Below are 57671 nucleotides of genomic sequence, written 5' to 3'. Positions count from 1 at the left end.
AAGATTAGAGGTCTGTTGTTTGCTTTAATAATCAGATTGACTAAAATAATTAAGCCGATCAAAATTTTCCGACCTTTTGATCTAATTAAAGTTAGTAAATGATAAGAATAAATGTTGTAACTATGTTGTACCTGAAAAAAAAAATAGGCTTTTGGATATACATCTAAAAGCCTGATAATCAATGTGTGGAGAATATCGGAGTCGAACCGATGACCTTTTGCATGCCATGCAAACGCTCTAGCCAGCTGAGCTAATCCCCCTTTTCTGCGGTTGGCAAAACTAATTAAAAATTGAAAACCTGCAAATATTTAGTGGGTGTTTATTGTAAACGGACTTAATTTAATTTGGCATTCTGATTGTTTTACATAGCATGTACTTAAATATTACCGCTATGATCATCCACCTTCAAACACCCATTACAGAAGACGCTCCAGTAAAAACTGCTTCTAAAGCTGAGAAATCAACTTCTATATCATATAAAGACAAAGTAATTCAGGACAGGCTGGTCATGCTATTTTTATTCGTTGCAACTTTTGTGGCTGCAATATTATACAGCGAATTTTTTGGTGTATAGTTTTCTATATAAGTTGAAATCAATTTGTTATTAGGTTTTTGGTTTGTTATAAAAATGAAAAGCTTCCTGATGGGCAGGAAGCTAGTCAAACTAACCAATTATAAACCTAATTAAATGAAGTGCAATTATTTAAAAAAACATTTGTGAGATTTTGCTTTTTCCTAAAGGATTGATAAAATCTTCAGAACAAATATCTGATATTTTTATGAAAAACAAAAAAATAAATAAAAATATTTGAAAATATTTTTAAAATTCGAGTGTTTTTTATCTTAACGGATAAAAATTAGCAGAATAATCAGTTTTCATATTTGACAATTATTTTAAATTGCTATTTGCTGTCATTGTTTTAACGATAAAACTTGCTGTTTTGTCTGAAGCTCCAATTTTTCCAACTTTTTCGCTTAATATTTGAAAGTTTTTAAGCATTTCACTTCGATATGACGAGTTTTTTAGAATTATAGTCAGTTCGTTTGTGATTTTTTCCTCATTTACGTCGTTTTGGATCAATTCCTTAACTACCTCTTTGTTCATAATGAGATTGACTAATGAAATAAAATTTATTTTTATTAGCATTCTTGCAATTGCAATTGACAATGGATTGCCTTTGTAAACCACCACTTCCGGTATGTGCAATAACGCAGTTTCGAGCGTAGCGGTTCCCGACGCTACGACAGCTGCTGATGAATACTTTAATAAATCGTAGGTCGAATTAAATACTATTGGAACAGGTGCCTCTGCTAGAAATTCACGGTAGTATTCTTTATTGAAATTCGGAGCTCCAGCGACCACAAATTGAAAATCAGGAAAGTGTTTGATAGTTTTTATCATCTCCGGCAACAACTTTTGGATTTCCTGTTTCCGGCTACCCGGCAATAAAGCAACAATAGGTTTTTCGGAGAGATTATTTTCAATAGCAAAATTTGGATTAAGGGTGTGGCTTTCTATGGCGTCCATTAAAGGATTGCCCACATAAAAAACTTCCATACCCCAGCTCTTGTAAAAATCAACTTCAAACGGAAGGATGCACAGCATGTAATCGACAACACGTTTAATTTTCAAAACACGCTTTTGATTCCATGCCCAAACTTTGGGTGAGATATAATAAAAAACTTTGATACCGTTAGCTTTGGCGAATTCGGCAATTTTTAAATTGAATCCCGGAAAATCGATTAAAATCAAGGCATCTGGCCTGTAAGCAAGGATGTCGTGTTTAGCTTCGTTGAGATTCCGAAATATTTTCCGAAGGTTCATGACAACCTCGACAAATCCCATAAACGCCATTGTCGAAATGTGCTTTACGAGAGTTCCACCCTCAGCTTGCATTAAATCGCCGCCAAAATATCTGAAGTCCGTTTGAGGCGCTATCTTTTTGATGGATTTCATCAGGTTGGAGCCATGCAGATCTCCAGAGGCCTCGCCGGCTATTAAATAAAATCGCATACGTTTTAAGATTGGTGCATTTTATACCAGAAAAAAATCATCGCACAAATAAAAGTCGAGCCTACAATTCCACGTGCAGTATTTTCGCAGTTTTTTTTAAAGTAATAACGCACTAAAAACAAATTAATCGCTACGCAACCGATGTACAGTAAATCTGCTTTTCCTAAAATAACAATGTTTTTCTTTAAGTAGCCTACAAAGAAAGCGGCAGTAGCAGGTAATAAAAGGCCAAGAAATGTTCCCAGCCAGACGTTATTTTTCTTCATTAAATTTCCAGGTGTTTAAAAGAGGGATGGCGTGATGCGCTGTCATGTCAAATTGAATAGGTACTACCGATGCGTAATAATTGTCGAGAGCCCAAACATCGGTGTCTTCGCCTTTGTCGGCGTTTTGAAAAACTCCTGTTAGCCAGTAATATTTTCTTTTATGCGGATCAAGCCGCTCATCAAATTCCTCGGCGTATTTTGCATTTGCCTGGCGGCAGATCTTAATTCCCTTGATAGTATCTGTTTTCGGAAAGTTTACATTTAATAAAGTTCCGGCAGGTAATCCATGCTCTAACACTCTTTGCGCAATCACCTTAACAAAAGGCAGGCATTTGCTGAAATCTGCAGCGTATGTGAAGTCGTCGTAAGAAAAGCCGATTGACGGGATGCTTTCAATGGCGCCTTCCACGGCTGCTGACATGGTGCCGGAATAGATCACGTTTATTGAATGATTTAAACCGTGATTTATCCCCGAAACGCAAAGGTCGGGCTTCTTTCCTTTGAAAATTTTGTTTACTGCGAGTTTAACACAATCCACCGGCGTGCCTGAGGTCTTGTACATTTCAACGCCTTCGTAAAGGCCAACTTTATCTAAACGTAACGGCTTCGCAATGGTAATTGCATGTCCCATTCCAGACTGCGGAGTATCCGGTGCCACAACGACAACATTGCCTAGCTCTTTCATCACACTTATCAGCGCATGAATTCCCGGGGCATCGATGTCGTCATCATTTACGACCAGAATGGTTGGCTTATGATTTTTCATGCACAAAATTACAATTTTTGATTTACCCGCCTTTTGAGATCGGTCAATAAATAAAGCTGTAAAAAAATGATACTTTTAGAGTTTAATGTCAGTAATATGAAGAAACTACGACTCATCGTCGCGTTTTTGCTGGTAGCTTCCACCAGTAATATAATAGCGCAGACCAAATTTGAATGGAAGCAGGCGACATCTGCTGGTTACACTTACAAATATGTAACCGGCGATCCCACAAATTCGCGTTTTTATACGCTAAAAAATGGATTAACGGTTATTCTTAGCCCGACACCAAAGCAGCCGCGCATTCAATCGTTTATTGCGGTAAAAGCTGGCAGTAAAACAGATCCCGCTGACCATACTGGCCTGGCTCACTACCTTGAGCATATGATGTTTAAAGGAACTGAAAAATATGGAACCCTTGACTGGACGAAAGAAAAGCCGCTTCTTGATAAGATCGATAACCTGTACGAAGAGTACAATTCGACAACAGACGAAGCTAAACGCAAAGCGATATATAAAGAGATAGATAGCGTTTCGGGCCAAGCAGCAAAGTTTGCGATAGCAAATGAATATGATAAGATGATGGCGGCGATGGGCGGACAGGGAACTAATGCTTTTACCTCATTTGAGCAAACGGTTTATACAGACGATGTTCCGAGCTCTGCTGTTGATAAATATCTGGCGCTTCAGTCAGAACGTTTCCGTGACCCGGTGCTTCGAATTTTCCATACTGAACTTGAAGCAGTTTATGAAGAGAAAAATCGTGGTCTGGATAACGACGGCAGAAAAGTTTTTGAAGCGATGTTTGGCGCTCTTTTTCAGAACAACAATTATGGCAAGCAAACCACTATTGGTACTGTTGAGCACCTGAAAAATCCTTCGCTTAAAGAGATCAGGAAATACTATTACACTTATTACGTACCGAATAATATGGGCGTAATTATGTCCGGCGATTTTAATCCTGATGTAATGATCAAGAAAGTTGATCAAAGCTTCAGCTACATGAAAAACAAGCCTATTCCTCCTTATACTTTTTCGCCGGAAAAACCAATTACTTCTCCTGTCGTCCGCGAAGTTTTTGGTCCGAATCCGGAAAATGTTATGATTGGTTACCGTTTCCCTGGAGCAAATACAAAGGATGCCCAGATGTTAAACCTGGTTGGCGAAATTTTGACGAACGGAAAAGCCGGTTTATTTGACCTCGACCTTGTTAAAAAACAGAAATTGTTGAGTGCTTCGGCAAGTCCTTATACCTTAAAAGACTATAGCGTTCTTCTGCTACAAGGCAATCCTGTAAAAGGCCAGTCGCTTGATGATGTAAAAGGATTAATGCTTACGGAGATCGAAAAGTTGAAAAAAGGCGAATTCTCTGACGATCTCATCTCGTCAATTGTTAACAATCTGAAACGCAGCACAATTGAAGATAACGAAAGCTATTACAACAGGGCCAGTAATTTGATGGATGCTTTTACATCTGGTGTTGACTGGAGAACCGTTGTTGCAAACGTAAATGACTTGTCCAAAATCAGTAAGCCGCAAATCGTCGCTTTCGCCAATAAATATCTCGGGGCTAATGATTACGCGATTGTTTACAAAAGGCAGGGTGAGGACAAAAATATCGTAAAAGTTGAGAAGCCGCCAATTACTCCGGTTGAAGTGAATCGCGAGGCACAATCGCCGTTTTTACAAAAAGTTAACGCGATTCCTGCCAACAAGGTTAATCCGGTTTGGCTGGATTATGACAAAGATATTCAGCGCGCTAAATCCGGCCCACTCAATGTTCTTGCCGTTCAAAATAAGGATAATTCAATCTATAGATTGTCATATCGATACGATATGGGAAGCTGGAACAACAAACTTTTGCCTGTTGCAGCTCAATATCTTCAATATCTTGGAACGGATAAGATGACCGCGGAAGATATCAGCAAGGCGTTTTACAAAATCGCTTCCACATTCAATATTCAGGCAACCGGTGAAATAACAACAGTAAATATCAGCGGATTGCAGGAAAATTTTGCTAAAGCCGTCAGCCTTTATGAATCTTTAATTACTTCTTGCAAGCCTGACGAACAGGCACTTGAAGGATTGAAAACACGACTCAGGAAAAGCCGTGAAAACGCGAAGCTTAATAAAAGCTCAATTCTGCAGGGATTGGTAAGTTACGCACAATACGGTCCCCAAAATCCATTTAACAATAGTCTGAGTGATGAAGAACTTAATGCTTTAAAAGCAGATGACCTGGTTGCAATCTTGCATGATCTTGCCAGTTATTCACATCAGGTGTTATATTATGGTCCATTAGGAGCAACACAACTTGGATCGACACTTCAACCACTTCACCGTACACCAGCGTCTTTCAAGAATGTTCCTGAAGCCAAAAAGTTCGTAAAAATCTCGCAGGATAAAAGCAAGGTGTTATTTGCAAACTATGATATGGTTCAGGCAGAAATTGATTGGATAAGAAATACTGATGATTTTGCACCTTCGGAACTTCCGTCTGTAGAATTATTCAATAACTATTTCGGAAGCGGAATGAGTGCGATCGTTTTCCAGACGATTCGCGAGTCAAAAGCCTTGGCTTATTCTACCTATGCTTTTTATAGTACACCGGTTAAAAAGAACGACCGAAATACCATGATTGCCTATGTTGGAACACAAGCAGACAAAATGAACGAAGCGATCAATAGCATGAATGAATTGCTTAATAATTTGCCGGAATCAGAAAAAGTACTTGCGGTGGCTAAAGATAATATTCAAAAATCGTTAGAAACTGAGCGAATTACGCAGGACGGAATTTTAACGAGTTATCTTAATGCCAAACGCAGGGGCATTGATTATGATTACAGGAAGGATATTTTCAATTCTGTAAATACGATGACTTTTGCGGACATGAAAAAGTTCCATGAACAGGAACTTAAAAATAAGCCCTACACATATTGTATTGTCGCATCAGAAAAGCGTGTTAAAGACGATGATCTGAAGAAATATGGTGAGCTTACCAAATTAGATCTAAAAGACATCTTCGGATATTAAACAAAAAAGTCCGGTCAATTGACCGGACTTTTTTGTTACTTTAAATTTATAAGCTTTTTAGCCATTCAATTACGCCTTCCCGGGTCTTTCCTGTCTTCTGCTGAAGGCGGCCATATAATTCATCATCCTGGCCATCTTCATATTTCAAATCGTCATCTGTAAGATCGCCATAAGCTTGCTTAACTTTGCCTTTCAGCTCGTTCCATTTGCCTTTTAACTCTAATTTATCCATGGTAGTGTTTATTTGATTTATACTTAAATAAACGCTCGGTATGCTAGAAAGTTTGTAAAAAGAAAAGGCTCCCAAAGAGAACCTTTTACACCTAACCAATCTTAAACTAAAACACTAATTTTGAGCAATTAATCTGTCTTTGGAATATTGCTTGTCGTTATATTTTTTTATCCACTCTCTCATTTGGCCAAATTCTAAATTCGCGAATTTTTTAACGTCGTAAAACAGTTCATAGTCGTCTTTGAAAAGATCGTAAAACACTTCATTGCGTTCGTCCTTGCTTTTTTTAACTGAATATAGATTTGCTTTAACTTCTTCTAATGTTGAATTATTTTTTGACGTGTACCATTGCACAATGTTTGAAGTTGTGTTAAATGCATTGCTGAAAGAGGAAACTTCATAAAGATTAATAGCGCCTTCTTCGAGTAAGGCTAAAAATTTTGGTTTCGATGAACCAGGTAGCGTCATGGCGTAGCAATGTGTTTTATCTTCACTCTTATAATATTCTTTTATTTGGTCGATAGAAATTTTTTCGTAGTCGGCTTTATTTTCTTCCTTGAATTTGATCCAGGTATTATCTGTTGCTTTAATAGAACCCCATACAGTATCTTGTTTTACATTAACGTAGAAATCGGATTCTTTACACATAGCTGTTGAGAACGTTAAAAGAAATAATATTACCAGCGTAATTTTACTTGTTAAAAGAGTTTTCATGTGTGTTACAATTAAAGTTTAACAATCGAGTGTGAACTACTTGTGATAAAATCTGTGTAGTTTTTAATTGTATACGCCACTTGAAATGATATTTGTTACGCTAAAACATGAAAAAAAAATAAAAATTTTCAATGTGTAACAAATTGCAAATAACTGCCGTTTAAGTGTGGGAATCCTGATACGACGCGGTTCACCGGGAAATTAGAAGAAAAGCAGTTGTTACAACGATTGCTTTTTTATTTTATGGGTTTTGAAAACCATAAATTCGCCACCTGTCCATGCCTGGTTGAAATTTCTCATAACATCACAATTCATGGGCAATCATTCTGTGTTCATGATAAAGGACGTACGCATAGGTAAATTTGGTACTCTTACTAACCCTATGCATTATGAATCTAAAAATTACATCGCTCACCTGGGTTGTTGTTTCATCGTTTTTATTTGTTACCTGTAAGGAAGAAAACTTCCCGGAACCTGATGCTCAACTTAGTACCACAGATCAGGTAAAGGCAATGGTAAACATTCCACCCTATACGCTTTACACGGTTGCCGGCGGATCGTCGCTTGCTCCGATGTTTCGGGACGGGGAGGGAAGGGATGCGCATTTTTCTGGTCCTGCCGGTATCCAACTTAAAAATAAAGACACGTTATACATTGCGGATGCAGGAAATAGTGCGATTCGAAAAGTTGTACTTAAGCCCGGGCCTAATTCAACAATCCAATATGTAGGCACGGTTACAACTTTAAACACTCCGACTGGTTCCAACGGATTGAAAATGCTGCGACCATTACGCGTCGGAGTAAGCGATGATGGTACTATCAACGTTCTTTTTAATACCCTGAACAATATCGTATTCGGAAGAATTTATAAACCTGGTCGCAGTATTTATACGGTTCAAACATCTAATTTAAACGTGTCTGGAATGTCTCAGGATCCGTATCAGGAATTTTTCTGGTTCACCGGCGCTGGCGGTATCGGCAAGTTCTGGTCGGACCATATACAATTGCCGAATTTTACTATTCCAAGAGATACACTTGCGATACGAAGCCCGGGTGGCGGACTTTTTACTTTGGAATATCCAAACGCGATTTACGCAGGCCCAAATGGTGTTAAGTATTTGGTTACAGCTTACCAGCTTTACAAATTCACCCAGGAACGTGTTTTTACCAAAATAGCGCCGGTGTTTACTATACCACCTTACAATTATGGGGAGGTATTCCCTAATGCGACTGATATTGCGGCTACCGCAGATGGAAGAACCATTTTTCTAGCAAGTGACGGAGCTATCAAAAAAGTTGAAAATGGTATAGTCTCTAATATTTATTACCCACGCGGAAGAACAAGTACAACCGGTATTGAAACTGATATTAATGCCTGGGGATTAGCCATTGATGATAAACGACATATACTTTACTTCACTGACCGGAATAACAATGGCGTTAGAATGATGACGCTTCCCGGCTATAAAGGACATTAACGCAACTTAAGCAAAGAACTATGAAATCTGATATTTTATTCAAGGTAGCGGCAGGAGTCGTGTTGCTTGGAATTGGTTGCAAAAGCGAAAACATGGATGATTTGGGAAAGCCCAAGACGCTTGGTACTTCTTCACAATACACAGTAACTACCATTGCCGGTGGAAACAACACAGAAGAACAGAAAGATGGAATTGGTAAAAATGCATATTTTATCGGCCCAAATGGGATAGCAGTTTCCGCCGTGAGCAATAATATCTATATAACGGATCCTATTGCATCGAGCCTTCGAAAAATTGAATCAGACAGCATTGTTACAACAATCCACTACCCGGAAAATTCCCTTCCTGCATTGTTCGCACCTGGAGAAATCGCTGTTACAAATGATGGCACCATTACTTTTTCCCAGAATGGTGATTTCAGATCTTCTCCCTCAATTATAAGTTTTAAACCAGGTAGCAGCGATCATCCGATAAGTCGCGAGCTGGTTGATCAGGGAGGCTTAAGCGCAGATCCGCAGCTTAACTTAGTGTGGGCAATAGACAGAGCCCGCATCCAGGATAATTTTTTCGTATATCAGATTGAACCGTTAAAGCGACTTCCATTGTCACTAATATTAAAGATAGATGATGTAAGTCTTACTATAAGGTTTGAATTGATAGCTGCCTGTAAGGACGGCGTTAAGTATTTGATGGGACGCACATATGGCCCGGTTAACCCTGTTGACGAACCCCAGTTATACATTTTGGATAAAAACAAAGTAATTAAACCTGCTACGATCAGCTACCATTTTACGGATGTTACCGGAATTACTGCTAAAAGAGATGGTAGTGCCATCTATGTCGCAGATAACGAGTTCATTAAAAAAATCGATCTCAAGAAAAATACTGTGGAAGTAATCGCCGGTCCTAACGAAACTTATTCGGATGACCGCGACGGAGTTGGAAGGGACGCGGATGTTCACGCATTTAAACTGGCAATTTCCAAAGATGAAAGTGCCATTTATTTCACAGAGTTTTATCGTAGCACCAAGATCCGAAAAATCACTTTGTAAAAAATAATACTTTAAAGGTCTGTCGAAGTTGGGAGACAGACCTTTAAAATATTATCAGGGATGTACTTTCATTTTTTCCGATCCGATTTTTATCTCGTCAACAACTCCCGGATCAAGCAGGGTAGAGGTGTCGCCGAGATTAGAGGTATCGCCTTCAGCAATTTTCCGAAGAATACGGCGCATGATTTTTCCCGATCGTGTTTTAGGCAAACCACTTACAAACTGAATCTTGTCAGGTTTCGCGATCGGGCCGATAATTCGCGAAACGGTCATGATAATATCCTTACGTGTAAGTTCCTCGTCACTATGATGTTCCGGGCAAACTACATAAGCGTAAACTCCCTGGCCTTTAATATCATGAGGGAAACCGACAACCGCAGATTCAACAACGCTTGAGTGCATGTTTATAGCATTTTCAACTTCAGCAGTTCCAATCCGGTGGCCGGACACGTTTAATACGTCATCCACCCGGCCGGTGATGCGATAATAGCCATCTGCATCGCGCAAACATCCGTCCCCAGTAAAATACAAGTTTTCATAAGTTGCAAAATAGGTTGTCCGGCAGCGTTCATGATCACCATAAGTTGTTCTCAGCATTCCCGGCCATGGGAATTTTATGCAGAGATTCCCGCTTACGTCATTACCCTCTAATTCCTTTCCATTTTCATCGACCAGTATTGGTTGAATACCCGGCAAGGGCAGAGTTGCATACCCCGGTTTTGTAGGTGTAACGTCAGCTATGGGCGATATCATGATTCCACCTGTTTCTGTTTGCCACCAGGTATCAACGATTGGACATTCCTTATTCCCGATATGCTCATCAAACCAGTGCCATGCCTCTTCATTGATTGGTTCTCCAACAGAACCCAGCTTTTTTAAGGAGCTTAAATCCTTGCCTTTCAGCGGATCTAATCCAAAACCCATTAAAGATCTGATTGCGGTCGGCGCAGTATAAAGAATGTTTACTTTATGTTTTTCAACGATATCCCAGAATCTTGATGCATTCGGCCAGGTTGGCACACCTTCGAAAAGAACCGTGGTCGCTCCCTGTGATAATGGACCGTATACTATATAAGAGTGGCCTGTTATCCAGCCAATGTCGGCGGTACAGAAATAGATTTCTCCCGGCTGATATTGAAATACATTTGAAAACGTATACCCGGTATAAACCATATAACCTCCGCAGGTGTGAACCACACCTTTAGGTTTTCCTGTCGAACCTGAGGTATAAAGAATGAACAACATATCCTCCGCGTCCATTTCTTCAGCCGGGCATTCGGGATTACCCATCGTTTCCACCTTTTTTATTTCATCTTCCCACCAAACGTCACGGCCTTTGATCATAGAAACCGGCGTGCGGCTTCTTGTAACAACAATAACTTTTTTTACAGATGGGCATTGAACCAGGGCGTCGTCTATGACTGATTTTAATGGGATATCTTTACCTCCCCTGAAACCGCCGTCGGCTGTAATTACCAGGTTGCATGAGGCGTCCTGGATCCGATCGGCGATAGATTGTGCGGAAAATCCTCCGAAAACAACGGAGTGGATAGCGCCGATACGCGCACATGCTAAAACGGCTATTGCCAGTTCAGGGATCATCGGCATGTAGATACATATCCGGTCGCCTTTTTGGATTCCGTTATTTTTTAAAACGACGGCAAACTGGCAAACTTTATCATGCAGTTGTTTATAAGTCAGCACACGATGGCTTTCTTCCGGATCGTTTGGCTCCCAGATAATTGCAGGTTTATCACCAATAGTATCCAAATGCCTATCCAGGCAATTTTCGGTTATGTTTAGTTTCGCTCCTTCAAACCATTTAATAGCTGGTTCTTTAAAATTCCAGTTTAAAACAGTATCCCACTTCTTTTTCCACTGGAAATTCTCAGCTATCTCTGCCCAAAATTTTTCTGGCTCTTTAACGCTGTAGTCGTAAGTCTTTTTGTAGTCTTCGAATGAAGAAACCTGTAAGTTCATAAATTAAGTTTGGTGGTTGTGCTGGTAAATTTATAAACTATTAACAGGTTTCACCAAGGGATTTTATTTATTGACAGCTCCTAATGGTAAAACAATCCTTCCATAAAGTTCATTCAGAACGTTCGCGATTCCGGTATAGACAGCCAGCGAGCCGCAAAGAATGCCTTCATAGCCGGCAAATTGTTTTAACTGAGCGTTGCCTGTCGCATCGCCGATTGCCAGCATAAAGAAAAGAACGGTGAGTGTTCCGAAAACTAACTGGAGTGCTTTATTTAACCGGAAGGTTCCGATAAACAGTAACAATGTAAATATTCCCCAAATTCCGAGATAAGCAGCCATACCAGTTTCAGATGTCGCAGGAATCCAGCCTAATTTCGGCATAACAATTAAACCTACAAGCGTAAGCCAAAAGCAGCCGTAAGATGTAAAAGCGGTTAATCCGAAGGTGTTATTTTTTTTCGCTTCGATAATACCGGCAATGATCTGCGCTAGTCCGCCGTAAAAAAGGCCCATTGCAAGGATCATTGAGTTAAGTTCAAAAACTCCGGCGTTGTGAATGTTTAGAAGGATGGTTGTCATTCCGAAGCCAAAGAGCCCAAGTGGTGCAGGGTTGGCGGTTTGATCTTTCACCGAAAGGTGATACGTGTTTTCGCTCATTATTTCAGATTTAAGTTTATTTGGTTGCTATAAACATAGTAATACAATCTCAAAAAATTCAAGGTGATTGATGTTTTATATTTACTCGTTTTTCGGTTTGAGAAGAGACAAACCGGGGCAAACGGTATATCATCTCAAATGATTTAAATGACTGAAATTTTGTGTACGTCAAGCCTTTACAGAGCAGGTAGGAGCATAGAAGTGCTATGATTATTTTTTGGAAAGCAGGGTTCCGAACTTTTGGTTTCCGATAGCCCTGCCAATGCTGCAAGCTTAAAGTGAAGGGAATTGCCGTTGGCAAGCTACTGCGCCTTCAAGCTTTTCGCGTATGTCAGGTTTATTACCGTTCAATCACTGTTGCTATTTCCGAATCCGGGCACGTGCCGTTAAAACCGATGAAAACAAAACGTTGTGCAATAAATCTGATCCGTTAGCTATTGGATGTTCTGATCTTTTCGCTTCTGATAGTTGAATTTGATACTTATTGAAAATGATACATTTATTCATATTACCAATTAACGTAATATCATAAATTCCTCAATATATTTTTCAATATCCTGTTGTGTATTAGAATTTTTATTCAGATATTTGCAAACTCTTTAAGAGGCTGTAGATAAAAGATAACGAAACACAACATAAGTCATGTCGAGAATTTGTGATTTAACAGGAAAAGCGCCTATCAAAGGTAACCACGTTTCTAACTCAAACGTGAAAACCAAGCGCAGATTTTACCCTAACCTTCAGGTAAAGAAATTTTATATTCCTGAGGAAGGTAAATGGATTACGCTGAAGGTTTCTACATCAGCAATCAAAACCATCAATAAAAATGGCATCAGTGCTGTGATTGATAAATTTTTGAAAAAAGGATACGTATAAATCTGCTGATAGCTGATAGCTGATAGCTCGTTGCTAACAGTGTTAAGCTAAAGCGTAAAAAATAAGAAAATGGCTAAGAAAGGTAATAGAGTTCAGGTTATTCTAGAATGTACTGAGCACAAAGAAAGTGGCTTACCTGGTATGTCTCGTTACATCACCAAGAAAAATAAAAAGAATACCACAGAGCGTTTGGAGTTGAAAAAATACAATCCTGTTCTGAAAAAGGTAACTGTTCACAAAGAGATTAAATAATTTTAACCTGGTTTTTCCAACGTTAAAATCTAATTTTTAAATAACATGGCAAAGAAAGTAGTTGCAACCCTGAAAACCGGTAAAGGTAAAGAATACTCAAAAGTTGTTACCATGGTGAAATCACCAAAAACTGGTGCTTACTCTTTTAAAGAAGCAATTGTACATAACGATCACATCAAAGATGCTATCGCTGCTTCAAAAGCGTAATTGTACTTCAAAATAGTTTAAAGGAGCCGTCCCGAGATGATCAGGAGGGCTTTTATTTTATAAGGATTATGGGATTATTCGATTTCTTCAAGAAAAAGGAAACATCTGTTCAGGAACAGGAAGCCCTTGATAAAGGCTTGGAAAAAACCAAAGAAGGTCTGTTTTCTAAAATTACGAAAGCTGTTGTCGGGAAAGCTACGGTTGACGATGATGTGCTGGATGAACTGGAAGAAATATTGGTAACGTCGGATGTCGGCGTTAACACAACCCTTAAGATAATCCAACGAATTGAAGAGCGGGTTGCCCGGGATAAGTACATTAATACCACAGAATTAAATGGCATTCTCCGCCAGGAAATTCAAAATCTCCTTGCCGAAAATAATAGCAGCGATTTCGAAAACTTCGAATATGGCAGTCATAAGCCTTATGTGATCATGGTGGTTGGTGTGAACGGAGTGGGCAAAACAACTACAATCGGCAAGCTGGCAAGCAAGCTGAAGGCCGCCGGGAATAAAGTCGTTTTAGGCGCAGCTGATACATTTCGTGCGGCAGCTGTCGATCAGTTAAAACTTTGGGGCGAACGTGTGGATGTTCGTGTCGTAGCTCAGGCGATGGGTTCGGATCCGGCTTCTGTAGCTTTTGATACCTTGCAATCTGCTGTGGCAAATGGCGACGATGTAGCAGTTATAGATACCGCCGGTCGCCTGCACAACAAGGTTGCGCTAATGAATGAGCTGAGCAAGATCAAAAATGTAATGCAAAAAGTTGTTCCGGGTGCGCCACATGAGATTTTATTGGTTCTCGATGCCTCTACCGGTCAAAATGCTATCGAACAATGTAGGCAGTTTACACAGGCAACTGATGTAAATGCGCTGGCACTAACTAAATTGGACGGCACAGCAAAAGGCGGTGTTGTAATAGGCATCTCTGACCAATTTAAAATTCCTGTTAAATATATCGGGGTAGGTGAAAGCGTAAACGATCTGCAGTTATTTGACCGTAAAGCATTTGTTGATTCATTATTTAAGCAGGAATAATCAGCCAGAACAAGAACGAAAAGTGCGATTGAAATGAAAACTAAATTTAAAGAACAGCCAGCTGTAATTTCTAAACCACGGGTAAACGTTGTTACGCTTGGATGCTCAAAAAACATATACGATTCGGAAGTTTTGATGGGACAACTTCGTGGTAATGCCATCGACGTAGTCCATGAAGCTGAAAAAGTTGGGCAAAATGATATTATCGTTATCAACACTTGCGGTTTTATTGATAATGCCAAACAGGAATCGATCGATACCATTTTACAATACAGTGAGTTAAAAGATCAGGGCAAAGTCGGGAAAGTAATCGTTACCGGATGCCTTTCTGAACGTTATAAGCCTGAACTGGAAGCGGAAATCACGAATGTAGACTCCTGGTTTGGCACGAATGACCTGCCGCAGATTCTTTCGACCTTAGGCGTTAATTACCGTCATGAGCTGATCGGTGAGCGTTTACTAACCACTCCGTCACATTTCGCTTACTTTAAGATCGCCGAAGGCTGTAATCGCCCATGCTCGTTTTGTGCAATTCCGCTGATGCGAGGTAAGCACGTTTCAAAATCAATCGAAGATTTGGTAAAAGAAGCAAAAACGCTTGCGAAGAACGGGACAAAGGAATTGATTTTAATAGCGCAGGATCTAACCTATTATGGCTTGGATCTTTACGGAAAACGCAATCTTGCTGATCTGATGAAACATCTTTCTGATGTTGACGGAATCGACTGGATTCGTTTGCAATATGCTTACCCTTCAGGCTTTCCGATGGAAATTCTGGATGTGATGAATGAGCGTTCAAATATTTGCAAATATCTTGACATGCCTTTGCAGCATATTTCGGATAACATGCTGAAATCTATGCGGAGAGGTATAACAAAGGAAAAGACCACGGATTTAGTGAAAGCCATTCGTGATAAAGTGCCTGATATTGCCTTGCGCACGACATTGATTTGCGGTTATCCGGGTGAAACCGAACAAGACTTTGATGACATGCGTAACTGGGTGGAAGAAACACGTTTCGACCGTCTTGGATGCTTTACCTACTCTCACGAAGAAAAAACTCACGCGCATTCGCTGGTGGACGATGTTCCTCAACAAGTTAAGGAGGATCGGGTAGATGCCATTATGGAAGTTCAGCAAGGAATTTCTTTCGATATCAATCAGCTGAAAATTGGCAAAACGTTCAAGGTTTTAATAGATAAAAAGGAAGGCGACTACCTGGTAGGCCGTACAGAATATGATTCGCCGGAGGTGGACAATGAAGTGCTTGTTGAAGCAACCAATGACTATATCTCACCGGGTGGGTTTGTAAACGTCGAAATAGACCGGGCTGAAGACTTCGATTTATATGGACATATTGTCAAATAAAAATGCTCATTTAGCTTATTGATTAAATAGCGCTATTTTCGTTCGCGATGAAAGCAGCTTACATCAATTACGATCAAACGCAGGCCTTTTCAAAAACGGTGATCAGTTACCTCAACGGCGACGATCGTCTGGATCCGTTTATCAATGAACGGGCGGATCTAAACGGATTTAAAAATCTTCTTTCTAAAAAAAAGGTTCTCGCTGACCGGAAAATCCTGGTCGAAGTTTTGAGGGAGCAATACAACGGAAAAACGACAGCGTTTGAGAAAGTAAGCGGTAACATCAAAAGTCTCGCAAACAACAATACTTTTACTGTAACAACGGGCCACCAACTAAATATTTTTACCGGGCCATTATTTTTTCTTTTCAAGATTGTACATGCGATCAATCTGGCTAAACAGCTTAGCGCTGAATTTCCGGATAAGAATTTTGTTCCGGTTTACTGGATGGCCACGGAAGATCACGATTTTGCTGAGATCAATCACACCAATTTACACGGAAAAAAAATATCCTGGGACTATGATGCTGCAGGCCCTACCGGAAAAATTTCTACCGAAACTATTTCAGAAACAGTCCGGCAGTATGCGGGTATTCTGGGGATTTCAGAAAATGCGCTGAAGCTTTCAGAAATTGTCAAAGCGGCTTATGCGCAGTCGACTCTTGCTTATGCCACACGATACCTGGTTAATGAATTGTTCGGGCAATATGGCCTGGTAATCATCGATGCCGACGATGTTCGGTTCAAAAAGCAATTCTCGTCAATTATAAAAAAGGACATCCTCGAACAAAACAGTTTCAGGGAGATTAACGAAGGAAGTGAAAAGCTGCATAAAGCCGGCTTTGAAAGCCAGGTGCATGCCCGTGAAATCAATTTCTTTTATGTAAAAGAAAACTTTCGCGAACGCCTTGTCTTCGAAAACCAGAAATATTTCGTATTGAATTCTGATCTCTCTTTTTCGCCGGGAGAGCTTGAGGCAGAGATTGACGGTCACCCCGAGCGTTTCAGTCCTAACGTTATGATGCGGCCGCTTTACCAGGAAGTTATTTTGCCTAATCTCGCTTATATTGGTGGCGGAGCAGAATTAGTTTACTGGCTGCAGCTGAAGCAGAATTTCGATTTTTACGAGGTTGATTTTCCGATATTGTTTCTGCGTAACTCAGCGCTGATCGCGGATGAATCGACGGAGGCGAAACTGAAAAGACTAAATCTTAACTTTATCGACCTGTTTGGTGATATCGACAAGCTGAAAGCAGACTGGGTCAAACAAAATAGTAACCATAGTTTAAACCTGGTTGATGAGTGGCAGGAGCTTCGATGTATTTTCGAAAAAATAAAGCTGCGGGCTTATAAAATTGATTCAACCTTAGCGCCCAGTACAGAAGCTGTTCGCGAGCGACTTCACCACAATATTCAAAATCTGGAAAAAAAACTGGTGAAAGCCGAAAAGCGGAATTATTCGACCGCATTATCCCAGATTGATGCAATAAAAGAAAAGCTTTTTCCGAATGGTGTTTTGCAGGAACGAGTAGAGAATTTTGGTTCGCTATACGTAAAATACGGTGACGATCTGATCGGCGGGCTAATCAAGAATTTACATCCGCTCGATTTTAAATTTACCATACTTTACTAAGCGGTTTTTCGCAAGTTAATCCATGAACGAACTTATATTTCAAGAAGCTTATTTACGAAACTTTACAGAATCAGTATTTAAAAAAATTGGTTGCCCGGATGAACACGCTGTCCTGGCTGCTGATGTGCTGTTGAAATCGGACCTTCGCGGAATTGATTCTCATGGCGTTGCCCGGTTAAGCGGTTATGTGCGTTTGTGGGAAAAGAAAAGGATCAATGCGACGCCTGATATAAAAATTGTTCATGAAACGCCAACTACCGCGACAGTGGACGGTGATGCCGGACTTGGTTTGGTTGTGGCTCCATTTGCTATGAAAGTGGCTCTTGAAAAAGCTGAAAAGTTTGGTTCGGGATGGGTGGCCGTCCGTAACTCCAATCATTTTGGCATTGCCGGTTATCACGCATTAATGGCCGTGGAAAAGGATATGATTGGCTTCGCAATGACGAATGCAAGTCCGCTGGTGGCGCCAACTTTTACTACGGAAAGGCTGCTCGGAACCAACCCGATGTGCTACGGTTTTCCTGCCGGAAATTATCCTCCGGTAATTGTAGATATGGCAACTTCGGCTGCTGCGAACGGCAAGCTCGAAATCGCTCAGCGAAAAAATAAACCAGTTCCCGACGGCTGGGTTCAGACATCAGACGGGCAGTTAACAACAGATGCTCACGCGTTGAAATCAGGAGGTTCATTGCTACCGTTGGGCAGCGATCGCGATCATGGGAGTCACAAGGGTTTTGGATTGGGAGCTACAGTTGATATACTTTCTGCGGTACTTTCTGGCGCGAATTATGGTCCATGGGTGCCGCCGTTCGTTTCGTTTATCGATCCATTACCGGATCTGCCTGGCGCGGGTATTGGCCATTTCTTTGGCGCCATGCGTGTTGACGGGTTCAGGCCGGTTGATGAATTTAAGCAGCACATGGATAAATGGATTGAGCGATTCAAATCGGCTAAGCCAATCAGTGCTGATCAGCCGGTTGTCATTCCCGGAGAGCCGGAGCTGGAAGCTGAAGTTTACCGAAGGGAAAATGGTATTCCATTAGTTGAGCCGGTGGTGAAGGATTTGAATGAGCTTGCCGGAAAATTGGGGGTTAGTCTGTTAAAACAGCAGATTTGATAACCGACGGTTTATAAGTCATCCGATGACTAATATTCAGCGCTAATAATCATCGGATGATTTACTTTACTTCATTTTCCCACTTATCGCATACTGAATGCCGCCAAGCAAATGTTTGAGATACAGGGGATCAGCATATGATTCGTCAGTATGGCCTAATTCGGTATAGAACGCCCGTCCGCCGTCATAATCGTGATACCAGCTCATTGGGTGATTTGGTCCGTTTTCGCCGCCGGTATAACTCGTCTCATCGATGGTAATCAGTACATGAAGATCACTGGCGATCCATTTGTAATTGTACCATTCATCCCAGCGTGACCATTTTTCGGGGAGGTGTTTTGTGGCAATAAAATTGCGGTCAATTACATTTAAAGTAGCCTGCTGCTGTTGCGGGTGTTTACTGAAATATGCGCCAACAAGATTGCCGTACCATGGCCAGTCGTATTCCGTATCGGTAGCCGCATGTACGCCTACAAATCCTTTTTTCGATTCAATGAATTTTTTTAAAGCATCCTGTTGGGTGTCGTTTAGCACATCGCCTGTTGTGTTTAAAAATACAACTGCTGCGTATTGACTCAGGTTGTCCGGAGTAAACTTTGTCGCGTCGGATGTAGAATCTGCGGAAAAGCTGTTTTCACCGGCCAATTTAAAAATAGCCGCGGCACCTGCCGGAATGGATTGATGATGAAAACCTGCTGTTTTCGTAAACACTAAAACTCTCGGTTTAACCGCCTCAGGGTTTTTCTCAGAACATGAAAAGGATACTGCTGCTAAAACGATCGTAACACTTTTAATAATTGATATCATTTCAGTTTTGTAAAATGGTTAGCGTTAAACTTTCTTCAGCACCTGTTGTTGCGCTGATGATTGGAAAACAAACTAAAATGCATAAAATTTATTCCAGCTCACAACATCTTTTTAAAAAAATATTTCAAACACACTGTTCGCGTTTTACTGCTCATTTTTTATATAAACCAATACCTGTTGCTTTTCATATTCGACGGCCGGAATGCAAAAGTTTCGGTTTCGCCATTTTTTGAAAACCTAAAAGCAATGTTGTGGTTTATTGATACCTACGTGATGAATAAAAAATAATATTTCATCGACGTAAATTTTGACGATTTAAATAAGGTAAGAACGATGGGAGAAAAACCGTCTGCCTGTATAAGAAAAATTAATGCAAACTAAACTTAAATTAAGATGAACAACTTTTTCAGAACACTGATCGCCGGCTTTGCCGCCTGGAAATGGGGCGGAGGATGCCTTGGAACAATAGCTATTTTCGTCATTGTTTACTGGCTGCTCGGCCACAGCGGATGTAACTAATATTAAAACCAGCCTTGGCTGGTTTTTTTGTTATACGCCTATAACGACGTATTGAGCCAGCTAATTAATGAAAAAATTAACGCGGCTCTGAATTTATAAAACCAATTTCCAGCAATTTTATTTAAAAGAATAGCGGCGCTGTTGCCGCGATCAATTCATCCGATGGAAAATCCGGATAATAAGCTGACCGTTGTATCTGCGAGTGAGGGTAAAAGTCTTTCTGTGGCAGGTAACACTTATCGCATTATCATTTCAGGCAAGCAAACCGGCGGCGCCTACGCAATTGTCGATATGCTTGTCCCTCCCAACGGCGGTCCGGGCCCGCATTCCCACGCCGGTTTCCAGGAAGCCTTCTATGTAGTGGACGGCGAAGTGGAGGTAAGGTTGGAGGGCGAGAAAATTACCGCAATCAAGGGCTCGTTTGTTAACATTCCTCTTGGCGGCTTGATACATCAGTTCAAAAATAAATCGGATACGCTTGCCCATATGCTGTGCATCATTACACCTGCCGGGATGGAAGAGATGTTTGAGGAAATTGGTGTGCCGGTAGAGAATGAAACCTTTCTATCCCCACCCAAAACCATGAGCGAGGAGGATATGGAGAAATTAAAATCTATTGGAGAAAAGTACGGACAAAAATTCTTTCCGCCGGATTATTTTGATAGCTGAATATAATTCATAATCTCATTAACAATACGCTTTTCCGGTAATAAAACCGAACAATTACTGTCCGGTTTCGAACGCTGTATAAAGTTGCTGCGTCTAAATCGCTCTCAATCAGTGTTTTTTTAATGTGGTATAAGTTTGGCAGGCATTTGCTGATCGTTAACGGCAAACCATGTTAAAAAACTACTTTAAAATCGCTTTGCGGAACATCCGTAAAAACAAAGTCTTTTCTGCTATTAATATTATTGGCCTGGCCGTCGGAATGGCCGCCTGCATTGTAATATTTCTATTTGTTTCGTACGAAAAGAGCTTCGACAGTTTTCATACAAAAAATATCTACCGGTTAAACGAGGTACAAAAGTTTCCGGGTATGCTGGCTTCTCAAAAAGTGGCGTTATCCATGTATCCAATGGGGCCGACGATCAAGAGCGAGTTTCCCGAAATAAAGAATTTTTCAAGGGTTAAATGGGATGATAAATATCAAATCACCTACAAAGATGAACGTCTATTTCTCCCGCAGGTGTTTGCTGTCGACTCAACTTTCCTAGAGCTGTTCGATTTTCCGCTTTTAAAAGGAGACCGCAAAACAGCACTCAATAAGCCTAACAGCATCCTTCTGACACATAAAACAGCCGAAAAACTTTTTGGCAAAACGGATCCGATGGGAAAAACGATCACGCATTACGGAACCGATACGGTAAGTTTTATTGTAACGGGAGTTCTGGCAAACGTTCCGCAAAACTCGCAGCTGCAGTTTGACGGGATTTACAGTTTCAGCTCTATCTATAAAAGTTGGATGTACAGCTGGGGAGGTAATTGGTTGAATACTTACTTCGATCTGAAGGAGGGTACTGATGCTGCCGCCCTGGAAAAGAAATTTCCGGCCTATCTTAAAAGACATTTGAATGGTGACGGTTGGAAATTTTATGAATTGTTTCTTCTTCCGTTTAAAGAGGTTCATGCTAATTCCGCAGATATTGGGTTGGATTACCTTAATCATCAAAAGTTCGATAAAAAAACTACCAGTCTTTTTACCATAATTGCCTGCATTGTATTGGCAATTGCCTGTATCAACTTTATGAATTTATCTACAGCCCGTTCCGCAGATCGAGCACGCGAAGTAGGTGTGCGTAAATCGATCGGTGCGTTCAGGTTGCAGCTGGTTGTACAGTTTCTGGGCGAAACAATCATCCTGTCATTAATAGGCCTGGTTTTGGCAGTCGGGCTCGTTGCCTTGGTTTTACCTTACATCAACCAGCTTAGCGAGCGTTCGCTAAAGTTATCTCTTAACGATCCTTCGTTTATCCTGATTGCTTTATCCGGCGCTGTAGTTGTTGGCGTGTTTTCCGGAATTTACCCTTCCTTGTTTTTATCGGCTGTAAAACCCGCTAAAGTACTTAAAGGCTCTATCGACACCGGGAAAGGTAAAAGTACGCTGCGAAACGTTTTAGTTATCGGACAATTCGCCAGTGCGATATTCCTGATGATCGCTACCATTTTTGTTGTCAGACAATTATTATATATGAAACAGCAGGATCCGGGCTTTAGTCGCGACCAGGTCGTTATTATAACGCTTGACGGTATGACTTCACGTAATTACGATCGACTAAAACAGGAATTTCAGGGTAATTCCATGGTTTCCGGCGTAACCGGATCAATCGATAATCTAGGAAGTCATCTTGACCAAACCGGCGTTCAATTTAAATATAAGGACAATCCATTGCGGGAAATGGCTACTACGCAATTGGTTGTAGATCATGATTATCTGAATTTATACGGAATAAAATTGATTTCAGGAAAGAACTTCTCGGCAGATAAAAACGCCAACGGGCGTGAATATATCATTAATGAAGCGCTTGCCAAAGAGTTGCTTAAAGATCATCCGAAGGCGACGGTTAATTCACTAATAGGCCAGCGTTTCGGCGGCGACTCGACCGGAACAATAACCGGTGTTGCGAAAAATTTCAATTTTAATTCCCTGCATTATCCCATTGAAACGATGTTTATGGTTAACCGCTCCGACTGGGGTTTCCGTTACATGTCTGTGAAAATTCGCGGAGGTAAGGCTAATGATGCCCTGTCGATGATGAAAAGCAAATGGGCGGCAATAAACCCGGAATTTCCTTTTGAATATCAATTTTTAGACGATCATTTTGAAGAAGTTTACCGTGCCGATAACCAGGTAAGCAAAATCGTGGGCCTGCTTGCTGGCCTGGCAATTTTCATTTCATGTTTAGGTTTATTCGGCCTGGCTTCCTTCTCGGCTGAAAAACGGGTGAAGGAAATCGGTGTGCGAAAAGTGCTTGGCGCTTCGGTTGAAAATATCGTAATGATGCTGGCCGGGAATTTTATTAAACTGGTGATGATAGCTAATATCATCGCATGGCCGCTTGCGTGGATGGCAGTAAACAAATGGCTGCAGGGTTTTGCCTATCGTATCGAGGTTAGCTGGCTGGTATTTGGTTTTATCGCACTGCTGTCGGTATTTATTGCGCTCGTTACTATCAGCTTTCAATCGATTAAAGCGGCGATAGCCAATCCGGTGAAGAGTTTGCGCAGTGAGTAGCTAGCTCTCTGGTGATATTTTTTATTGCTGTAAAGGCTAATGTTGTTCTATCAATTTCATGACGACTGCGCGGCTAAAAAAGACTTTTGGCCTTTCTGTAATTTCGAAACCATATTCTTTGATTTTATCTACTATAGCGTTAAACGATGACTTTGGAACATGAAATCTTTGTTCAGCGATGAAAATTTTTCCATCGGGTTGTAGTAATGATTTGATTTCATCGATGATATTGTCAAGGTAAGCCACCTCGTGAAAAGAATAGAACGCTACTGCAAAGTTTACTTTTCCGGTTAAGTTAAGAGTATGCTCTTGGGTTTGATGGACTTGAATAATATCTTTAAAGGTTGTAGCATTAATTTTTAACCGTAGTTGTTCAAGCATTCCAGATTGTAAGTCGGCGGCGATAATCTTTCCTGAATTTTTAAGTAAGCCGGCTATGGCAATTGTAAAGAAGCCGGGGCCGCAACCGAAGTCCAATACAGTCATTCCCGGTTTAATATATCGAGCCAATATTTTTTGGGGATTTTGCAGCTTATAGCGGAAGATGTTTTCCAGCGATCCGGATTTTTCAACAGGATGCAGATGTGGTTTTTTAATTTTTCCCATAGTGGTTCTGCGTTGATTTGCTTTCACACTAGGAGTCTTCCATTGCAGACTGACGCAATAGTTTAGAAAGGTAGCCTTCCAGCTTTTCTACACTTTGGTTTAAACCTTCATCGGCTTTGAAAACTTTAACCACGGTTTCAAATAGTTCAGCTGTTTCAAATTCCATTGTCCATTCGATTAACGTTTCGTTTTCTTTTGACGTAAAAACAATCGTGGCAACATAATTAGGGTTAAAGTGATCAAAGACGATTTTCTCAAACAGAATAATTTCTTTGAAAACACTTCTGTTAGGGTATTTTTTTCCGTCGGCGCCGTGCATGGTCAAACGCCATTCGCCACCTGCTATTACTTCCATCTTATGAATGGTACTGGTAAATCCTGTTGGTCCCCACCAATTTGCGATATGCCCAGGATTTGTCCATACTTCCCAAACCAAATCGATAGCTGCGTTCAGCGTTTTTTTAATACTAATTCCTTTGTTTGTAGGAGCAATTTTTGGCTGTTCCATTTTCTTCAGGTATTAATTGGGGGGTGATTAATGCTAATCTACAGCATATTTGCCTGAATTAAAATGTATCAGTTTTATTATCTAGGCAGCAGGGCAAGCGGAGATCAAAGGCGGTCGTTTGTCAGAACCTTTTCGAGCTTTTGAAAAGTAGTTTTCCAGCCTTCCTGGTAATCATGAGCAGACGAAAAACCGAGGTCAGCATGCCTAAAATGCATTCTTGTATTATCTCCATCGGAACTTAGTTCGACAGTGACGGATGATTCGACTCCCGGTTCACTTTTCCAGGTCCAGCTGAAGGCAAGATGGCTGAATTTGTTTACATCTGAGTAAACACCAAAACAGGTATGCTCGGTATTATTGGAGTCGCGAAAAGTTATTTCAAATGATCCTCCGGGACGCACGTCGAGCTCAGCTTTTAAACCCTTGCCATTTGGGTCCGAGCCAAACCAAAGCAACAATAGCCTGGGATCGGTCCACGCTTGCCAAACCTTTTCAATAGGAACCCGGAATATCATTTCCAGCGTTACGGAATCGTTTTTTGTTGAGAACATCGTTTTACTTATATAGGAACAAAAAATGGTTTTAGCCTTGACAACTCTAGCCCAATAACAAACGAAGCTACTACAAGAAATGAAAAAATAAGGCTTTAATCAACAAAAACCGTATCTTCTGCATTTCGCTCAAAACATAGATTTACCGTTCTCGAAGCAACGCTTGTTTTGTGAATAGTGTTAGCGGGGATTTTAATAAACTCACCCGGTTTTAAGAACACAGTATCACTGTCTTTTATTTCAATTTTCAGCTCGCCTTCCAGCACAATAAATAACTCGTCGGTGTTTTTATGGTAATGCCATCGGTATTCTCCCTGCATAACTGCCATACGTAAACAATGGTCATTTACATTTTCAAGAATAAAATTGTCATAGGATTGGTCAACCTTGTCGCTAATCTCTTTCAGGCTCTTTTTAACTAATATTTGTTGTTTGTCCATTTTTGCTTTGAGTTTGAATTGTATTATTTGTTGCCATAATTACTCAAGCAGGCGAACGAATCACCAGTGCAGCAATGGCTCATAAACCCGCATTAATTATGGTTTGTTTCCTTGTTATTTAATATTTCGCGTCGTTTCGCGGAGGTGCACCTTTAAAGCTTTTCGATATGTCGGCTTTACAACCTTTTAAGACATTGCTTCTATTTTGTCTAATAGCACAGTTCCTTCTTTTGCCCGATTAAAGGCAGGCCTGAGTGTAATAAACGCGACAGAAATGAATAACCCTTTACAATCAAACTATTCGAAACACTCCTGATTGTCTATAGAACACAACTATAAATACTTTCAGACACAATAGTTTAAAACTATCCTCTTATAAAATTAATTGATTGGTAATTGATTCCTTAATGTTCTAATTTTATAAAACCGGAATCGATATCCGGTATCTTACCGATACGGGAGAGAAGATCAATTAAAGATAATCATTCATTATAAACTTTTAAAAATGGAATCAAACGACATCAGCAAATGCCCGTTTCATAACGGATCACTTAAACAGACTGTCGGCGGCGGCGGTACCAGGAACCGTGACTGGTGGCCGGATCAGCTAAGAGTAAACATTCTTCGTCAGCACTCATCACTGTCCAATCCCATGGGCGAGCAATTTAATTATGCTGAAGAATTTAAAAGCCTTGACCTGGAGGCTGTAAAACAGGACTTGCATGCGCTAATGACTGATTCGCAGGACTGGTGGCCTGCAGATTTTGGACACTACGGGCCCTTATTTATTCGTATGGCCTGGCACAGTGCGGGAACTTACCGTGTGGGCGACGGTCGCGGCGGAGCGGGAGCCGGTCAGCAGCGCTTTGCACCACTCAATAGCTGGCCCGACAATGTAAGTTTAGATAAAGCCCGCAGGCTGCTCTGGCCAATTAAACAGAAATATGGCCGTAAACTATCCTGGGCAGATTTGCTGGTCCTAACGGGAAATGTTGCCTTAGAATCAATGGGCTTTAAAACCTTCGGATTTGCCGGTGGACGCGAAGATGTATGGGAGCCGGAAGAAGACGTATACTGGGGTTCGGAAACAACCTGGTTAGGAAACGATCAACGCTATCCGCATGGTTCACCAGGCCTGGCCGAGCATGGTGTGGTATCATCAGATGAAAACGCTGATGGCGATATTCATTCACGGAACCTGGAAAATCCGCTTGCGGCAGCTCACATGGGCCTGATCTACGTTAACCCGGAAGGACCTGACGGAAACCCGGATCCGATTGCCGCAGCTAAAGACATCCGCGATACGTTTGGTCGTATGGCTATGAATGACGAAGAGACTGTTGCGTTGATCGCTGGCGGACACAGCTTTGGTAAAACACATGGCGCTGCATCTTCCGAACACGTCGGAAAGGAACCTGAGGCGGCGGGTCTTGAATTGCAGGGTTTTGGCTGGGCCAATAGCTTTGGATCCGGAAAAGCTGGTGATACGATCACAAGCGGCCTGGAGGTAACTTGGACGACTACACCGACACAATGGAGCAATAACTTTTTTGAAAATCTTTTCGCCTTCGACTGGGAACTAACCAAAAGTCCAGGTGGCGCTCACCAATGGGTTGCTAAAAATGCAGAGAGTATTATACCCGATCCTTTTGATCCGTCGAAAAAGCGTTTACCTACCATGCTAACCACAGACTTGTCGCTTAAGCTGGATCCCGGTTTTGAAAAGATATCGCGGCGTTTCCTCGAAAATCCGGATGAATTTGCCGACGCGTTCGCCCGTGCATGGTTTAAATTGACACATCGTGATATGGGTCCGCGTGCGCGCTACTTAGGTCCGGATGTACCCGCGGAAGAACTGATCTGGCAAGATCCTATTCCTGTTGTTGATCATGCATTGGTTGATGCGGCTGATGTCGATGCGTTAAAAGCAAAGATCCTGGGCTCCGGCCTGGCAGTGTCACAACTGGTATCGACAGCCTGGGCTTCTGCGTCAACATTTCGTGGTTCCGACAAACGTGGCGGCGCTAACGGAGCACGCATTAGCCTCGCGCCTCAAAAAGACTGGCAGGTAAATAATCCCGCTCAACTTTTTAGTGTTCTGGAAATACTTCGGGGTATTCAGGATGAATTTAACGCGGCACAGGGCGGCGGCAAAAAGATTTCACTTGCCGACCTGATTGTACTGGCAGGATGTGCTGCTGTAGAAAAAGCCGCAAAAGACGCCGGATATGAAATTGCTGTTCCGTTCACACCAGGCCGTATGGATGCCTCCCAGGAGCAAACCGATGTGGAGTCTGTTGGGTTTTTGGAACCGAAAGCAGATGGTTTTAGAAACTACGGCAAATCGAAATCGGGGGCTTCAACGGAAGCTTTATTGATCGATAAGGCACAATTGTTAACGCTTACGGCGCCAGAACTTACCGTGTTGTTAGGCGGTATGCGTGTGCTGGACACAAACTTTGATAGTTCAAAACATGGTGTTTTCACACAGCGGCCCGGGCAACTGACAAATGATTTTTTTGTTAACCTGCTCGACATGCGCACTGCATGGAAAGCGGCTTCAGACGACAAGGAATTATACCAGGGCTATGACCGCGCAACAGACCGGCCCACATGGACGGCTACCCGCGCTGACCTGGTATTTGGCTCTAATTCAGAGTTGAGAGCTGTTGCGGAAGTGTACGCCGGTGCAGACGCGCAGGATAAATTTGTACAGGATTTTATAAAAGCCTGGGACAAAGTAATGAACCTCGATAGATTCGACGTGGCATTGTAAGTTCATTCTCATTGAGGCATAAAATAAGAAAGCCGTCTCATATTTCGATATGGGGCGGTTTTTTGTTTTATGAAGCTTTGTGTCTGGCGAAAATGAAAGGGTTGAAGAGCAAACGCAGATGGTTAGATTAACTATTTGCGTGAACTTATATCGGGTTTATAACCGTTGGAATATTACTACTATTTGCCAAACAGCACGATCCCTTTCACCGATGAAACGCAGGCTTGAGTGCAATAAACCTGACAACAGTGCAAAGCCCGGAACGAAGCTATGGAGGTGCGGTGGAGTGAGGACTTGTAACGGATGGCAGGACTGCAATTGCCAAAATACACTGCCGCACGTTTTCAAATCTAACTATTATTTCTGCGTGCGATTTTTATAAGTAATTCTCAACAGCTATTATCTGTTATTGACGGAATCAACCAGAAACGAAACCATAACTGTTTAATAGAAGTATTTGAACAGATCAATAATCCTTATCATACTATGAACCAACAAGGCAACTCATTATTTGTAGATGTATGAGTTTTAATTTTTGGAAAGCAGGTTCCTGTGCTGGTCGGTTCCGATAGTCCCGCTAACGTTGCAAGCTTAAAGTGATTGTTACAGGTAGCCGAATGTTCGTGCATCTTTAAAGCTTTTCACTTATATCGGGTTTATAACCGTTGGAATATTACTACTATTTTGCGGAACAGCACGATCCCTTTCACCGATGAAACGCAGGCTTGAGTGCAATAAACCTGATCGAAGAGGAAATTTTTGTTGCAGCCCCCCGTCAATCCATACGGAGCGTTCACAAAAATTGAAACGCGGAGAAGGACTACATTTGCCGAAAAGAACCTGCCGCACGTTTCCAAATCGTACTCATTCGTTTAAGCAAATTTCTCGAATTGCCAAAAGCACACTAAGGCACGTTTCAAATCCTGACTATTATCCTCGTACAAATTTCAATAAGCAAATCCCGCAGCTAGTTCCAATACATTGATCAACTATGTTCATTTTTTGCCAAACCTGGTACCGGGTCAGCTCGAAATGAAACCATATCTGTGTATTTGAGTTATTTGAACAGATCAATAACCCTTTACTCATACTATGAACGAACAAGAGAATTCACTATTCAACGCTTCCCGGACGGGCGATCTCGAACTTTTAAAAGAACTTATTGAACAAAAAACTGGATTAAACATTCGCGATCAGAAAGGATATACACCGCTGATCATTGCTGCCTACAACGGACAGCTTGAAGCGACCCGAATGCTGCTCTACGCCGGTGCGGATGTTAACGCCCAGGATGCCGGTGGCAATACCGCCTTGATGGGTGTCTGCTTTAAAGGCTATCCGGAAATCGCAGAACTGCTGATAGAAAACGGTGCTGATCTGAATTTGCAGCATGGCAACGGAGGTACGGCTTTGATGTTTGCTACGATGTTCGGCCGAAACGCCCTGGTGAAAATTCTGATAAAGCATGGCGCCGATAAATACGTGAGGGAAAGCCGGGGGCTAACAGCTATGGATCTGGCGGTGCAACAGGGAAATGTGGAAGGGTTGGAATTGCTGACGACATAAATGATTCATCAGATGCAAACGTACAAAGATCAGCGTGCGATAGAAGCTGCATCCAGGGCTGATTGGCGAAAATGGCTGGACGAGCATTGTCGCTCGGAAAGCTTTGTATGGTTGGTAATCTATAAAAAGGAATCCGGCGTACCCAGCGTATATTACCCGGAAGCTGTGGAGGAAGCCCTTTGCTACGGCTGGATTGACAGTAAAGCCAACAAACGCGACGATCAAAGTTTTTACCTGTCATTTGCCAAACGTAAACCTGCAAGTAAGTGGAGCAAGGTGAACAAAGAACGTGTGGAGCAGCTGATTAAAAAAGGCCTGATGACAGATGCCGGGATGGAAATGATAAAACTTGCTAAACAAACCGGTACCTGGACAGCCTTAGAAGAGGTTGATAACTTAGCTCTGCCAGCTGATCTGGCTAAGTTGCTATCGTTAAACAAAACCGCTAACGCTAACTGGGATGCATTTTCAGCGTCCTCAAAGAAAGCGATTTTGCAATGGATCCTGAACGCGAAACAAGCCGCGACCCGACAGAAAAGAATCGAAGAAACGGTAAGACTGGCGGAACAGAATGTCAAGGCTAATGAATGGAAACCAAAATCATGAAGATGATCAGAAGCCTCTGTGTTTTTGTAATATACTGTCAGGCGGCCTGTGGACAAATCCCAGAGAAACAACAAAATTTCAAGGATTCGGTATATCAGTACAATACCCCGGGAAGCGGCGGCACTGGCAAGTTTTATATGGGCCGGGAGATCGCCCGCTTTATGGATGCCTCCGGCGCCGCATGGCTCGAACGGAATAACAGGAACCAGGAAGAGAATACATCTAAAGCAATCAGTTCGCTACCTATCACGAAAAATAGTGTGATTGCAGACATTGGCGCAGGGAGCGGCTATTATACCTTCCGCATCGCTAAAAAGGTTCAGCAGGGAAAGGTTTACGCCGTCGAGATACAGGATGAATTTATCCGCATGCTGAACGATAACAAAAAAGCCGGTAATTTCCGAAATGTAGAGGTGATTAAAGGATCACCGTTTTCGCCCAATTTGCCAGAAAATACCATCGACCTGGCGATTATGGTAGATGTTTATCACGAAGTGGAATATCCTCATGAGCTGCTGCAGGCCTTGTCTAAAGCGTTGAAGCCAACGGGTAAGCTGTTATTGCTCGAGTACCGGGCTGAGGATCCAGATGTCGCTATTAAAGAACTTCATAAAATGAGCGTCGGCCAGCTTAACAAAGAAATGATAGCCAACGGCTACAGACTTTACGACCGAAAAGAATTTTTACCTATGCAGCATTTCCTGGTTTACGAGAAGACAAGATAGCCATAGCTGATAATTGTCATAACCGCTTTGCTACACCTGCAGGGGGTAAACCTTCATTGGAACGGCGAAAATATTTATCTTAGAGCAGATATAATTGGTTTAGTACCCCTTTTGAAACAAGAACAAAACATAAACGCCGATATTGAGGCGATTAACAGTATTTCGGTTGTTCCGACCATTTTAAACGTCATTTGCCGAACAACAGGTATGGGATTCGCAGCCGTCGCACGCGTCACGGATAAGCAGTGGATAGCATGCAGTGTACGCGATGAAATTAACTTCGGTCTGAAACCCGGCGAAGAGTTAAAGCTTGAAACAACAATTTGTCATGAAATACGGCAGTCGGGCAGTGGGGTAATAATTGATCATGTGGCTCTTGATGAGCAATTTGCTAATCATCATACGCCGGCCATGTACGGTTTTCAGAGTTATATTTCCTTACCTATTTTCCGGAAAGACGGAACATTCTTCGGCACTCTTTGCGCAATTGATCCGAAGCCGGCGAAATTAAACAACGAGGAAATCATAAACATGTTTAAGCTTTACACTGATCTGATCGCTTTTCATCTCGAGGCGGTTGAACGTGTTAGCCGTTCGGAACAAAGTCTTTCGGAAGAACGGCAGATGGCCGAACTGCGTGAGCTTTTTATCGCGGTGCTTGGGCACGATCTGCGTAACCCCATCGGAGCAATTGATAATGCCGTACAAATTTTAAAAAGGATGTCGCTGGATGACGCCGCGGTCCGGTTCGCAGACATTATTCATAACTCCACTTACCGGATGAAGGGTTTGATTAACAATATCATGGATTTCGCAAGTGGCAGATTAGGGCAGGGGGTTCAGTTGAACCGCAGGGAAGATGATCAGCTGGAGGCGACTATAAAACATGTAATCGACGAGTTACAGCTGGTATGGCAATCCCGTAAGATAGATGCTGACCTGCAGGTTAGCAACCCTGTTTATGTTGACAGTTCCCGGATAGCACAAATGTTGTCAAATTTATTGGGCAATGCACTTAGTTACAGTCCTGCCGAAAGTGAAGTAAATGTAAAGGCGACGACCACCGGCGGAGAGTTTAGAATCTCAATAGCGAATACGGGTAAAAAGATTACCCCTGAAAATATCGAACGATTGTTTCAGCCATTTGTTCGAGGTGATGTAAAACCCGGCCATAAAGGATTGGGATTGGGACTTTACATAGCATCCGAAATTGCAAGGGCACATGGCGGCAGGATAGATGTCGTTTCCGATGACAATGAGACTTGCTTCACTGCAGTTATCCCTCAGAAGGCTTAACGAGTTGCAGCTACTCATTCAAATTTTAAATTGTTCTTTTATTTTAACAAATCGAACTGCGCAATGAAACAATTCTGGTCACTTTGCTTTATTTCTGCGTAATGCAACAGATAACCGGCCAAAGAGTAAAAACAATGATTTTTCACGCAGCTTCAAAGTATCTCTTTTATATTTTAATCGCAGTTTTTTTTAGCAGTACGGTTGCCGCGCAGCCTGTAAAGGTGGCCGTTGCTGCAAATGCGCAGTTCGTAATGAAAGAATTGCAAAAGGATTTTAAAAAGAAAAGCGGAATTGATATTCAACTGATCGTTGGATCATCTGGTAAACTAAGGGCGCAAATTGAAAATGGGGCGCCGTTTGATATTTTTTTGTCGGCAGATATGGAAAATCCTCAAAAGCTGTATAAGGATGGATTTGGACTTTCTGAGCCAGAACGATACGCTTCCGGCAGCTTAATAGTTTGTAGTATGAGTGAAACGCTAACTGAGAACAATTGGAAGCAGTTACTGGTTTCGGATAAAATTTCGAAAATTGCCATTGCAAATGCTCAACTGGCGCCGTATGGTAAAGCTGCCGAACAGGCGTTAACTTACTACAAGTTATTTCCGCAGGCAAAAAGAAAGCTTGTGTTTGGAGAAAGCATTTCGCAGGTTAACACCTATATTACAACTCAGACGGTTCAGCTAGGATTTACGACAGAGGCACTGGTTTATGAGCTGAAGGACAAAAAGTTGAATTGGTTTAAAATTGACCCGGCATCATACAGCGAAATAATTCAGGGAGCGATTATACTGAAAAGCTCACAGAAACGAAGTGACCTGCATGCCAAACGTTTTTATGACTATTTATTCAGCGCTGATGCAAAGGCCTTGTTTAAACGTTACGGCTATCGTATCTGATTTTTTTTATAATTACCAGATGGAACTTGGTCCCCTTTGGCTCACCGTAAAATTGGCTCTGATCACCACGATTATCCTGTTAATAATTGGTTTGCCGATTGCTTACTGGCTTTCTAAAAGCCGGTCGATTCCTAAACTTTTTATTGAGGCGATAATAACTATGCCGCTGGTCCTGCCACCTTCGGTGCTCGGTTTTTACCTGTTGCTTGCGTTTAGTCCTCAAAACAGCTTTGGGAAATGGCTCCAGGAAGCGCTGAATATTCAATTTGTATTTTCATTTGAAGGACTGGTGCTGGCATCAGTTATTTACAGTTTACCTTTTATGATCGGGCCGGTTCGGTCAGCTCTTAACCATTTGCCGGTTTCTCTAAAGCAGGCGTCATTCACCATGGGAAAGTCTGAGGTTCAAACATTTTTTTACGTCCTGATGCCAAACATCCGCTCGTCGGTTTTAACCGCTATTGTTTTGACATTTGCCCATACGATCGGCGAATTTGGCGTCGTATTAATGATTGGAGGTAATATTCCTGGAGTTACCAGGGTGGCTTCTATTGCCGTGTATGATGCAGTTGAACAAATGAATTACCCTTTAGCAAATATTTATTCGCTTTTTTTGTTTGCGCTTACATTCGTAATCGTTGTCTCAGTTTTCATTCTAAACAAAGTTTCCGTTAAAAGTCCTCTTGAATGATAAAAGTTGATATTTCCAGGAAAATTAAAACGTATGATGGCAACCGTGATCTGGTCGTTTCACATTCATTTGCTGATTTAAGCATCACGCGAATTACCGGCCCGTCTGGTTCGGGGAAAACAACATTCCTTAAATTGATTGCAGGACTCATTAAACCTGATTCAGGAACGATTACAGTTGGTGAAAAAACATGGTTTGACAGTAAGCAGAAGATTAACCTGTCCCCGCAAAAGCGCCGTGCAGGTTTCGTTTTCCAGGATTATGCGCTTTTTCCGAACATGACCGTGATGGAACATCTGACTTATGCTTCGCAAAATAAACCACTTATACATAAGCTGCTCGCGACAGGAAATATGCAGTCATTCGTCAATCACAGACCGGCGCATCTATCGGGCGGGCAGCAGCAGCGCCTGGCAATATTGAGGGCGCTGGCAACAGAACCCGGTGTTTTGCTGATGGATGAACCGTTTTCAGCACTGGATGAGGAGCTGAGAATAGCGCTCATTGCGGATTTAAAGCAATTACTACAGGAAATCAAAACGACTTGCCTGATCGTTACACATCATCCGGCAGAACTTGATGGTTTGGCGCAGTTTACTTTAAGGATATAGCCGATTCAGGTATCGTCGCGGAATTGTATTTGCTTAAATTTCCATTGGCGATGTGAATTATTTAATCTCCGTTTTTAGTTTTTTAACGTCCTGCAAAGTGAGTACCTTATAATCTACGCCGAGTCGTTTAGCATTTTCCTCAACAGTTTGGTCGAAACCAGCTTGTTTACGCCGTTGATTAACCAGCTTTGCATCTTTAATGGGCCAAATTACCACCGTCCATTGTTTCTTGCCCGTTTCGTTGTTAGTCGCCATAAATCCCGAGGCTTGTGTACCGTAAATTTGTTCCTGGTTATGTTCCATTAACGACCGGTCAAGCATCATCGCGTAAAGCCGGAATGGCAATTCATCTGCCTCTGCTGCTTTTTTTACTATTGGAAGATAGGTATCAATCACCAAAGAGTGCTGGATAACATAAAATGCCGCTTCATTTGCGGGTGTTCCTACAAGTGATTTTCCGGGATAGCCGTGCTGATCAATGATCTGTTTTATGCGGATAATATTAGCCGAATCAATTTTCGTTTGCAGCGTCCAGATGTAATAATTGATATTTGTTTTGCTTTGATGGTAAACGGAGGCCAGAGAATCGGACATGGCTGAAGTCGTATTGCTCAGGACTTCGCGATATTTTTGATCGGCAACCAAAATGCTGTCAAGTTCCTTTTGCAGCTTTTGATTAAATGTTGTTTGCGCGTTTGAATGAAGAAAAGCGAACGACATCAAAAGAAGTATGAGTTTTCTCATGGGATTAAAGATAATTATGGATCGTAACATTTCGTTCAAACAATACTCTTACAAAGTACTTATTTCAGCATGCCCGAAAAAATCAAAACCTTAAAAACTTATTTGTTCAATGACTTATCCGTGCAAGTCGAATTCGAAGAGCGGCTTGTTCACATTTTAAGCAACGCAAGCCTTCACCATGTCATCGAACATAATATGGCCGGACATACCGAAATGCTATATGAATATATCCAGGCGGATTACAATAAATACTTCGGCCGCGACCTGGATATTTCTTACCAATCCTTTGCTGTAGAGCTTTGGGGCCATATGTACGCGGAGGAATTTACACTGTTTGTTCAGCGGAACTTATCCGACATTGAACTGGTTAATAAGATTGCGAATTTCGTTGTTAACCGCACCGGTGTGATCGACTGCGGTGAACGGGAAATTGACAGCAATCGCATTTTTTGGGATCTGCTATCGCCTTCCTATCACCTGATCAGGTTGTTTATCGGAAATGAAAAGGATGAGCAATCCTGAGTCATTGGCCACGTTTGTGCCAAACGCATTCGTTCAGAACAATCCGGATACCCCAAGACCAGCGATTGCAATACTATTAAACCTACACGCTGATTTTTAAGACCAGTAAAACGTCTATTCCACTCTGCCGCGCTGGAGAACAAACATTTTTACTATACATTTACGACCGCAACCTGGCAACAGCGTTATGAGCGAAGCCCGGAAAAGCAATAACCTTTAACCCTAATCCGTTTAGTGCATTATGAATTTTATTAAGTTAACTTCTCTCACGGCTCTTACCGTGGTATCTGTATGGATGTTACCAGCATGTAAGGCAAAAAAAGAACTTGCAAAACCTACACCTCCGCCCGCCGCGGCAGCTCCGTCTGCGCCGCCGGCACAGGAAGCTACCGAAACGGTTAAGTCTGAACCGGCAGAACAGGCGACGACGCCTGCACCACCCGACTATAACTTCAGCAATATTCAGTTTGAATATGATTCGGGTGTATTGAAAACTGATTCTTATCCTATACTGGAAAAAGCCTCCGCGGAAATGAAAAAAGACGAGAGCGTATCGTTTTTGCTGGCAGGGCATTCATCTGCCGAAGGAAACGACGAACATAACATGTCGCTTTCTACGCAGCGGGCGAATTCAGTGAAAACGTTCCTGGTGAACAGCGGTATTGCTGCAGATCGTTTACTGGTTAAAGGCTTTGGTGAGAGTAAGCCGGTAGCGGATAATACGTCTGAAGCGGGCCGTATGAAGAACAGGCGCGTGGAGATCAAAAAGCAGAACTAAGAATAATTTAGACAGACTCTTATTATCGTCAGCGCAAGGTAGTCCGGCATCTTATTAAGAATCTGCCGGACTACTTGTTTCTATACTTTACATGCCGCACCCGTTCGTTACGATAAACGAACGATTGTTCTTTGATTTTTAATACCATTTCCCTTAATTGGCGTAAAGCTTTTATTAACCCGGCAAATCGTGAATAGCAAGCCGCAGTTAGTAAGTTTTGCAAAATCATCGAACCAATTCTAAATCATCTTTTATTCAATGGCAATTTCTAAAAGACGTCGTGCTGTTTTGTTGCTGGGGCAGCTTGCTTTAATCTCTGTTAAGGCCATGGCACAAACCTCCGCGGAAACACATATTATCACTCCATTAAATTTTTCGCAGGTAAGGATCGATGATAAATTCTGGAGTCCGAAGCTTACCGTTTGGACTTCCAAAACCGTTTACGACGTTTTTGACAAGCTGGAAGGTAAATATGAACCCGACCGGCCGGATATCATTGCTGAAAAAGAAAAGTTGGGCAGAACAAGAAATGCCTTCTTAAACTTTGACCTGGTAGCGCAAGGAAAAAAGGACATTAAAACTCACGATGGCCCGCCCTGGTATGATGGCTTAGTTTACGAAACAATCAGGGGAGCTTCTGACCTGCTTGAAGAATATCCGGATAAAGCGTTAGAAGTCAAAATCGATGGATATATCGATCGTATTGCGGCTGCACAGGCGGCCGACCCTGACGGGTATATCAACACTTATACGACCCTTATGCGCCCAAATATGCGCTGGGGTACGAATGGCGGCAGCGACAACTGGCAGCACGATTGTTATAATGCAGGAATGCTCGTGGAAGCCGGCGTACATTATTATAAGGCTACCGGCAAAATGAAATTATTAGATGCTGGCGTAAGAATAGGCAATTACATGACCCGGGAAATGGGACCTTATCCCAAAAAGAATATTATCCCCGGGCATGGCGGCCCTGAAGAGGCCGTGATAAAACTCTATTGGCTGTTTAAAGACAATCCTTCTTTAAAGACAAAAATGACCGTCCCGGTTAACGAACAAGCCTATCTTGATCTTGCTAAATTCTGGATTGAATATCGTGGCAACCATGGAGATAAGGATGGCAACCATAAGCGGGAAAGTTTTGGAGCCTATGACCAGGATGATAAATCTGTTTTTGAGCAGAAGACTATTGAAGGCCATGCGGTACGGGCAACCTTACTTGCTACCGGCATAACTACGGCGGCGCTTGAAAGTAAAGATCCGCGGTATGTTCAAACAGCCGACCGGCTTTGGGATAACATGATAGGGAAAAAGCTTTTTATTACCGGTGGCGAGGGTGCCGTACATGAGGAAGAAAAATTTGGCCCGGATTACTTTCTGCCTGAATCGGCGTACGGCGAAACCTGTGCATCTATCGGCGCCGGTTTTTTCAGCGCCCGTTTAAATGAGCTGGAAGCAAACGGTAAGTATATTGACGAGTTTGAGCGTGTAGCCTATAACAACTTACTTTCCGGTGTATCGTTAAGCGGCAATCAATTTTTTTATGAGAACCCGCTTATCGGAAACGGCAACAAGCGCTGGCAGTGGCACGATTGTCCTTGCTGTCCTCCTATGATACTTAAAATGATCGGCGTTTTGCCTCAATACATTTATGCGTCGGATAACGCTGGTTTATATGTTAATCTTTTCATAGGCAGCGAAGCCAATATAAGTTTATCAGGAAATGATATCTCCTTACGGCAAACTACCGGTTACCCGTGGAAGGGCGACGTTCAAATTGAGGTTAACCCAACAGTTGTCAAATCGTTTACCATAAATGTCCGCATTCCGGGCTGGGCTCAGGGCAAAGAAAATCCAGACGACTTATATAACTCTAACTTAAGCCAAAAAGCCACAGTTAATGTTAACGGCAACCCGATAACTGCCAACCCGGTAAATGGCTACCTGTCAATTAACAGGACATGGAAAAAGGGCGACGTGATTAATGTCTCCTTGCCGATGAGTCCGCGGCTAATAACGGCTAATGCGGCCGTGGAAAGTGTTAAAGGCAAGGTAGCTATTGCATCCGGCCCGGTGGTATATAGTTTTGAATCAATAGATAATCCTGAACTGAAACAAATGACGCTGAGCGCCAATAGCCCCATGCAAATTAGCTATGAGAAAGGCTTGCTAAACGGCGTGAACGTAATAACGGGTAAAGCGGTCGACGCAAATGGAAAAGCAATAGACTTTAAAGCTATACCGTTTTACTCCCTTGGCAACCGGGAGCCAGGCTCGCCTTACCAGGTATGGATAGCTGAGCGATAATACGCCTGTATCGAGCGATTGCAATCCTGATTACATTTGTAATTGTTATCCATTTAGTGTAAATGATATGACAGATCAAACTCAACGGATTGTGCCGATGCTGGCTTACGAAGATGGCGTAAAAGCATTGGAGTGGTTATGTAAGGTTTTTGGCTTTAAGGAGGTGACCCGCTGGCTGGGCGATAACGGCAGGCTGTCACATGGTGAAATCAGTATAGGGGGAAATCTCGTCATGCTGTCTGAACCTTCACCAGATTATCTTGGCCCAAATCATCACCGAAAAGTTTGCCGGCAAGCCGACAAGTGGTTAAATGTATCTTATGTCATAAATGGGGTGTTGGTGTATGTCGACGATATTGAGGTACACTTCGCCAACGCAAAAGCTGGCGGCGCGGAAATCCTGTCGGTTATAGAAACCGGCGGTCCCGGTAAACGTTATCGCGCTGCCGATCTCGAAGGACAGCGATGGATGTTCATGCAATTGGAACCAACCAATAGTTGAAGCCACACCTTGCGAATCGGGGCCGAACAGCTGTTTTAAATACTGATGACTTTACCGTATGATTTCAATGTAAACTTGCCTTGTAAAAACGGTCAACCGAATGGTTGACCGTGGGGTTATAGTTATCTCACACCTGGCGCACGTGCCTGTATTTATTTCAAGACTGTTTCATAAATTTCATTCAACAGGTTTTGCCTCATTTTTGAGTTCCTTTGGTTCAGAAGTATAATAATGCCCCAATTTTTAGTCCTGTTATAACATATAATCGAAGATTGTCCCATGGAATCACCCGATTTTGAATAAAGGGTATTTTTATCATCCGTTATGATGTTTGTTCCTAAACCCATTTCTCTCTTTTCATCTTTGTAAAAGATTTTTTCGGTGATCATAGCTGCTTTACCTATTGTAGTCTCTTTATTCAGCACCGCTTTTAGAAACGTAACCATATCAGAAGCATCAGATTTTACCAGTCCGGCAGATGCTGTAATATTCCATGTAAAGAATTCCTGGATACCACCATTAGGATTGTAACCGGTTGTCCTGTTTTTTACATTAAAATTTTTAGTTAATGTATTTCTCATCTTTAACGGCCTTATGATTTTACCTCCGATAATTTCATCATAACTCTTACCATACACCTTTTCCAATATTTGTCCGAGTAATGTATAGCCAATGGTAGAATAACGATACTTGCCATAGTCAATTAGTTCGCTACAATTGTTAATGATAGCAGTTAATGTTTTTTCAGTTACACTGCTTACTGGTTGTTGTGGATTTAACTCTATCAGCTTCCCAAAATCTAAATCAGGTAAGCCGGATTGATGAGATGCCAGATCTGATATTCTTATTTTGTTTTTAAGATTTTTATGTAAGACATACTCTTTTGGAAGGTAATCATCTATATAATCATTCAACTTTAGTTTATTCTCAATAACCGCTTGCGCAATCAGATTAGAAGTTAAAATTTTAGTGATCGAAGCGATTTCAAACAGGGAATTTTTGTCAATGTTAATTGAACTTTCTTTATTCAACTTGCCGTATGCTGTATAGTATTCTTGATTATCGTTGATAAAACCAACGCTAATACCTACCTCAGGATTTTTTTTATAATTATCCTTTACGATTGAATCAATCTTATTGAAGAGGGTTTGTCCAAAAGAAATATTGCTTATTAATAATAGCGCTGCTAAAAATTTTAATGTAGTTTTCATTGTACCGTGTTAGGTTAAAAATTATTTCGATACAATTATGTGGAAGAAATCAACGCTATGCGACCGAATAAAAATAGTCGAACGCATTTCTTTTGGAAAATACGTACGAGTATTTAAAAGAGCAAGTACGAATAATTACAAGAATTTGTGTTACAGATTTTTACGATAAAAAGTTGGTGTGTTGCCTGTATGTTTTTTAAAAGCGGTATTAAAAGAAGATTTTGAATTAAAGCCTACTTCGTATAAAATTTCTAAAATAGTTACCTTGTTTTTTGTGGCATCTTTTAAAATATCCATAGCATTCTCAATGCGATAGCTGTTAACGAAATCGTAAAAATGCTGATCTAATTTGTGATTGATTAAAATAGATAAGTCGCGAACAGGAATTTTAATACCATCAGAGATATCTTGAATTGTTAAGGAAGGATTAAGAAATGGCCTTTCTTCAATCATATACTTCTTTAATTTCAATAACTCTGAATGATACTCATTTTCTTTTGCAACTGATTGCTGACCGTTTTTTTCTTCAGAAATTATACTCTTTACAAGTTTTAATTTCGAATCAACGTTTTTAAACAGGCCCGGATTATTTAACGCTTTATATAGGTACCAACTAATAATAAACAGCTCAAGTAAGATAAGTCCGATTTTTAACCAGCCAGAAATGTAGGGGTACTCAGTAAATTTAAAGATGTTTTTCAAGAGGGCAATCGTAAAAAAAACCGATAGCGCCACGGCAAACTGGAATAACCAATTAAGTGATTCCATACTTGCTCCAGCATAATTTTCAAGATATATCGTTTTTGCTTTTCTTAAGATCATGAAAGCTGCAATGATGTATAATACAATCTGAATATGTATGAAAATATGATTGAATTGTATTTCAGGCCTGCTACTGCTTTGTTCAAGAAAACTAATTTTAGAAGCCAGGCTGACGGTATAAAAGCGTGGTAGTAAAATAAAATTTGCTGTTAAAAAGGGGGTAATATGGATTAAATGTTTTGGTTTTAGCTTGAAATCGGAATAGCATACAGATAAAACATACAAATAAAAAGTTGGGAGTTGCAAGAAAAAAATTAAGCTTACAAAGATTCTTGCATTCAAAGGGATTTCGAACAAATAGCCTAGATTTTCGCCAATATCGACTGCATTTAAAAGCAGGAAAAAAGCAAAAAGACGATTACTTAATTTATGTTCTGTTTTAACTGTAACCAAAAACAATGAAAGAAATAATGAAATGAATATGATTATTACAGCGGTTATAACCAATAAATTAATTTTATCCATTCATCATTCTTTTATTTTTAATAGTCTTTTTACCCTTGCAGCTAACGGGTTTAAGAGTGTTTTTCAATCCCTCAATTCCATTACCGTTAGCATGCTTCACGCATTTCTTATAATTTCTAGCGGCCAAATATATAGCTAATTCACTCCATCTGTCACTTAATTATGAACACATAACACCTATCTAATTGCCCGCTCGCAAACCCATCGGCCTTTGCGTTTCTTTATTATATTTATTTTTCTTTTATCTCATAGCTATGATTAAATTCTCTGTTGCTGCTGTATTGCTGATGATGTTTTCTTATTTTGGTTTGCAGCGGCCTTTAGTATCAGTTATTAAATCTAAGGCTGCCGCTGGGAAGGCTGAGATTAAAACCGGCGCCGATCAAACCGAAAAATACCTTCCTTATCTTAAAGGGAAACGAATTGGCCTGCTTGGAAACCAAACTTCCATTGTTGGTAAAACACATTTGGTAGATAGCTTAAAAACGCTTGGTGTAAACATTGTTAAAGTATTCGGGCCGGAGCATGGTTTCCGTGGTAATGCCAGCGCCGGTGTAGCGGTGAAGGATGAAGTAGATAAAGCCACAGGTATCCCCATAGTATCGTTATACGGCGCTAAGCAAAAACCGTCTAAAAAGGATCTGGCTGATATAGACCTGATGATTTATGATGCGCAGGATGTAGGTTGCCGATTCTATACGAACATTAATGCATTGGCAAGACTCATGGAGGCCTGCGCTGAAAGTGGAAAGGAGTTACTTATTCTCGACCGGCCCAACCCCAATGGTTATTTGATTGACGGCCCTGTCCTGGACATGAAACTCAGGTCGGGGATCGGTATGTTTCCGATTCCTATGTCGCATGGGCTTACCGTAGCCGAGTTTGCCCAGATGCTTAATGGCGAAGGATGGTTAGAGGGCGGTGTGAAATGTAGAATAAAGATTATTCCGGTAGCTGATTATAATCACGATATGCCTTATACGCTGCCGGTAAAACCATCACCGAATTTAAACACACAGCAGGCAATTATGCTCTATCCTTCCACCTGTTTGTTTGAAGGCGTGGCCGTTAATCATGGGCGCGGCACTTATTTTCCTTTTACGGTTTTAGGCAGTCCCGATCTGAAAGGCAAATATTCCTTTTCATTTACACCGGTAAGCATTCCCGGCATGGCGGAAACACCCTTATACATGAACCAGGTTTGCTACGGCCTGGACCTGCGCAAGTATGATATCGGGAAGTTGCGTAAAACAGGTAAGATCAACATTCAATGGGTAAGAGAATTATACAAAGCCTATCCAAATAAAAAGAGTTTCTTCGATTACGAGCAAAGCGCGGAAATGGGTAACATTGATTTTCGTACCGGCGACTCTCGGTTTAAACAACAGATTATAGATAACGTACCGGAGGAAGTAATCCGCAAAAGTTGGGAACCCGCGCTAAGCCGGTATAAAGAAATGCGAAAGAAGTATTTGATCTATCCCTGACTTTTACGGAATACGTTTCATAGTCCGTGTTTGGTGCCAAATGTCCAAGAACTGAGGGTTCCTACATCCGGGCTGCGAACGCACACGATTGAGGAGCATCATTGTTTCTGACTAGGCTCCGGCTGTCCCCGTTTCAACTTCTCCGGCTCGCTTAAAGGTGGCAATAATAACTCCGCCTGGTGTAACAATACTTTCTGTTAATGTAAATGCCGCCGGAATCGTTCCGTTGAAAAGCTTTTTTCCATTACCTAAAGTCAGGGGATGGATTTTAAGCCGCAGTTCGTCGACAAGATCGTTCGCAAAGAGCAATTGAACGAGCTCGCTGCTGCCCCAAACCTGGAGGTCTAAACCCGTCGAATTTTTGAGATCTTTGATAGCTTCCAGGTTTTCGAGAAATACGGAGTTCTTCCAGTCCGACTTTTTCAGCGTGCCGGACAAAACGTATTTCGTTCCTTCGTTGATGCCTGGCCAGAAGTCGGCATGATGAGGCCAGTAATCTTCCCAGATCTGGAAGGTTTTTCTGCCCAAAAGATAATCGGCAGGCTTCAGTTCATTTTGCACCACCTTGTTGTAAACTTCATCAGAGAATGGTGCCATCCAACCGCCGTATTCGAAGCCGTTTGATGGATCTTCCTCCGGTCCGCCGGGTGCCTGCATGACTCCGTCCAGGGTGATCATGGATAAGACGATGATTTTTCTCATAGGATCTTAATGTGTTATTTCTATTACAAATCTCGTTGAAAAATGTGTTTTCATGGCAGGGTGAATGCGACATTATTACTGGCTGACCACGAAAAAATGCCTGGCTTGCGGATACCGGGAACCACAATTATATCATTTCTATTCCCTACTTCAGCTTTTTTCGCAGCCAGGCTCTAACCGGTTCATCGTACAACTTTAAGCTTGCATAAGCTAATACGATAGCTCCCGAAAATGTGAGCAGGGCATATGGCCAGGCCTGCGACAATGTGATGCCGCTGTGATTGCTTACCCACGCTACGTAAAAATAGACAAGCACATAATGCGTCATATATAAGGGATAGGAAAGGTTGCCGAGAAACTTACAAATTTTATCTTCCGTTTGGCCACGTACCACACCATTGGCACCGATATAGACAATCAGTGGAAAGACAATGATGATGCAAAAAGCTTCGTACAAGCCATTCATCCAGAGATGTTCTTTACCGCCTATTCTTGGCATAAGCAAAACAGCCACAACCAGCAGGCTGCACCATAAGAAAGCATTTTTGATACGGGCCGGCCGTGCTACCCGCACCAAAAGCAAACCGGCAAAAAATGGAAATATCGTACGCGTTATTCCAACACGCATATGTTCGGCATTCAATGTCCAGCCACCGGTAACGTCTCCGTTCGGGTTGGTAACAGCAAAATGCAAAAGCACAGCACCTGCCAGAACTACAAAACAAGCCAATGCTTTATTAGATAATTTCCTTAGTCCCAGCGCGTAGAGAATATTGGCTATATACTCGAAAAATAACGACCAGCCAACACTATTAAGCGGATGCATTTCCTCCCAGCCGCGTATATCCATAGAAAGCGGGATGGGTAAAATCGTATAACCGATGAGCATAACAACGATGAGCTTCCATACCGGAACTGTATAAATGAGCGGCCATATAGTTGAGTCGGTAAAGTAAAAGCCTATGGCGCCAAGCGTCATTCCCAATACGATGAGTGGCTGCAGCCGCTCGAACCGGCGCCTGAGAAAGCCGCCGAAGGTTAATTTGTCCCATCTGTCGTCATATGCGTAACCAATTACAAAGCCGGACAAGAGAAAGAAAAAATCAACTGCCAGGTAACCGTGATTTACAACATTGTCAAGGTGGCTGCTGGAAAGCGGTTCGGCAAGGTGAAAAAATACCACGATAATGGCTGCTACGCCCCGAAGTCCGTCTAATATTTGATAATGCGGCTTTGTGCCAAGCTTGTTATTGTTCATTCTTTTAATTGGTCGTATTCAGGTTTAAATGAAAGCAGATTCGTGCGGAAGCATTCCTTTGTAACTGCATTATCCAGACTTCGGGATATCCTGAGGAACATCCCAGAGAGCGACAAAGATGAACGTATTTAAGAAAAATACAAATGGGATTTGAAATTCCTTTTATCTAATGTTCGGCATGCCCCTGCAGAAATATCGAACGGCTATGAATGATATGGTCTATTTCAGGTTGTAAGATGGGGCGTCTGACTTTGTACATGGTGTCGTCATTGTCGAATCACACGCGGCACCTCTGCACTGGCAAGCGGAATAAAGGTCTTAAAAATCGTACTTTCAAGCCGAGGTAATCCAAAATTCAATGACAGTTATGAACGTTAGCAATACTCCTAGTCCGATAAATGTTATCAGGGCTTTTTTAAAACCTCTATTGTTTTTCAAATCGGCAACAAGCAAATATATAATACGAGCAAATCCTGCAGCGATCAATAAAAATTTAAGTATGGTTAAGATAAGGTATGGCATTTTGAATTCTTTGCGGGGCTAAGATAGTTTATATCGCCTAATCGTCCGCGTTTGCAACGCGGATGTGCGGGAACGGCGATTGTATCGCTACCAGACCATTTCAATTTAACCAATTCCGCGTTACCAAAATAATCCTTAGCGCTGCCATACAAATAATCTTTTTGTTCTTCAACGATGCCGCAGGCAACGCCCGGAAAGTGTGAGTAATCAGGTGCCTGTAATTGGTGATTTGCAGGCTTTTATGGTTTTTTGCTGGTGTTTCCAGTAGACCTGCCGGAGATCTTTAATATTTATTAGCGTTTTTTGAAACGTTAGAGTCGGTTATATTGCAATTGTCGCTGGGCTCTTAGTCCTCAGCAACCGTTATTTTTACTAAAGTCACGTTTAAAAAGTATCTTATTATTTTGCTCAATATAGTCGCCCGATATAATCAAATAAGGATGATTAGGCGAATACCCTGCGCTGCGGCTTCTTACAATTATTTTGTCGTCAACTTTCAGGCTTTTTAACTGCTGAAATTCCTTAGGAACAAATTGCATCAGGTATTCTTCGTCATTAATCATGACTATAAGCCATTTTGGTCCCGATGATTTCCCGTTTGCGCGCTGAAAAGTAACAGAGCTTACCACGGCCTCCATATTAGCGAAAGCCTTTATGTACTTTTCTATTTTATCATGACTGGCACGCACTTTTTTACCTGCAGGAGAAATCTCCCATTCTTTGTACTTTATACCGTCAGGAGACGCCTCCCATTTTTTCTTGTCATCCGCCAGGCGGGCTTTCCTTTCAGCAATGGACGGCTTAGTTTCATTTTTAGTTTCAAGATTAGCAAATACTAACCCGTTCACCACAACCAGCGACAAGATCAGCACATAGATGGTTTTTTTTAGGTGTTTCATATCCGTTCAAATTGATTCAGCGAATCTAGTGTTATGTTTTTGGTACCGGGTGATTTGGATTGTAAATAAAAATGTAAATTTTGTAAATAATCGTAAATAGCATTTGCTGAAACAATCAGTTTAATTTTACTATAGCGGGAACGGGTGCGCAAACTGTCTTCAATTCACACCGCGCGGGCATTAGCCAGATAGCCGGTATACCAATGTTATTAAGGTAAGAGAATGCCAATAAAAATGTCACATTGAGGCACTCGAAATGCGACATTTTTATGAGACGAAGCAAGCAAATTACGGGACTTCGAGCGCCTCAGCCCGACCGTAATTTGCTTAACTGAATGACATTGGTAGGTACCCACTTCCCGGTTTACAATGAACGGGCACTTCAGTGAAGCCGCTGCCAACTGCTTCGCCCCGCGTTAGGGATTGTAGTGAAAATCCTTTTTCGTCCCGCAGGGCGAAAAAGATTGCAACAGAAAGCCCTAACGCGGGGCAACGCCCGGAAAGGTAAGTAATCATAGGTAATGTTCAGGTATCAACTATGGCTTTGACTATTAAATATGAGCCATGAACTATCAACTGTCAACTATGAACCATCAACTATGAATTTTAACTTTACTGCTTCAACGATACTTATGGACGAGTTACAAAAAGCCTTCACCTTATTCGACGGGTACAACCGGCAGGATCCCGAAACGCTGCATTTTGGCGGCGAAGTTTATCCGGCAGAATATTTTTACGCGATCAAATTATACGAATGGGTGTTAAAGCTTGATCCCGACGCTGCTGAGGAATTGCTTCTCGCATCGCGCAGTCAGCATATCGGCCGATGGGAGATAAAACGGGAAACCTATCCGCCTGGAAAAACCGGTTACCTGAACTGGCGCAGCGACCTGGCCAAATTCCACGCCGCGAAAGCATCAGAGCTGATGAAATTGGCTGGCTACGGACAGGAAATGATCGATCACGTACAGCCGATTATCCTCAAGCAGCGTATTAAACTCGACCCGGAAGTGCAAACTATCGAGAACGCTTTATGCCTGGTATTTCTCGAGTTTCAGTTCGAGGATTTCATTAAAAAGCACGACGATGAAAAGCTGATTAATATCGTTCGTAAAACATGGAAGAAAATGAGTGAAGAAGGTAGGAACGCGGCGCTTCAGCTGAGTTATAGCGACAAAGCCTTGGCTCTTATCAAACAGGCGCTGGCTTGATTTTATTCCCAGTGTCAAAATATACTGAACAGCATTTGTGTGCTGGTTTAAATCACTAATTTGGCTGTATGGTTTATAAATCCACTTATGAAACAGGCCGGACGGTAGCCGAAATCGTTGAAAAGCATTTTTCGTGTCATATTGATGAAGCAGGCCGGGCTGGACAAAAAGACCTTGCTCCGGTTCCCGACGCGAAAGTAGCGGAGTCCATCATCGATGCCGCTTTCTGGGCGAGTTTGAGAAAAGAGGAAGGCCATTCGCCCCGTATTTCTATTGCTTACCTGCCGCCATCCCAGGCAGGAGAGCCGCTCGTATTTGAAAAGTCCCTGCCATTAAGTCCCTCTATACTAACGAAAGTCGCGCCAGGGGTTGAGCGTCCTGGTATACATTTAGGCGTTTGGATCGAGAATGGCGAACTGTGCATATGGGGCACAACTTTGCAGATACCGAATTTCTGTTTCGTGCTGGATGTTTCAGAACCGGGATTGATCGTGATTAAGCACCGCAGGCTGTATGGCTTCGGGAAATTTACCAACGTGCTGGTACTGAAAGGGGATGAGGTAAAGGTTATCAATGAAAAAAGCGCCAACCTGCCTGACTCGCCAGCCATCGTCAAATCTTTGCTAGGCTTGAGTAATCCAACCTGCTTTAACGATAGTGTAAACGTGCTCATTCAGCTTGCGGTATCCATGCGCAATCACCAGCGCGGCGGCATCTTGCTTGTCGTCCCGGCCGCAACGGACGTTTGGAAAGAATCGATTATTCACCCTGTTCAATACGCCGTCGAACCCACATTCTTCGGTTTGTCGGGTTTGCTGCGGAAAGATAAAACGGAGCGCAGTCAAAGCCAGTGGCAGGGATTGCTTAATAAGCAGATCGAACATCTCGCGGGTTTGACCGCGGTAGATGGAGCGACCGTCGTCACCGAATTACATGAACTGCTGGCGTTCGGCGCGAAGATCGGAAGGTCGGAACGGGGCTCGCGGGTTGAACGGATGATCGTTACGGAACCTATCGTCGGAAACGAAGAAAAGCAATTGCATCCCGCGCAAAACGGTGGTACCAGGCACCTTGCGGCGGCGCAGTTCATTCACGATCAGCATGACGCAATAGCTCTTGTCGCCTCGCAGGATGGGCATTTTACTGTTTTCAGCTGGTCGGATACCCGGAATATTGTCCTGGCGCACCGGATAGATACGTTGCTGTTGTAAGGGGTTTGGTTAGCAGGTTTAAGGTATCAGCGGTCAGCGATGAGCAATGACAATGAACTATGAAGCAGCCGCCAGTCAACGCCCAAAGCTATGGTCTATTCGGTATGGTCTATTCACTATGAACAATTAACTCCTTCGGCTCCCAGCTTTCGGTCTTTCCGACTTTTGGCTTTTTCCGTCTCTCCACGTCCCGTCTTCCCGACTATCACCTACTTCCTCAACGACGAGTCCCTCATAATCAACTCATGCCTCAGCATCAGCGTATGGGTCAGCTGCAAATCGTAATTGTTGTTTAAATGACCGATCAAAATCCTGGCGGCTACTTCTCCCATTTCAAAACCTTTGTAATTTACTGACGTTAGGTTGGGCTCAATAATGGTAGATGTTGGATCGTTATTGAAACCCGCAAAGGCAATGTCCTGTGGGATTGAAATGCCATTTTTCATCAGCACTTGCATGCAATTAATAGCGCAGGTATCATTGGCAGAAAAAACGCCATCCGGGCGGTCATTCATATATAAAATTTTCTCAGCGGTTTCGGCGCCCGCTTTCCCGGAAAGGTCGTTAATGAATACGTGCTTTTCGTTAAGCGGGATAGCGTGATCAGCTAACGCCTGTTTATAACCGTTGAAGCGATCCTGGTAAACGTTCCGCAGCTGGTTACCCGTAATGTGCGCTATCTTTTTACAACCCTGACTGATGAGATGTGCAGTTATTTCGTAGGCGGCTTTATAATTGTCGATCTTAATGCTCGGGCACTTTTCATGGTCATAAACACGATCGAAAAAGATGACAGGAATATTTTTGTTGATAAAGTTTTCCAGGTGTTGAATGTCGGTTGTATCGTAGGCCAGGGACACCAGCAAGCCATCCACCCGATTGTTAAACATCGTGTTAGCATTGGCAACCTCTTTCTTCATGGTTTCGAGCGACTGGCTGATTACCAGGTTAAAACCAGCTTCATTAGCGGTTTTTTCCATACCTGCAATCACATCCGATGTAAAACTGCTGTTAAGCCGCGGTACAATTACCCCCAGGATATTAGTGCGCTGCCGGCGGAGGTTACTGGCGAACGTATTATGGCGATACCCCATCTTTTGAGCGGCATCAATAATTTTCTTTTTCGTGTCTTTATTGATGGCGGGATGATCTTTCAGGCCGCGGCTTACCGTTGCAGGGGAGATGTTAAGACTTTTGGCTATATCGTAAATTGTAATTTCTTTATTCTGACTCATTGTTGCATTAATAGGCCGCCGCCGCGGCAACCATTCGATAAATATACAATTAATCGCCATTTCAAACGTGCAACCGATTGCATAACTTCGAGATAGTTTTTATCTTTCAGCGATGATAAATCAACTGTATTCGACAGACACAAACAACTCAAGAATATCCAAATAATATGATAGCCAATTTAGAACAAACCTTCCGCTGGTTCGGTCCTTCAGATGAAGTGACGCTGGCTGATATACGACAAACAGGAGCTACTGGTGTTGTGACTGCCCTTCATCATATCCCTTGCGGCGATGTGTGGCCACTTGAAGAGATCAGCAAACGAAAAGACGAAATTGAAAACGCCGGGTTGAGATGGGCCGTGGTGGAAAGCGTTAATATTCATGAAAGTATCAAACTGGCCACGCCCGACAGGCAAAAGTTTGTCGATAATTACATCGAAACTTTAAAGAATCTGGCGATCGCAGGTATTAAGATTGTTTGCTACAATTTTATGCCGGTACTCGACTGGACACGTACCGACCTCGACTATCGCCTGCCTAACGGTGCCTCGGCCCTGAAGTACAACGCACCCGCTCTTGCTGCTTTTGATTTGTTTATTCTTCAACGTACAGAAGCTTTTAAGGAGTTTAGTCCCAGGCAGCAGCTTAGGGCGAAAGAGTACCTCGAAAGTTTATCGGTCGCTGAACAAGAAAAGTTAACGAACATCATCATGGCCGGTCTTCCGGGTACGGATGAAGTTTTTACAGTGGAAGAATTTCGTGGATTCCTTGAAAAATACGCGAACACGGGTGCAGATAAATTGAAAGAAAACCTGGCCTTTTTCCTTAACGCGATCATACCGACCGCAGAGCAGCTTGGAATTAAAATGTGTATTCATCCGGATGATCCGCCGTTTCCTATCCTGGGGTTGCCACGAGTGGTGACCAACGAGGCAGACTTAAAATTCCTGGTGGAGGCTTGCCCTTCTCCGAGTAATGGCATTACGTTTTGCACCGGCTCGCTTGGTGCTAACCCGGGCAATGATCTTCCGGGAATGATCGAACGATTAGGCGGCCACATCCACTTTTTGCATCTGCGGAACGTACAACGCGAGCCCGACGGCAGCTTCTATGAAGCCGAGCATCTTGAAGGCAGCACCGATATGTATGCCGTGATGCGAAACGTAGTTCTTGAGCAAAAAAAGCGGAAAGAGCAGGGTAGAACCGATGTATCCATCCCAATGCGCCCTGATCATGGCCATAAAATTTTGGATGATTTCAACCGCGATACTTATCCCGGCTATTCGGTAATAGGAAGGATGAAAGGACTAGCAGAGTTGCGTGGCCTGGAGCTGGGAATAAAAAGGTCGATGGAAGGCTGATTAGCTGTTTTCTTGCCGATTAATGATAATTGATTTCTCAGCGCGACAAGTTGGTCGTGCTGAGTTCTTAAAGTTCTATAATTCCTTTTTTCGCGGCATAAATAACCAAACCGACAATATTCTTGGAGCCGATCTTTTCAAAAAGCCGCGTACGATATCCTTCAACGGTGCGAACACTAAGAAAAAGTTTATCAGCTATTTCTACGTTCGTCATTTCCTGGCAAATGAGTTTCAATACCTCAATCTCCCGTTCGTTTAATTCAGCGTCGGGTGCTTCTCCGGTTCCGGAAGAGTTTTGTCCGAGCAGTTGTTTAACCAGTGTTACTGAAAGATGTTCATTGAAGTAAAACCCTTTTTCGTGAACGGTGGAAATGGCGCTGATGATCTCCTCTGGTTCAGCGTTTTTTAACAGGTAGCCATTAGCCCCGGCACGCATCATGTCAACAATATATTTGTCTTCATTATGCATAGAAAGTGCCAGCACCCGGATACCAGGGTAAGTGTGCCTGATAGCGGCGGTTGCCTGCATTCCGTCCATTTCAGGCATCTTTATATCGATCAGGACTACATCGGGCGTTTTTTCCTTTAAAAGTCCCAGCAACTCCTTGCCGTTTGACGCTTCAGCCACTAGATTAAGATGATCGCAGTCAAGTAAGATCGCTTTTAAACCCTGCCTGAAGATCTTATGATCATCGGCAATCGCCAGGTTAATTTTTTCCATCAGGGAAGTGTGTTTAGTAAAATTACGATGGTTTCGGAATTAATCAAATTCCTTTAGCGGGACTAATATGTTTACGAAAATTCCTTTCTTGGGTTTAGCGTTTATTTCGATCCGGCCGTTGATGAAATTTATGCGGCTTTGCATGTTTTTCAAACCGAATCCTTTTTTCGCTTTTTCCAGGTTAAATCCTACGCCATTATCTTCAAATGTAAGTTTAAGTTCTTCGGGTGAGCAATTTAAATGAAGCACAATATTCGTCGCTTCCGAGTATTTGATCGAATTACTGAAAAGTTCCTGTACCACACGAAATAACGCGGTTTCGATCTCTTTTTTGAAACGGCTGTTTTCAATGGTGCTTTCGCAGCTTACATCGATTCCTGTAGAATGCTGCACTTTACCGCAAAGGTCTTTGAGCGCTTCTGATAAGCCGAAATCTGTAAGAAGCGGAGGTAATACATTATGGATAATATGCCTGATTTCCTGGATAGATTCGTCAACAAGCGATCTTGATTCTGAAAGCAACTGATGAAATTCGCCTTCGCCGAACTGCTGTTTGTTTAACCTGTACAAATTAAGTTTGATAGCTGACAGAACCTGGCCAACGCTGTCATGCAAATCCTCGGCGAGCCGTTTACGTTCATTTTCCTGCGTTTCAAATATGGCGTTTAGCAATTCGGCTTGCTTTTCATTTTGAAGATTTCGCAAGGCCAACTGGTTCCGTATCATCTTTCTTTGGTAAAAGATGACGAACAGGAACAGGAAAACCAGTAACAGTACAACGACGAGTGTTCCGGTCACCAATATTGGTATCAGGCTGTTTTCGGGGGCTTGCAAAGTAATCCGATTGAATATAGGCAGTTGGCAATGATGTTACTTATATCATGAATTGCATACAGGTTCTTAATGTTTTCTTTCATTATCCTGCTGAATAACATAAATAGGAAAATGTTGATGGCGAAGTATATCAGCACGCCGGAGTTAATCCAGAACATGCCCTGCTTTTCGATATAAACGAACTCCTGCGTTCGCAACATTTCATAAAAATAAAACAGGGAAATAGTGATCATGAATATGCTGAACAATGTATTTCCCAGCGATGGATAAGCCCAAATACCGTTTCCCCAAATGGCCGAATAAGATGCCGAGCCCAGGGCCGCCGCGGCGAGTACAATGCAAAGCCGTTTCAGAAAGGTTTTATGAAATTCCCGAACATAAATAATTGAAAAAAAAACAATACCTGTCAGGATAAAAAGATGAAGCAAGGGTAGGTTGTTCCGGTAGCCCAGCTTCTCAGTAAGTAAAAAAGCCAGGTCGAATAAAGCAGAGATTGAAAAAAACAATAAAATAAACCTGAAGTTTGCGCTCAGCTTCCTGTAATTGTAAAAACCTGCAAGCACAGGAAACCAGCCAGAAGCAAAAGAAAGGTAGTTAATAATGACCAGTTTAGACACCATGAACTACCGCGTTAGCGCATTGGTGGGACAGCCTGCAGAACCAGGACAAGGCATGGCTTGCTCACCTAATACAAAGTTGTTGGAAGAGCTGCCTGCTACCGCCATCAACGGTTGGGCCTGGGCCATGCTCAGTGCTTTTGTTTCAACAACTACGTCTGCATCAGGCAACTGGTCGGTTCCGGTCTTATCGGCTCCTGCCAGGATGAGATGCTTGGTGCCTTTGGTACCGCCGAGTGTCTTTGAAAAGAAATTTCCGATTATAACCATAAGCCTTTGAAATCCGTTTAATGGCTCTTCATACGCGTAATAAATGCGAATTCCGACACATTCTTCCTGACTTAAAATACGATTCAATATTTCCTGTCCGAAAAAATGGGAAATAGTATCATTGGGTTCCCGGTCCCGGTAATTCCTGGTCCATTGAGCAGCTGTTTTCAGTGAAATAACATCACCTTCGCGACCGGTAAGCATGTAGGCCCTTTCTTGTTTTTGTTGGTTCTCTTCCATATTATTTATTGACTATGATAAGTTTATTAAAGTTATAATATTCCAGCCGGAAAACAATTGTTGGACAAAGTATTAACCTCCTGTTTGAAAGGTGTCCGTATCGTTAATCTATTGAAAATCAATTAATTGAAATCAACTACAAGACGTTGCCGGGAAGATTTTCCGTATTGCCACGTAGCAGAAACCGTAATTTTACGTTTATCTGAAAGTGTTAAAAGTAACATCTCGGAAAGTCCCTTCCTTTAACGGGAAGCCTGAACTGAAGACTGATTTCGTGCGTTCCCTGCTGCACTTTTGCCAGGTCGGTAGCGGCGAAATCGTAAGAATATCCCAGGGCCAGCGTAGGCGTTATAAAAATCTGGGCCAATGCGTCAAACGAATCAAGAGAGCGATAGGACGCACCCACCCAAAGTGTTTCGTAAAGCAGTACGTTTACATTCATATCAAACTGGATGGGTGAACCGTTTACATATTTAATCAGCAGATTAGGTTTGACTTTTAATTGCTCGGAGACAGGGATCAGGTAAGCTGACTGAAGCAAGTAATGTGGACGATACGTCGTCGAGTTACCTTCGTTGAACGAGCCGAAATCACGGTAGTAAAAATGCGGAGATGACAGGCCGACAAAAAACTGTTTGGTAAAGAAAATCACTCCGGCACCAAAATTTCCGCGCCAGTTATTTTGATTGTTAAAAACCGGATCATTTATTGAAAGCGGGCTGCTGCCGAAGTTGTCTGAAAAATTCGCCTGGTAGGAGCTCAATCCGCCGTTAAATCCAACGGCGAGATATGAGTTCTCACCAATAGGAACACGCTGTGCAAGCGTTAAATAAGCACCTTTTTCGGTAATCACTTCACCAATCTGGTCGCGCATGATCAATGCGCCGACAGATGTGTTCGATTCCTTGATCGGTGTGTGGATGGAGAAGGTTTGTGTGTTTGGGGCACCTTTAAAACCAACCCATTGATGGCGTGAAAGAGCGGTTATTGTCAACGCTTCGTCCATCGCCGAATAGGCCGGGTTAATAGCAAGGCCATTAAACATGTATTGCGTATACATAGCTTTCTGCTGGGCATTACTCTTTTTAACAAAGCAGTGTAGAGAAAGAAGTATGACACAAAAAATCCTGAAAATTGTCTTGCTAAGGCATTTCATTTCTTATCCCTCTTTTCGTTTTAAAATGATATAGCCCTTGTTCATTTTACGATCGCTGTTACCCGTTTTTGTATAAATGATGTAGTAGTAGACACCATCAATCAGCTCGTCATTGGTATTCGTTAAAATCCCTGTATTCGCTCTGCCTTTAAAAGAATTGATATCGTTGTCGTAGTTTTTAAGTTTAAATACAAGGTTGCCCCATCGGTTATAAATAAGTACTTCATTGTCCGGGTATTTATTGATATTCCTGACGGTGAAAACCTCATTGCCCTGGCCATCACCATTTGGCGATAAGTAAGGGTCGGGGAGAATGTCCGGATTGTTGTTTTCTTCAACAACCGCGGGTTTGTCAGGAGTTACATCTTTGATGATTACCTGTGCGCCGCTGCCGATATTTACTGTAGAGGCTGTTATCACTTGGTCGATACTGGCAAAAACAGATTCATCTGGTTCCTTGATGTTGTCTGCAATCGCGTAAACTGTTAGCTTTTGTGTACTTATTATTTTACCCTTAGGAATCAGGATGGTTTCATGATTATCCTGAAGCTGATAATCCGGATTTGATGCACCCTGCCGGTTGTCAGTGAATTCACTTACTGCATCGCCGGTATAACTTAGTCGTACGAGTACATCATTTTTCACCGGTTTATCTAATCTGGCATATACGGATGTCTTAAAGCCCTCTAGTACGGTCGAAACAGCAGGAGTAAGACTTACAATAGCGACAGGATCAACGGTGATGGTAATCGTTGATGTACTGCAGACATTGCCGTCACAAACCTTGTACTCGAATTGGTCAGTGCCATAATAATCAGGATTTGGTGTATACACATACGTGCCATCCGGATTAATAACGACTGTACCATGATCTCCATCCGTAACTTTGGTATAAGTCAGTGGGTCACCGTCAGGATCTGAAGTGATCGGATTAAGCGAACCAGGTACCTGGGTGTCCTCGTTGGTCGTGTTCGTTCCGGTATTAGCAACCGGAGGATCATTTACCGGGGTAACGGTGATTATGACGGTTGCAGGTGTACAGGCGCCATTATTGTCGCAAACGTTGTAGGTAAACTGGTCTGGTCCATTGTAGTCCGAATCCGGGGTGTAGGTATAAGATCCGTCCGGGTTTATAACGACGGTGCCGTGAGTAGGTGGCGTAACCTCGGTGTATATTAATGGATCGCCGTCGGGATCAGAAGTTCCCGGAGTTAAGTCGCCTCTTACCGGTGTATCCTCCGGAGTTGTGTTACTGCCATCACTGATGATAGGAGGATCATTGACCGGCGTAACGTCAATTATTACAGTAGCCGGCGTACATGCCCCGTTATTGTCACATACATTGTAAGTAAACTCGTCGGGGCCATGGTAATTCGGATCTGGAGTATAGGTATATGATCCGTCCGGATGAATATCGACCGTTCCATGAGTCGGCGGCGATCCCGTTGTATAGGTCAATGGATCGCCATCAGGGTCGCTGTTTCCTGGTGTGAGTGTACCGGTTACAGGCGTATCCTCATTAGTTCTATTGGTGCCGTTGTTGGCAATAGGCGGATCATTGACAGGTGTGACATTGATTACGATCGTTCCTGTTGTACATGCGCTGTGATCATCGCAAACCTGGTAAGTAAATTGATCCGGGCCGTTGTAATTTGGATCTGGAGTGTAGGTGTAAGATCCGTCAGGATCGATCGTTACAGTCCCGTGTGTTGGTGGTGTATCAGTTGTAAATGTTAAAGGATCACCGTCCGGATCATTGGTGTTTTGTTTAAGGTCGCCAGGAACCGGAGTATCTTCCGTAGTTGAGGTATTGCCAGTTGATGTGGAAGGAGTTGCGTTGATAATAATCGTCACATCCTTTGAAGTTGGGCCACAAAAGCCTGTTATAGTCCATGTAAACACATAAGTGCCTGGAATCAGACTTGATACAGTTGTATTCCTGTCGTTCGCATTATAAACAGCATTTGATGGTCCGGATTGCTGTGACCATTCTCCGGTACCCACAGCTGGTTGCTCAGCATGCAAGGAGGTTTGGGTAGCATTTAAAGGGCCTTGGTTAGAGCCAACGATTGGTTGGGAGGTTAGC

Annotated in this window: 55 protein-coding genes and 1 tRNA gene; 30 read left to right on the top strand and 26 right to left on the bottom strand. The window is 42.3% G+C overall.

Translation table 11 applies throughout. The annotated features are described in order from the left end of the window. Positions 1-186: 186 nt before the first annotated feature. A tRNA-Ala gene (locus GS399_RS16970) sits at positions 187-260 on the bottom strand. A gap of 131 nt (positions 261-391) precedes the next feature. On the opposite strand from GS399_RS16970, the gene GS399_RS16965 reads away from it, so the two are divergent. Then, positions 392-574, top strand: coding sequence for a hypothetical protein (locus tag GS399_RS16965; RefSeq protein ID WP_160845847.1), 183 nt, complete (start codon positions 392-394; stop codon positions 572-574). A gap of 315 nt (positions 575-889) precedes the next feature. Here GS399_RS16965 and lpxB read toward each other — a convergent pair whose 3' ends face one another. From lpxB to surE, 3 genes are read right to left on the bottom strand one after another with little or no spacing between them, the layout of a single operon-like run. Then, positions 890-2014 carry a lipid-A-disaccharide synthase gene (gene lpxB / locus GS399_RS16960; RefSeq protein WP_160845846.1) on the bottom strand — a complete coding sequence of 375 codons (1125 nt, stop codon included), beginning with the start codon at positions 2012-2014 and terminating at the stop codon, positions 890-892. Positions 2015-2019: 5 nt separating this feature from the next. Then, positions 2020-2280, bottom strand: a complete 261-nt coding sequence (locus tag GS399_RS16955) for a stationary phase survival protein SurE (RefSeq protein ID WP_160845845.1) — start codon at positions 2278-2280, stop codon at positions 2020-2022. Beyond that, positions 2267-3046, bottom strand: coding sequence for a 5'/3'-nucleotidase SurE (gene surE, locus GS399_RS16950; protein ID WP_160845844.1), 780 nt, complete (start codon positions 3044-3046; stop codon positions 2267-2269). The genes GS399_RS16955 and surE overlap by 14 nt, the downstream gene beginning before the upstream one ends. Before the next feature lie 96 nt (positions 3047-3142). On the opposite strand from surE, the gene GS399_RS16945 reads away from it, so the two are divergent. Continuing rightward, the gene (locus tag GS399_RS16945; RefSeq protein WP_160845843.1) at positions 3143-6076 is read left to right on the top strand and encodes a M16 family metallopeptidase; all 2934 of its coding nucleotides are present in this window, start codon (positions 3143-3145) and stop codon (positions 6074-6076) included. Between the two features lie 46 nt (positions 6077-6122). Here GS399_RS16945 and GS399_RS16940 read toward each other — a convergent pair whose 3' ends face one another. Then, positions 6123-6308: a CsbD family protein gene (locus GS399_RS16940; protein WP_160845842.1), complete on the bottom strand. Its 186-nt coding sequence runs from the start codon at positions 6306-6308 to the stop codon at positions 6123-6125. A 114-nt stretch (positions 6309-6422) separates the two neighbouring features. Then, positions 6423-7022 carry a hypothetical protein gene (locus GS399_RS16935; RefSeq protein WP_160845841.1) on the bottom strand — a complete coding sequence of 200 codons (600 nt, stop codon included), beginning with the start codon at positions 7020-7022 and terminating at the stop codon, positions 6423-6425. Between the two features lie 389 nt (positions 7023-7411). On the opposite strand from GS399_RS16935, the gene GS399_RS16930 reads away from it, so the two are divergent. Together GS399_RS16930 and GS399_RS16925 are read left to right on the top strand one after the other, a co-directional pair. Next, positions 7412-8500, top strand: coding sequence for a hypothetical protein (locus GS399_RS16930; RefSeq protein WP_160845840.1), 1089 nt, complete (start codon positions 7412-7414; stop codon positions 8498-8500). A 20-nt stretch (positions 8501-8520) separates the two neighbouring features. Continuing rightward, complete coding sequence (locus GS399_RS16925; protein WP_160845839.1) at positions 8521-9552, top strand: NHL repeat-containing protein; 1032 nt, start codon at positions 8521-8523, stop codon at positions 9550-9552. 54 nt (positions 9553-9606) lie between these two features. Here GS399_RS16925 and acs read toward each other — a convergent pair whose 3' ends face one another. Further along, the gene (acs, locus tag GS399_RS16920; RefSeq protein ID WP_160845838.1) at positions 9607-11532 is read right to left on the bottom strand and encodes an acetate--CoA ligase; all 1926 of its coding nucleotides are present in this window, start codon (positions 11530-11532) and stop codon (positions 9607-9609) included. Between the two features lie 63 nt (positions 11533-11595). Next, positions 11596-12189 (bottom strand): acetate uptake transporter, encoded by a 594-nt coding sequence (locus tag GS399_RS16915; protein ID WP_160845837.1) that lies wholly within the window; start codon positions 12187-12189, stop codon positions 11596-11598. Between the two features lie 642 nt (positions 12190-12831). Here GS399_RS16915 and rpmB point away from each other — a divergent pair. From rpmB to GS399_RS16880, 7 genes are all read left to right on the top strand, one after another. After that, the gene (gene rpmB / locus GS399_RS16910) at positions 12832-13065 is read left to right on the top strand and encodes a 50S ribosomal protein L28 (RefSeq protein WP_160845836.1); all 234 of its coding nucleotides are present in this window, start codon (positions 12832-12834) and stop codon (positions 13063-13065) included. Between the two features lie 69 nt (positions 13066-13134). Further along, positions 13135-13317: a 50S ribosomal protein L33 gene (gene rpmG / locus GS399_RS16905; protein WP_160845835.1), complete on the top strand. Its 183-nt coding sequence runs from the start codon at positions 13135-13137 to the stop codon at positions 13315-13317. A 45-nt stretch (positions 13318-13362) separates the two neighbouring features. Beyond that, positions 13363-13524, top strand: a complete 162-nt coding sequence (locus GS399_RS16900) for a DUF4295 domain-containing protein (RefSeq protein ID WP_160845834.1) — start codon at positions 13363-13365, stop codon at positions 13522-13524. Positions 13525-13592: 68 nt separating this feature from the next. After that, positions 13593-14561: a signal recognition particle-docking protein FtsY gene (gene ftsY, locus GS399_RS16895; RefSeq protein ID WP_160845833.1), complete on the top strand. Its 969-nt coding sequence runs from the start codon at positions 13593-13595 to the stop codon at positions 14559-14561. 33 nt (positions 14562-14594) lie between these two features. Next, the gene (gene rimO, locus GS399_RS16890; protein WP_160845832.1) at positions 14595-15929 is read left to right on the top strand and encodes a 30S ribosomal protein S12 methylthiotransferase RimO; all 1335 of its coding nucleotides are present in this window, start codon (positions 14595-14597) and stop codon (positions 15927-15929) included. A 47-nt stretch (positions 15930-15976) separates the two neighbouring features. Then, a complete protein-coding gene (bshC, locus tag GS399_RS16885; RefSeq protein ID WP_160845831.1) occupies positions 15977-17560 on the top strand; it encodes a bacillithiol biosynthesis cysteine-adding enzyme BshC in 1584 nt (527 codons plus the stop codon). Between the two features lie 22 nt (positions 17561-17582). After that, the gene (locus GS399_RS16880; RefSeq protein ID WP_160845830.1) at positions 17583-18677 is read left to right on the top strand and encodes an Ldh family oxidoreductase; all 1095 of its coding nucleotides are present in this window, start codon (positions 17583-17585) and stop codon (positions 18675-18677) included. A gap of 66 nt (positions 18678-18743) precedes the next feature. On the opposite strand, the gene GS399_RS16875 is transcribed toward GS399_RS16880, so the two are convergent. Further along, positions 18744-19484, bottom strand: coding sequence for a ThuA domain-containing protein (locus GS399_RS16875; RefSeq protein ID WP_160845829.1), 741 nt, complete (start codon positions 19482-19484; stop codon positions 18744-18746). 393 nt (positions 19485-19877) lie between these two features. On the opposite strand from GS399_RS16875, the gene GS399_RS21010 reads away from it, so the two are divergent. The 3 genes from GS399_RS21010 (at position 19878) to GS399_RS16865 (ending at position 23235) form a co-directional block, all read left to right on the top strand. Beyond that, positions 19878-20003 (top strand): hypothetical protein, encoded by a 126-nt coding sequence (locus GS399_RS21010; protein ID WP_255491707.1) that lies wholly within the window; start codon positions 19878-19880, stop codon positions 20001-20003. Between the two features lie 141 nt (positions 20004-20144). Next, complete coding sequence (locus tag GS399_RS16870; protein WP_237487982.1) at positions 20145-20672, top strand: cupin domain-containing protein; 528 nt, start codon at positions 20145-20147, stop codon at positions 20670-20672. A 169-nt stretch (positions 20673-20841) separates the two neighbouring features. Continuing rightward, positions 20842-23235 (top strand): ABC transporter permease, encoded by a 2394-nt coding sequence (locus tag GS399_RS16865; RefSeq protein WP_160845828.1) that lies wholly within the window; start codon positions 20842-20844, stop codon positions 23233-23235. 36 nt (positions 23236-23271) lie between these two features. On the opposite strand, the gene GS399_RS16860 is transcribed toward GS399_RS16865, so the two are convergent. From GS399_RS16860 to GS399_RS16845, 4 genes are all read right to left on the bottom strand, one after another. After that, positions 23272-23841 carry a class I SAM-dependent methyltransferase gene (locus GS399_RS16860; protein ID WP_160845827.1) on the bottom strand — a complete coding sequence of 190 codons (570 nt, stop codon included), beginning with the start codon at positions 23839-23841 and terminating at the stop codon, positions 23272-23274. Positions 23842-23869: 28 nt separating this feature from the next. Then, entirely contained in the window at positions 23870-24349 is a 480-nt protein-coding gene (locus GS399_RS16855; protein WP_160845826.1) for an SRPBCC domain-containing protein, read from the bottom strand. 104 nt (positions 24350-24453) lie between these two features. After that, positions 24454-24900, bottom strand: a complete 447-nt coding sequence (locus GS399_RS16850; RefSeq protein WP_160845825.1) for an SRPBCC family protein — start codon at positions 24898-24900, stop codon at positions 24454-24456. 95 nt (positions 24901-24995) lie between these two features. Beyond that, positions 24996-25340: a cupin domain-containing protein gene (locus tag GS399_RS16845; RefSeq protein WP_160845824.1), complete on the bottom strand. Its 345-nt coding sequence runs from the start codon at positions 25338-25340 to the stop codon at positions 24996-24998. A 505-nt stretch (positions 25341-25845) separates the two neighbouring features. Here GS399_RS16845 and katG point away from each other — a divergent pair. The 8 genes from katG (at position 25846) to GS399_RS16805 (ending at position 34510) form a co-directional block, all read left to right on the top strand. Continuing rightward, positions 25846-28116: a catalase/peroxidase HPI gene (gene katG / locus GS399_RS16840; protein WP_160845823.1), complete on the top strand. Its 2271-nt coding sequence runs from the start codon at positions 25846-25848 to the stop codon at positions 28114-28116. 1092 nt (positions 28117-29208) lie between these two features. Then, entirely contained in the window at positions 29209-29682 is a 474-nt protein-coding gene (locus tag GS399_RS16835) for an ankyrin repeat domain-containing protein (RefSeq protein ID WP_160845822.1), read from the top strand. A gap of 12 nt (positions 29683-29694) precedes the next feature. Continuing rightward, a complete protein-coding gene (locus tag GS399_RS16830; RefSeq protein ID WP_160845821.1) occupies positions 29695-30288 on the top strand; it encodes a YdeI/OmpD-associated family protein in 594 nt (197 codons plus the stop codon). A gap of 2 nt (positions 30289-30290) precedes the next feature. Next, positions 30291-31013, top strand: a complete 723-nt coding sequence (locus GS399_RS16825) for a class I SAM-dependent methyltransferase (protein WP_160845820.1) — start codon at positions 30291-30293, stop codon at positions 31011-31013. Positions 31014-31124: 111 nt separating this feature from the next. Next, the gene (locus tag GS399_RS16820; RefSeq protein ID WP_160845819.1) at positions 31125-32309 is read left to right on the top strand and encodes a GAF domain-containing sensor histidine kinase; all 1185 of its coding nucleotides are present in this window, start codon (positions 31125-31127) and stop codon (positions 32307-32309) included. 134 nt (positions 32310-32443) lie between these two features. Continuing rightward, positions 32444-33208 carry a molybdate ABC transporter substrate-binding protein gene (gene modA, locus GS399_RS16815; RefSeq protein ID WP_160845818.1) on the top strand — a complete coding sequence of 255 codons (765 nt, stop codon included), beginning with the start codon at positions 32444-32446 and terminating at the stop codon, positions 33206-33208. Then, the gene (modB, locus tag GS399_RS16810; RefSeq protein WP_237487981.1) at positions 33147-33899 is read left to right on the top strand and encodes a molybdate ABC transporter permease subunit; all 753 of its coding nucleotides are present in this window, start codon (positions 33147-33149) and stop codon (positions 33897-33899) included. The genes modA and modB overlap by 62 nt, the downstream gene beginning before the upstream one ends. Further along, entirely contained in the window at positions 33896-34510 is a 615-nt protein-coding gene (locus GS399_RS16805) for an ATP-binding cassette domain-containing protein (protein ID WP_160845817.1), read from the top strand. Before modB ends, GS399_RS16805 begins: the two co-directional genes overlap by 4 nt. A 57-nt stretch (positions 34511-34567) precedes the next feature. On the opposite strand, the gene GS399_RS16800 is transcribed toward GS399_RS16805, so the two are convergent. Then, a complete protein-coding gene (locus GS399_RS16800) occupies positions 34568-35254 on the bottom strand; it encodes a DUF6624 domain-containing protein (protein WP_160845816.1) in 687 nt (228 codons plus the stop codon). 69 nt (positions 35255-35323) lie between these two features. On the opposite strand from GS399_RS16800, the gene GS399_RS16795 reads away from it, so the two are divergent. From GS399_RS16795 to GS399_RS16780, 4 genes are all read left to right on the top strand, one after another. After that, positions 35324-35776: a hypothetical protein gene (locus GS399_RS16795; RefSeq protein WP_160845815.1), complete on the top strand. Its 453-nt coding sequence runs from the start codon at positions 35324-35326 to the stop codon at positions 35774-35776. Positions 35777-36017: 241 nt separating this feature from the next. After that, positions 36018-36554, top strand: a complete 537-nt coding sequence (locus GS399_RS16790) for an OmpA family protein (RefSeq protein ID WP_160845814.1) — start codon at positions 36018-36020, stop codon at positions 36552-36554. Between the two features lie 258 nt (positions 36555-36812). Continuing rightward, a complete protein-coding gene (locus GS399_RS16785) occupies positions 36813-38861 on the top strand; it encodes a glycoside hydrolase family 127 protein (RefSeq protein WP_202409491.1) in 2049 nt (682 codons plus the stop codon). Between the two features lie 67 nt (positions 38862-38928). After that, entirely contained in the window at positions 38929-39363 is a 435-nt protein-coding gene (locus GS399_RS16780) for a VOC family protein (protein ID WP_160845813.1), read from the top strand. A 152-nt stretch (positions 39364-39515) separates the two neighbouring features. Here the strand turns inward: GS399_RS16780 and GS399_RS16775 are convergent, their stop codons facing one another. Beyond that, positions 39516-40574 carry a serine hydrolase domain-containing protein gene (locus GS399_RS16775; protein WP_160845812.1) on the bottom strand — a complete coding sequence of 353 codons (1059 nt, stop codon included), beginning with the start codon at positions 40572-40574 and terminating at the stop codon, positions 39516-39518. Between the two features lie 150 nt (positions 40575-40724). Next, positions 40725-41861: a helix-turn-helix domain-containing protein gene (locus GS399_RS16770; RefSeq protein WP_160845811.1), complete on the bottom strand. Its 1137-nt coding sequence runs from the start codon at positions 41859-41861 to the stop codon at positions 40725-40727. 254 nt (positions 41862-42115) lie between these two features. Between GS399_RS16770 and GS399_RS16765 the strand changes: the two genes are divergently transcribed. After that, positions 42116-43348, top strand: coding sequence for an exo-beta-N-acetylmuramidase NamZ family protein (locus GS399_RS16765; protein ID WP_237487980.1), 1233 nt, complete (start codon positions 42116-42118; stop codon positions 43346-43348). 111 nt (positions 43349-43459) lie between these two features. Here the strand turns inward: GS399_RS16765 and GS399_RS16760 are convergent, their stop codons facing one another. The 3 genes from GS399_RS16760 to GS399_RS16750 all read right to left on the bottom strand — a co-directional run bounded on the left by GS399_RS16760 (position 43460) and on the right by GS399_RS16750 (position 46729). After that, entirely contained in the window at positions 43460-44050 is a 591-nt protein-coding gene (locus GS399_RS16760) for a dihydrofolate reductase family protein (protein WP_160845810.1), read from the bottom strand. A 145-nt stretch (positions 44051-44195) separates the two neighbouring features. Continuing rightward, positions 44196-45308 carry an acyltransferase family protein gene (locus GS399_RS16755; protein WP_160845809.1) on the bottom strand — a complete coding sequence of 371 codons (1113 nt, stop codon included), beginning with the start codon at positions 45306-45308 and terminating at the stop codon, positions 44196-44198. Positions 45309-46183: 875 nt separating this feature from the next. After that, complete coding sequence (locus tag GS399_RS16750; protein WP_160845808.1) at positions 46184-46729, bottom strand: hypothetical protein; 546 nt, start codon at positions 46727-46729, stop codon at positions 46184-46186. 557 nt (positions 46730-47286) lie between these two features. Between GS399_RS16750 and GS399_RS16745 the strand changes: the two genes are divergently transcribed. Then, positions 47287-47940 (top strand): DUF4202 domain-containing protein, encoded by a 654-nt coding sequence (locus GS399_RS16745; protein ID WP_237487979.1) that lies wholly within the window; start codon positions 47287-47289, stop codon positions 47938-47940. A gap of 68 nt (positions 47941-48008) precedes the next feature. Further along, a complete protein-coding gene (locus GS399_RS16740; protein ID WP_160845807.1) occupies positions 48009-49151 on the top strand; it encodes a putative sensor domain DACNV-containing protein in 1143 nt (380 codons plus the stop codon). Between the two features lie 209 nt (positions 49152-49360). On the opposite strand, the gene GS399_RS16735 is transcribed toward GS399_RS16740, so the two are convergent. Next, positions 49361-50386: a LacI family DNA-binding transcriptional regulator gene (locus GS399_RS16735; protein ID WP_160845806.1), complete on the bottom strand. Its 1026-nt coding sequence runs from the start codon at positions 50384-50386 to the stop codon at positions 49361-49363. 167 nt (positions 50387-50553) lie between these two features. Between GS399_RS16735 and uxuA the strand changes: the two genes are divergently transcribed. Beyond that, positions 50554-51747 carry a mannonate dehydratase gene (gene uxuA, locus GS399_RS16730; RefSeq protein WP_160845805.1) on the top strand — a complete coding sequence of 398 codons (1194 nt, stop codon included), beginning with the start codon at positions 50554-50556 and terminating at the stop codon, positions 51745-51747. 67 nt (positions 51748-51814) lie between these two features. Here the strand turns inward: uxuA and GS399_RS16725 are convergent, their stop codons facing one another. From GS399_RS16725 to GS399_RS16700, 6 genes are all read right to left on the bottom strand, one after another. Further along, positions 51815-52468 (bottom strand): response regulator transcription factor, encoded by a 654-nt coding sequence (locus tag GS399_RS16725; RefSeq protein ID WP_160845804.1) that lies wholly within the window; start codon positions 52466-52468, stop codon positions 51815-51817. Positions 52469-52507: 39 nt separating this feature from the next. Then, positions 52508-53302 carry a sensor histidine kinase gene (locus tag GS399_RS16720; protein WP_160845803.1) on the bottom strand — a complete coding sequence of 265 codons (795 nt, stop codon included), beginning with the start codon at positions 53300-53302 and terminating at the stop codon, positions 52508-52510. After that, positions 53278-53922, bottom strand: coding sequence for a hypothetical protein (locus GS399_RS16715; RefSeq protein WP_160845802.1), 645 nt, complete (start codon positions 53920-53922; stop codon positions 53278-53280). Before GS399_RS16715 ends, GS399_RS16720 begins: the two co-directional genes overlap by 25 nt. Positions 53923-53925: 3 nt before the next feature. After that, a complete protein-coding gene (locus GS399_RS16710; RefSeq protein WP_160845801.1) occupies positions 53926-54429 on the bottom strand; it encodes a hypothetical protein in 504 nt (167 codons plus the stop codon). A 211-nt stretch (positions 54430-54640) separates the two neighbouring features. Continuing rightward, positions 54641-55585 carry a PorP/SprF family type IX secretion system membrane protein gene (locus tag GS399_RS16705; protein WP_160845800.1) on the bottom strand — a complete coding sequence of 315 codons (945 nt, stop codon included), beginning with the start codon at positions 55583-55585 and terminating at the stop codon, positions 54641-54643. A 3-nt stretch (positions 55586-55588) separates the two neighbouring features. Beyond that, on the bottom strand, positions 55589-57671 hold a 2083-nt coding region (locus tag GS399_RS16700), incomplete at its 5' end, for a T9SS type B sorting domain-containing protein (protein WP_160845799.1).

This window comes from Hufsiella arboris (assembly GCF_009834875.1).
Taxonomy (GTDB): Bacteria; Bacteroidota; Bacteroidia; order Sphingobacteriales; family Sphingobacteriaceae; genus Hufsiella_A; species Hufsiella_A arboris.
This window is presented reverse-complemented; position numbering and strand designations above follow the sequence as displayed.

Bases quoted from the DNA above. Each gene is read 5' to 3' on its own strand.
- GS399_RS16965 (WP_160845847.1), top strand. From the start codon at position 392: ATGATCATCCACCTTCAAACACCCATTACAGAAGACGCTCCAGTAAAA.
- lpxB (WP_160845846.1), bottom strand. From the start codon at position 2,014: ATGCGATTTTATTTAATAGCCGGCGAGGCCTCTGGAGATCTGCATGGC.
- GS399_RS16955 (WP_160845845.1), bottom strand. From the start codon at position 2,280: ATGAAGAAAAATAACGTCTGGCTGGGAACATTTCTTGGCCTTTTATTA.
- surE (WP_160845844.1), bottom strand. From the start codon at position 3,046: ATGAAAAATCATAAGCCAACCATTCTGGTCGTAAATGATGACGACATC.
- GS399_RS16945 (WP_160845843.1), top strand. From the start codon at position 3,143: ATGAAGAAACTACGACTCATCGTCGCGTTTTTGCTGGTAGCTTCCACC.
- GS399_RS16940 (WP_160845842.1), bottom strand. From the start codon at position 6,308: ATGGATAAATTAGAGTTAAAAGGCAAATGGAACGAGCTGAAAGGCAAA.
- GS399_RS16935 (WP_160845841.1), bottom strand. From the start codon at position 7,022: ATGAAAACTCTTTTAACAAGTAAAATTACGCTGGTAATATTATTTCTT.
- GS399_RS16930 (WP_160845840.1), top strand. From the start codon at position 7,412: ATGAATCTAAAAATTACATCGCTCACCTGGGTTGTTGTTTCATCGTTT.
- GS399_RS16925 (WP_160845839.1), top strand. From the start codon at position 8,521: ATGAAATCTGATATTTTATTCAAGGTAGCGGCAGGAGTCGTGTTGCTT.
- acs (WP_160845838.1), bottom strand. From the start codon at position 11,532: ATGAACTTACAGGTTTCTTCATTCGAAGACTACAAAAAGACTTACGAC.
- GS399_RS16915 (WP_160845837.1), bottom strand. From the start codon at position 12,189: ATGAGCGAAAACACGTATCACCTTTCGGTGAAAGATCAAACCGCCAAC.
- rpmB (WP_160845836.1), top strand. From the start codon at position 12,832: ATGTCGAGAATTTGTGATTTAACAGGAAAAGCGCCTATCAAAGGTAAC.
- rpmG (WP_160845835.1), top strand. From the start codon at position 13,135: ATGGCTAAGAAAGGTAATAGAGTTCAGGTTATTCTAGAATGTACTGAG.
- GS399_RS16900 (WP_160845834.1), top strand. From the start codon at position 13,363: ATGGCAAAGAAAGTAGTTGCAACCCTGAAAACCGGTAAAGGTAAAGAA.
- ftsY (WP_160845833.1), top strand. From the start codon at position 13,593: ATGGGATTATTCGATTTCTTCAAGAAAAAGGAAACATCTGTTCAGGAA.
- rimO (WP_160845832.1), top strand. From the start codon at position 14,595: ATGAAAACTAAATTTAAAGAACAGCCAGCTGTAATTTCTAAACCACGG.
- bshC (WP_160845831.1), top strand. From the start codon at position 15,977: ATGAAAGCAGCTTACATCAATTACGATCAAACGCAGGCCTTTTCAAAA.
- GS399_RS16880 (WP_160845830.1), top strand. From the start codon at position 17,583: ATGAACGAACTTATATTTCAAGAAGCTTATTTACGAAACTTTACAGAA.
- GS399_RS16875 (WP_160845829.1), bottom strand. From the start codon at position 19,484: ATGATATCAATTATTAAAAGTGTTACGATCGTTTTAGCAGCAGTATCC.
- GS399_RS21010 (WP_255491707.1), top strand. From the start codon at position 19,878: ATGAACAACTTTTTCAGAACACTGATCGCCGGCTTTGCCGCCTGGAAA.
- GS399_RS16865 (WP_160845828.1), top strand. From the start codon at position 20,842: ATGTTAAAAAACTACTTTAAAATCGCTTTGCGGAACATCCGTAAAAAC.
- GS399_RS16860 (WP_160845827.1), bottom strand. From the start codon at position 23,841: ATGGGAAAAATTAAAAAACCACATCTGCATCCTGTTGAAAAATCCGGA.
- GS399_RS16855 (WP_160845826.1), bottom strand. From the start codon at position 24,349: ATGGAACAGCCAAAAATTGCTCCTACAAACAAAGGAATTAGTATTAAA.
- GS399_RS16850 (WP_160845825.1), bottom strand. From the start codon at position 24,900: ATGTTCTCAACAAAAAACGATTCCGTAACGCTGGAAATGATATTCCGG.
- GS399_RS16845 (WP_160845824.1), bottom strand. From the start codon at position 25,340: ATGGACAAACAACAAATATTAGTTAAAAAGAGCCTGAAAGAGATTAGC.
- katG (WP_160845823.1), top strand. From the start codon at position 25,846: ATGGAATCAAACGACATCAGCAAATGCCCGTTTCATAACGGATCACTT.
- GS399_RS16835 (WP_160845822.1), top strand. From the start codon at position 29,209: ATGAACGAACAAGAGAATTCACTATTCAACGCTTCCCGGACGGGCGAT.
- GS399_RS16830 (WP_160845821.1), top strand. From the start codon at position 29,695: ATGCAAACGTACAAAGATCAGCGTGCGATAGAAGCTGCATCCAGGGCT.
- GS399_RS16825 (WP_160845820.1), top strand. From the start codon at position 30,291: ATGATCAGAAGCCTCTGTGTTTTTGTAATATACTGTCAGGCGGCCTGT.
- modA (WP_160845818.1), top strand. From the start codon at position 32,444: ATGATTTTTCACGCAGCTTCAAAGTATCTCTTTTATATTTTAATCGCA.
- modB (WP_237487981.1), top strand. From the start codon at position 33,147: ATGACTATTTATTCAGCGCTGATGCAAAGGCCTTGTTTAAACGTTACG.
- GS399_RS16805 (WP_160845817.1), top strand. From the start codon at position 33,896: ATGATAAAAGTTGATATTTCCAGGAAAATTAAAACGTATGATGGCAAC.
- GS399_RS16800 (WP_160845816.1), bottom strand. From the start codon at position 35,254: ATGAGAAAACTCATACTTCTTTTGATGTCGTTCGCTTTTCTTCATTCA.
- GS399_RS16795 (WP_160845815.1), top strand. From the start codon at position 35,324: ATGCCCGAAAAAATCAAAACCTTAAAAACTTATTTGTTCAATGACTTA.
- GS399_RS16790 (WP_160845814.1), top strand. From the start codon at position 36,018: ATGAATTTTATTAAGTTAACTTCTCTCACGGCTCTTACCGTGGTATCT.
- GS399_RS16785 (WP_202409491.1), top strand. From the start codon at position 36,813: ATGGCAATTTCTAAAAGACGTCGTGCTGTTTTGTTGCTGGGGCAGCTT.
- GS399_RS16780 (WP_160845813.1), top strand. From the start codon at position 38,929: ATGACAGATCAAACTCAACGGATTGTGCCGATGCTGGCTTACGAAGAT.
- GS399_RS16775 (WP_160845812.1), bottom strand. From the start codon at position 40,574: ATGAAAACTACATTAAAATTTTTAGCAGCGCTATTATTAATAAGCAAT.
- GS399_RS16770 (WP_160845811.1), bottom strand. From the start codon at position 41,861: ATGGATAAAATTAATTTATTGGTTATAACCGCTGTAATAATCATATTC.
- GS399_RS16765 (WP_237487980.1), top strand. From the start codon at position 42,116: ATGATTAAATTCTCTGTTGCTGCTGTATTGCTGATGATGTTTTCTTAT.
- GS399_RS16760 (WP_160845810.1), bottom strand. From the start codon at position 44,050: ATGAGAAAAATCATCGTCTTATCCATGATCACCCTGGACGGAGTCATG.
- GS399_RS16755 (WP_160845809.1), bottom strand. From the start codon at position 45,308: ATGAACAATAACAAGCTTGGCACAAAGCCGCATTATCAAATATTAGAC.
- GS399_RS16750 (WP_160845808.1), bottom strand. From the start codon at position 46,729: ATGAAACACCTAAAAAAAACCATCTATGTGCTGATCTTGTCGCTGGTT.
- GS399_RS16745 (WP_237487979.1), top strand. From the start codon at position 47,287: ATGAGCCATGAACTATCAACTGTCAACTATGAACCATCAACTATGAAT.
- GS399_RS16740 (WP_160845807.1), top strand. From the start codon at position 48,009: ATGGTTTATAAATCCACTTATGAAACAGGCCGGACGGTAGCCGAAATC.
- GS399_RS16735 (WP_160845806.1), bottom strand. From the start codon at position 50,386: ATGAGTCAGAATAAAGAAATTACAATTTACGATATAGCCAAAAGTCTT.
- uxuA (WP_160845805.1), top strand. From the start codon at position 50,554: ATGATAGCCAATTTAGAACAAACCTTCCGCTGGTTCGGTCCTTCAGAT.
- GS399_RS16725 (WP_160845804.1), bottom strand. From the start codon at position 52,468: ATGGAAAAAATTAACCTGGCGATTGCCGATGATCATAAGATCTTCAGG.
- GS399_RS16715 (WP_160845802.1), bottom strand. From the start codon at position 53,922: ATGGTGTCTAAACTGGTCATTATTAACTACCTTTCTTTTGCTTCTGGC.
- GS399_RS16710 (WP_160845801.1), bottom strand. From the start codon at position 54,429: ATGGAAGAGAACCAACAAAAACAAGAAAGGGCCTACATGCTTACCGGT.
- GS399_RS16705 (WP_160845800.1), bottom strand. From the start codon at position 55,585: ATGAAATGCCTTAGCAAGACAATTTTCAGGATTTTTTGTGTCATACTT.